We start from the raw sequence: 55,536 nt of genomic DNA, 5'->3' as shown, positions 1-55,536 counted from the left end.
TGAGGGCTTGCGCGGTCTTTGTCGGTTTCCCCGCGTACGCGGGGAAACCGACACCTCATGGGGGTTGCAACCCCCATGAGGTGACCGGACACCCCTAGGACGCGGGCTATCCACAGGCCGTCGAGCAGGAGTTTTCCGCCGTTCCTGACGCGGGCATCGTCAGGGCATGGATGCGTACCCGATCTCGCTCGACGACATCGTCCTCCGCGGCGAGCTCGTCGCAGACGGCTGGACCGACCGTGACATCGCGCGTGCCGTCGCCGGTGGGGTGCTCGCGAAGGTGCGCCACGGTGCGTATGTTGACGCAGGGCTTGTCGCACCCCTCGACCCCGTCGGCTGGATGAGGGTACGTACGCGGGCGGTGCTGCGCCGGGCACACCAAACGGCGGTAGCCAGTCACCAGAGCGCCCTCGCCGAGCACGAGGTGCCCCTGTGGGGCCTGAGCCTGGACGAGACGCACCTCCTGCGGACGGATGGACGTGCGGGGCGACGAGAGGCGGGCGTGGTCCATCACTGCAGCGAGGTCGTCGACGCCGAGTGGATCGTCCGCAACGGCATCCGTGTGACGCGCCCAGCGCGGGCCGCCATTGAGGTCGTGACCTCCGAGAGCCCTGAAGCAGGACTCATCGCGGTCTGCGGTGTCCTCCACAACGGCCTTGCGACCATCGAGGAGATCCAAGAAGCCGCGAGGCGCGCCACCCACTGGGGCAAGAGCCTCAACAACCGCCTGGTGCTCGCCCGTGCGGACCACCGACTCTCCAGCGTGCTGGAGATCCGGATGTGGCACCTCCTGCACGACCAGCGCATCCCACGGCCGGAGCCGCAGGTGGAGGTCTTCGACGAGTGGGGCAACCTGCTCGGCATCGTGGACTTCCTGTGGGAGGAGCCCGGAGTGTTCATGGAGACCGACGGCCGGATCAAGTACGAGCGGTACCGACGCCCCGGCGAGACGTTGGAGGGTTACCTGCTCCGGGAAAAGCGCCGGCAAGAGGCGATCTGCCTCGCGACGGGATGGGTGTGCCTGCGCCTCGGGTGGTCGGACCTCGAGCGGCCCCGGCAGCTCGCGCGTCGGCTGCGCACGATCTTGGCTCGGCAGGAGCGAGCGGGGTGACGCCGGCGTTCGCGACCCCCGGGAATCTTGCACCTCCTGGGGTTTGCAAACCCCTCGCGACGTGGGTTTCCCCGCGTACGCGGGGAAACCGGCACGGTCGGAGCGCTCAGAGGCGGGCAAGCACCACCTCGGCGCCCGGCCCGGTGAGCTCGGAGGGCGCGGGGACACGGCCGTGGAGCAGCAGGACCAGCGCCTCGGCCGAGCCGCGGGCATCCGGGCCCGCGCCGTGGGTCCAGTCGACGTCCGTGGCCACGAGGCGTACGCCGGCCACGCGCCGCTTGGCGCTGCCGCCGATCACCGCGTTCATGGGCCACGGCGTGCCGAGCACGAAGTCGGCCAGCGGCGCGAGCGATTCGGGCGGCACCTGGCCGAGCAGACCGAGCGGGCGGCGTACGTCCAGACCGTGCACGACGGCGTCGGACAGGGCGGCCACGGGGGGCATGCCGATGGGGCGTGCTCCGGTTCGCGCGTTGTCCCGCAGCTGGTCGAGGATCGCCTCCTGACCGCGGGACGACCAGCCGATCGCCGATCGGGCGATCAGCCGGTTCATCGAGAATCCCGACCGGATCATCGCGACAATGCCCTCCCCCGCGCCCATCACGGGCGCCCAGGCCAGGTGCGCGGCGACGTCGACGACGCGCCACTCGCGGCACAGAGAGGGAACGAGCCAGTCGTCGAGAGTCAGCCCCTCGAGGGTCTCGATGAACCCCTCGCGGTGCTGGCGGGTGAGGTCGGGCAGCGTCGTGGTCGCCCTCATGGCGTGGTCCAACCGAGGGCGTCGATGAGCGTGCGGACCCGCCCGACGGCGTCGAGATCCGGCGTGGGCAGAGCCAGCTCGTGGAAGACGAGGCCGGTGACGTAGTTCGCCATGATGCCGAGGTCGCGCTCGGGATGCTGGGATCCAGCGCGGCGGACCAGGTCGAGCGCCCACGTGTCGGCCTCGTCGGCGCCGACGGCGTAGAGCTCGCGCAGCGCAGGTCTCCGGGCGGCCTCGGCGTGGAGCGCGTAGCGGGCGAGGGCCACCGCACGGTGCTCCCCCAGGGCGCGGAGCACGAAGTGACCGAAAGCGAGTGCGAGCCCCTCCGGCGAGGCCTCGACGTCAGCTCCGGGGCCGCTCGCCATCTCGAGCTCGCGCTCGATGCAGCGCGTCGTCACGCCCTCGACCAGGGACTGTCGCGTGGGGTAGGCCCCCTCGGTCGATCCGACCGGGACACCCGCTGCGACATCCACCGCCTCGTGGGTCAACCCGCCCAGCCCGCGATCGGCGACGAGCTCAAGGCCCGCGTCGAGGAGATCGGTGGCACCATCCCGCATGTCGCGAGACTACATCTGTAGTGGTAGGTGGTCAAGCAGTCACGAGTGATCCCAGTCGAGGAGATCGATGACGTCCCGGATGCGGGTCGTCGGGTCGAGCTCGGGCGAGGGCAGCGCGAGCTCGTGCAGCACCAGCCCGGTGACGTAGTTGGCCAGGAGGCCGAGGTCGCGTGCCGGGTCGCGGGACCCCGCACGGGTGACGAGGTCGAGCGCCCAGGCGTCGACCTGGGCGGCCCCGGGCGCCATGCCCGGCCGGAGGGCAGGGTTCTGGGCGGTCTCCACCAGGATCGCGTAGCGCGCGAGCGTCACCGCGCGGTCGGGACCCACCGCGCGGTGCACGAAGCGGCCGAGCGCCTCCGCCACCCCCTGCGGCGACGGGTCGACGTCGTCGTCCGGTCCTGTCGCCATCTCGCGCTCGCGCGCGATGAAGCGCTCGACGATGCCGAGGATCAGTGCCTCCCGGGTGCGGAAGTAGTTCGATGTCGACCCGGACGGGACCGCGGCCGCCACGTCCACCGCGCGGTGGGTCAGCCCGCGCATTCCTTGCGTGCCGACGAGCTCCAGGGCTGCATCGAGCAGGACGGTGCGTCGATCGGCCATCCTCAGTCGATCGGGCGGTTCTCGTAGGGGGTCGAGAGCACGATGGTCGTGCGGGTCGACACCAGCGCCGCGCCGCGGATCCGGGCCAGCAGGTCCTCGAGGTCGCGGGGGGTGGGGACGCGGATCTTGAGGATGTAGGACTCCTCGCCGGCCACGGACCAGCAGGACTCGATCTCCTTGATCCCCTGGAGGCGCTCGGGATAGTCGTCGGGCTGCGACGGGTCGATGGGCGTGACCGAGATGAACGCCGTCAGCGGGCGCCCGAGCTGGTCGTGGTCGACGGTCGCCCCGTAGCCCTTGATCAGCCCTCGTTGCTCGAGCCGCTTCACCCGCTGGTGGACCGCGGAGGTCGAGAGGTCCGTCGCCTTGCCGAGGTCGGTGAAGGACATCCGGCCGTCGGCGGCCAGCAGCGAGAGGATCTGCCGGTCCTTGGACTCGACCTCAGGGGAGCTCACGACCTCACCCTAGTGGGAGCCGGACAGGGCCTCCACCAAACGCACGGCAGACGAACCGAGGGCCCACTGCTGGTCCAGCGCCACAACGGCGTCGTGGTCGGCCGGCGTACGCGGCCGAGTGAGGTCGCGCGAGCCGAGGTCGAGGTCGCGGCGTACGGCGACCACCTCGGGGGCGACCGCGAGGTAGTCGGCGGCGGCCCTGATCTTCCCCCGCGGCCCGGGCCCCATGTCGGAGTCGGGGTCGCCAGCGGCCTCGATGATCGCCCCGATCGTGCCGAAGCGGTTCAGCAGGGTGGCGGCGGTCTTGTCCCCCACGCCCGCCACGCCAGGCAGGCCGTCGGAGGTGTCACCGCGCAGCGTCGCGAGGTCGGCGTACTGGCGGGCGTCGACGCCGTACTTGGCCCGCACCCAGGCGTTGTCGACCCGCTCGTGCCGGCTGACCCCGCGGGCGACATAGAGCACCCGTACCTGCGCCTCGTCGTCGACGAGCTGGAACAGGTCGCGGTCGCCGGTCACGATGTCCACCGGCATCCCGGCTCCGGTCGCCAGGGTGCCGATCACGTCGTCGGCCTCCATCTGGGCGTGCCCGACGATCGGGATGCCGTAGGCCTCGAGGACCGAGACGATGACCGGGATCTGGGTCTCGAGCGGGTCGGGCACCTCCTCGACGTCGGGCGACGGTCCCGGCCGGGCCTGCTCGACGCGGTGCGCCTTGTAGGACGGGATCAGATCGACCCGCCACTGCGGACGCCAGTCGTCGTCCCAGCAGCAGGCGAGATGGGTCGGGTCGTACTCCCCCACCAGCCGGCTGATGAAGTCCATCAGCCCTCGAACGGCGTTGACGGGGGTGCCGTCGGGTGCCTTCACCGAGTCGGGCACCCCGAAGAACGCCCGGAAGTAGAGCGAGGCGGTGTCGAGGAGCAGGAGGCGGTCGCCAGTGGCCATGGCGGCAGCCTCCCACACCCCTCCGACGGCTACGGGATGTCAGTGAGCTGCAGCGTCACGCTGCCGGTCGCGTTCGGCTCGAAGTAGAAGAGCAGCTCGTGTGACTTCGCCCTGTGAATCCAGCCGTCGGCCACCAGTTCCTCCGGGCGGACCGTCAACCCCGTCTGATAGCAGTCGCGGTCGCAGAGCACGGACACGGGTGGTACGTCGGTCTCCCACGGCCCGGTTGCGGAGGCGTTGCTGGCCGTCAGCCGGACCATGTCGGCGGCGCTGACGGGGATCGTCGACACGAAGCGGGTCCCGGGATCCGCGGACGCGAAGGTCACGGCGGCGCCGCCCACGACCAGGTCGGGCACGCGCACCGTGCGTCGCACGCGCACCTGCTGCGACTGCGGGTCGGCCCCCTCGCGGTCACTGAAGACGATCGTGCGCTGCAGGGACGGGTTGTCGTCGTCTGGCCCCCCCGGGTACCGCCGCCACGTCCCCCACCGCAGGTGCGCGTCGTCCAGGTGTGCCTGCTGGGAGGGGAGGCCGACCGGAATGACGTAGGCGCGGTCCTCGGGCGTCGCCTCGTAGATCAGGATGTGCTCGCGTCCGGGCTCGGCCGGGAGCGTGAGCGCTGGGTCGTCGAGCGCCACCCGGTGCTCGTTCGCCTGCAGGGACTCGGCGTACCCCGACTCCCCCACCGCCATTCCGACCACCTGCCCGCTCGTCAGTCGGGCGTTGTAGTCGCTCGGGTAGTCAAGCACGTAGCGCTGTCCTGCCTCGACCGACATCGCGGGGACGGCGACCTGCCAGACCACTCGGTTGCCGACGAGGACCCGACCTCTGCGAATCTCCTGGACGGAGCCGTCGGGGGCGCGGAGGGTCAGCGTGTCACGGCCGTCATGCGCGACGCGGACGTAGGCGATGTCGACGTAACCGCGCCGCGGCTCGCGGACCGAGGTGCGTGCGTTCCGCTGCACCTCGCGCGTGCGGACCTTCGTCAGCTGCGCCCACGCGGCGTGCGGGGTATGGCCCTTCCCGGAGGCGCACCTCCCGCGGAAGCTCAGCACTGCGCGGCCGGTGGTCCGCACCTTGAAGACCCTCGTCCCGCTGATGGGATCGAGCGGCGCCGTACGCCGGCCGCGCCCGTCGACGAGCGCCTGCGTGCCCCAGCACGGGGACTTGTCATAGATCCGGTGCATCCGCACGTCGAGCATCACCCGGTCGCCGCGCCGGGCGCGGAACGTGACGTCCACGCCCTGTCGGGCCTCGAGCCGCACCGCACCGTCGCCGTAGGCCCGCTCGACCCTCTTCACGTCGGGGGCGGGGTCCGCGCTGGCGGACCCGCCCGTCGTGCCGGTCAGCAACAGTGGCAGCAACGCCGCCGACGTGACTCCGACGATCATCCGTCGCATGGTTCCCCCTCGTAGTCGTACGCTTCTGGAGGTGGAGACGCGCGCCGACCGGGTCTGGTTGCCGACGTCGCGCCGCTATTCCGCCAGCACGCTGTAGGCGATCACGCCCCGCTTGAGCGCCTTGGCCGTCGCGCGCGCCGTGTCGCGCAGCTGCTTGTCACCGGCCGCGTCGGCCACCTGGCCGCACAGGTCGAGCAGCTGCTTCATCCAGCGCACGAAGTCGCCGGCCGACAGGCCGGTCACCATCAGGACGTCGTCGAGGTCGTCGCCCTCGGCCCACCGCCAGGCAGCCCACGCGAAGCCGACGTCGGGCTCGCGGAGGAAGTCGAGCTTGTGGTCGCGCTCGAGCGCGTCGAGCTGGCCCCAGAGGCGTACGACCTCGGCGAGCACCGGCCGCACCTGGCCGCCGGGCATCTTCGGCGACGACGCGTCGTCGGCGCGCCGCGCCTCGAACACGAGCGCGGACAGCACCGCAGCAAGCTCCGAGGGCGCGAGCTCGTCGAAGAGCCCCGCCCGGATCGCCTCGGCCGCGACGAGGTCCATGTCGGTGTAGATCCTGCGCAGGTGGGCGCCCTGCTCGGTCACCTTGTCGCCGTCGAGGTAGCCCAGCGCGGTGAGGACGTCGCAGACGCGGTCGAAGGTGCGAGCGACCGTGTTGGTGCGGGTCTCCACGCGACGCTTCAACGTCTCGGTGTCGCGCTGCAGCTTGAACCACCGCTCGGCCCACCGGGCGTGGTCCTCGCGCTCGGGGCACTGGTGGCAGGGGTGCGACTTCAGCTCGGCCCGCAACCTGCCGATCTCGCGGTCGGTCGGGGTGTCGCTGAAGGAGTCCTGCTGCTGACTGCGCCGCGGGGCGGGGCCGTCGAGGTCGTGTGCCTTGGACCGCAGCGCCGTCGCGAGGTCGCGACGCATGGCGGGGTTGCGACCGTTGAACGACTTGGGGATCCGCAGCCGGCCGAGCGCCTGCACGGGGACCGGGAAGTCCATCGGAGCGAGCCGACGTGCCTGGCGGTCGGCCGTCACGACGTAGGGGCGTGGCTCGTCAGCGGAGTGACCGGGGTCGATCACCACGGCGAGGCCGCTGAACTTCCCCGCCGGCACATGGATCACGTCCCCGGGGCGCAGTTTGCCGAGGGAGTCCAGCGCCTCGGCGCGTCGGTCCTGCTTGCGCTCGCGGGCGGCGCCCTTCTCGAGGTCGGAGATCCGTCGGCGCAGGGCGGCGTACTCCATGAAGTCGCCGACGTGGCACGTGGCCGCCTCCCGGTAGCCGTCGAGCGCCTCCTCGGCCTTGTGCACCTGCCGGGCGAGCCCGACGACCGCCTTGTCGGCCTGGAACTGCGCGAAGGACTGCTCCAGGAGCTCGCGGGAGCGCGCGCGGCCGAACTGGTGCACGAGGTTGACCGCCATGTTGTAGGACGGCCGGAAGGACGAGCGCAACGGATAGGTGCGCGTCGAGGCCAGGCCCGCGACCTCCCGCGGGTTCATGCCGGGCTGGTAGAGCACGACGCCGTGGCCCTCGATGTCGAGGCCGCGGCGACCGGCTCGCCCGGTGAGCTGGGTGTACTCCCCCGGCGTCAGGTCGGCGTGGGTCTCGCCGTTCCACTTCGACAGCTTCTCGATGACCACGGTCCGCGCCGGCATGTTGATGCCGAGGGCGAGGGTCTCGGTGGCGAAGACGACCTTGACCAGGCCCTCCTGGAAGAGCTCCTCCACCACCTGCTTGAAGGCCGGCAGGAGCCCCGCGTGGTGGGCCGCGACGCCGCGGGTGAGGCCGTCGAGGAACTCGTGGTAGCCGAGGACGTGCAGGTCCTCCTCGGGCAGCGAGCGGGAGGCCTCCTCGACGCGCGCGAAGATCTCGTCGCGCTCGGCCGCGCTCGTGAGCCGGGTGTTGGCCGAGACCAGCTGGGTGACCGCCGCGTCGCAGCCGGCCCTGCTGAAGATGAAGACGATGGCCGGCAGCAGCCCTTCGCGGTCGAGGCGCTCGACCACCTCCACGCGACTGGGGATCCACACGCGGCGGCCGTTGCCGACCGCCCGGGGGTTCTTGGACGACCCCGGCTTGCCCTTGCGCGGCGAGCGCCGGTCCCGCATCAGGCGCGAGCTGGCCCAGTCGTCGCGTGCGATCCGGGTCAGCTCGTCGTTGACCGGGGCACCCTCCTTGACGAAGCCCGCGCTGGCGTCGACGTCGGAGGAGGCGAACAGGTCGAGCAGTCGACGGCCCACCATGACGTGCTGGAAGAGCGGCACCGGCCGCTTCTCCTCCAGGATCGTCGTCGTCTCGCCGCGAACGGTCTCCAGCCACTCGCCGAACTCCTCGGCGTTGGAGACGGTCGCCGACAGCGACACCAGCGTCACCGACTCCGGCAGGTGGATGATGACCTCCTCCCAGACCGCTCCACGCATCCGGTCGGCGAGGTAGTGCACCTCGTCCATCACGACGTAGCCGAGACCCAGCAGGGTGCGGGAGCCGGCGTACAGCATGTTGCGCAGCACCTCGGTGGTCATCACGACGACCGGCGCCTCGCCGTTGACCACGTTGTCGCCGGTCAGCAGGCCGACGTTGTCGGCGCCGTAGCGCTTCACCAGGTCGTGGTACTTCTGGTTGGACAGCGCCTTGATCGGCGTCGTGTAGAACGCCTTGCGCCCGGTCTGCAGCGCGAGGTGGATGGCGAACTCGCCGACGATCGTCTTGCCCGACCCGGTGGGGGCCGCGACCAGCACGCCGCGACCGCTCTCGATCTCCTGGCACGCCCGGACCTGGAAGTCGTCGAGCTCGAAGCCGTAGAGGCCGGCGAAGTCCTGGAGCATCGGGAAGTCCTTGCCTCGCATGAACGCGGCATAGCGCTCGGCCGGCGCCGCGTGGTCCTCGCTCATGCGATCACCTCCAGTGCACCCGGGACGCACTCGATCGTGAGCGGCAGGGCGCCGAAGCGCTCGCCGTCGGCGTACGCCACGATGCCGGGGGCGGCCACCGTCACCGACTTGACCCGCCGGTGGACGTACTCCGCCACTCCGTCGATCTTCCCCGTGAAGAGCCGCGGGTAGGAGCGCACGAGCTTGGGCTTGCTCATCCGGGTGATGACCACGACGTCGAGCAGCCCGTCGTCGAGCAGCGCGCCCTCCGTGATCCGCAGGCCACCGCCGAAGGACGGGCCGTTGCCGACGGCGACGAGCATCGCCTCGTGCTCGATGGTCTCGTCGTCGAGCTGGAGGACATAGGGGATCGGGCGGAAGATGCGCAGCTCGGCCAGCGTGGCCAGGTTGTAGCGCATCTGCCCTCGGGGCCAGGTCATGGCGTTGGCCCGCTCGTTGACGATCGCGTCGAAGCCCGCGGCCAGCACCGTGACGAAGTAGCGGTCACCGCTGCGTGCCAGGTCGATGGTGCGCCGGCGGGAGGCGATGATCCGGTCGGCCGCCGCCACCGGGTCGGTGCGGGGCAGGCCGAGGTAGCGGGCCACGTCGTTGCCGGTGCCGCTGGGGATCAGCCCGAGAGGTACGCCGCTGCCGGCGACCGCCTGCACGCCGAGATGCACCAGCCCGTCGCCTCCGCACACGACCAGCGCCTCGACCCCGTCGGCCACGCAGCCGCGGGCCAGGTCGGCCGCCTCGTCGGCATCGCGACCCTGCAGGTTGCGCACGACGAAGCCGCTCTCCCGCAGCCGGGCGAGTGCGGCGTCGCGGTGCCGGGCGCCCTTGCCCCTTCCCGAGGTGGGGTTGGTCAGGAGTGCGATCTCGCGCCCCCGCACAGAGGGGCCGGGCTCAGCGGGGTCGTGCATGAGCGCGACCCTATCCCCCGCTTCTAGCCCGTCAGCCGCAGCAGGGCCGCGTAACGTTCGGCCTTGGCGCCGACGGCGCGGGCCAGCCGACCCAGGGCGTCCAGGACGACGTCCGGGCCGAAGCCGGTCCCGGGCACCGCGAGCAGCATCCGGGAGTCGATCTCGCCGATCACCACCTGCCCGTGGCGCCACGCCTGGTGCACCCGCAGCCGGGTGGCGTCGTCGACGACGGGCGCGGGATAGGCCTCGTCGACGGCCAGGAGGTCGCACACCACGTCCGCCTCGCCGTCGGCGGTCAGCCGGCCCCGCACCAGGTGGCCGGCACCGAGACCGGTGTCGGAGCGCCACACCACGTCGTGGGTCCCGAGCCACTCGGGCAGGTCGAACGGATCGATGTCGGTGATCGCGGCCTGCATGGGTCCAGACTGTCAGACCCCCTCGGCACTGCTCAGATCTGGGAGAGCTCGTCGGGCGCCAGGCCGGCGTTGGGCGCCCGGCGGGCGCGGCGTCGGTCGTTGAACCGGGCGATCGCCTCGGAGAGGAAGAACAGCACGACCATCGGCACCGCCATCATCAGCATCGAGAAGGGGTCGGCCGAGGGAGTGGCGACCGCCGCGAAGATGAACGTGCCGATGATGATCCAGGGTCGGTAGGCCTTGAGCGACGCGCCCTTCACGACGCCGGCGAGGTTGAGCAGGACCACGAACACCGGGATGTTGAACGCGAGGCCGAACACGAACAGGGTGCGAGTGAAGAACTGGAGGTAGTCGTTGAAGTCGGTGAGGTTGGTGACGCCCTCGGGGTTGAATCCGATCAGCACCTCGAGTGCCAGAGGCAGCGTGAGGTAGCCGAGCGCGACGCCCGCGATGAACAGGGGGCCGGCGACCGCCGCGAAGATGCGGCTCATCTTCCGCTCACGGGCGTAGAGCCCGGGGACCACGAACGCCCAGATCTGGTAGAGCCAGTAGGGGGCGGTCACCACCAGGGCCGCGAAGCTGCCGAGCGTCAGCCAGAGGAGCAGGCCCGCTCCGGCGCCGCTCGTCGTGGCCACCGTCTTGCCCTCGGGCAGCTTGGCCTGCGCGGCGGAGTAGGGGCCGTAGACCGCGTCGTAGAGGGCGTGTCGGAAGACGATCGCGAGCGCGAAGGCGATGGCGAAGACGAGCAGGCAGCGCAGCAGTCGGGCCCGGAACTCCCGGAAGTGGTCGGAGAGGGCCATCCGGCCGTCCGGGCCGACGTCATGGTGCGGCCGGCCCTTGAACAGGCCGACGAGACCAGCGATCCTCACCCGAGGTCAGGCGGTGGTGTCGTCACGTTGCTCACGGACGACGTCACCCGTGGCCTGGGTGCGGGACTCGTCGGCTGCCTCGTTGCGGGCCTCGATCTCGCGCTGCTCGGGCGACTTGTCCTTGTCGTCGCCGTCGCGCAGGTCCTTGGTCTCGGTCTTGAAGATCCGCAGTGCCTGCCCCGAGCTCCGGGCCAGGTCGGGCAGCTTGGCGGCGCCGAACACGAGGACGACGATCGCCAGGATCACCAGCCACTCCAGACCCTGCGGCATGCCGATCAAGGTGTTGATCATGAGGTCACTCCGATAAGTGTGGGATTGCGAGAGAGGTGGGTCCTGCGGCCTTCAGGACAAGTCTACGCCGTCATCTTCGTAGAGGTTGAGGGTTGCCCGTGCCGCGGCTGTGAAGGCGTCCGCGAAGTGGGCGGGGGCGAGCAGCGTGGCGTGGGGCGCCAGCCGGAGGAGCAGCGACTGGACCCACTGCTCGCTCGCGACCTCGAGGTCCACGTCGATCGTCCCGTCCGGTCCGGGACGCTGCGCCGTGACCTGGTAGTACTCCACGACCCAGCGCGCGGGAGGTGCGAGGCGGAGCGTGACCGTCGTGGTCTCGGCGTCGGTGAACCAGCCGCCGGTCAGGTCCCGGGCGCGGGCGCCGGGGTCGGCGACGGGGGTGTCCAGCTCTCTGGCGGAGAGGATCCGATCCACGCGGAAGGCCCGGTCGCCCTGCGCGGTGTGGCACCACGCGTCGAGGTAGAGCAGGTCCTCGACCCGGGCCAGCCCGCGCGGGTCCACGAGACGCTGCGACTCCTGGTCGCGGGAGGGCACGTAGTAGGTGATCTCCACCTGCCTGCCGTGAGCGAGGGCCGCCTCCAGCACCGGCACCACCGCACTGGCCTCCAGGGGTGTCGGGGTCACGTGCAGCCGCAGCAGTCCCTCGCCGTCCTGGCCGGCCGCCTGCTCGAGCTTGGTCAGGGTGCGCTCGATGACGTCGCGGGCCTCCTCGGGTGCCGCCTCGACCATGGTCCGCAGCGCCACCACCAGCGACGTGGCCTCAGCGGGCGAGAACCGGACCGGCCGGGCGAGGTAGTCGGCGTTGTCGACCCGGATGATGCGATCGCCCTCCAGTGCCTCCAGGTCCACCTCGATCAGGTCACCCGGCAGGCCGGGCGAGACTCCGGTCATGAAGAGCAGGCGCAGGTCGCGCTCGATCTGGTCGGCGTCGGTGCCGAAGTGCGCCGCTGCGTCGTCGAGGCGCACCTCCCCGCGCGCGAGGAGGTAGGGCACCAGGGCGAGCAGGCGGGCGACCTGGTCGGGGGCGGTGTCACCGGGCTGCGTGCTCATCGTGGTCCCTCCGCAACCGCTCGCAGTCGGGAGACGACCTCGTCGCGCAGGGACTCCGGAGCCTCGACGACCACATCGGCGCCGTAGGTGAGCACGTCGTCGGAGACCTCGTGGACCGGGCCCTCCACCACCACGCGGTCCCACCCGGGACGCTCCTCGATCGGTGCCACCGACTCGGCGCGCCGGCGCAGGCCCAGGCCGGTCCCCTGCCGCACCCGGATCTCGGCTCGGACCGAGGGAAAGGAGGGCGAGAGGCGGCGGGCGACCGCGCGTACGTCGGTGCCGGGCGGCACGTCGTACGCCCCGGACCTGCCGCTGGCGCGGACCGGCCCGACGATGCGGGACAGCCGGAAGACCCGCTCGGCGCCGCGGTCGACGTCGAAGCCGACGACGTACCAGCGGCCCGAGGACCGGGCCAGGCCCCACGGCTGTACGCGGCGGGTGGTGGGCTCCGTCTCGCTGGCCCGCTGGTAGGGGAAGCTGACCTGCCGACGCTTGCCGACCGCGTCCCACAGCGGCTCGAAGGCGGGCTCGTCGGCGGTGATCGCCGGGGCGACGACCTCCAGGCGCGACGGGTCGATCTCCACGCCCTGGCCCTTGAGCTTGGCCAGCGCCCGACCGGTCGCCTTGGCGAGCGTGGCCTGCTGCCAGACCTGCGCAGCCAGGCCGAGCACGGCGGCCTCGTCGGACTCGAAGCGGATCTCCGGCAGCGAGGTCTGCTCGGTGGGGATGCGGTAGCCGATCTCGTCGTCGAAGAACGCGTCGGCGCTGCCGACCTCGATCACCGCCCCTATCTGCCGCAACGCGTCCTTGTCACGCTCGAAGGCACGCTCGAACGCCTCGTCGCCCGTGGCGTTGCGCGGGTGGTCGGCGTAGCAGGCCTCGCGGATGGCGTCCTTGCCGATGAAGCGCTTGGCGCCGAGCAGCAGGATGTGCAGGTTCATCAGCCGCTCTGCTCGAGGCTGCGCCATCTGCCGGTCCCCCTGCCTGCTCGTCCGGTCGTGAGATCAGCGGGCGCCGAGGATGTCGACGACGAAGAAGAGCGTGTCGGTGCCCTTGATGCCCGCCTGCTCGTTGCCCGGCTTGCCATAGCCCTCGGCCGGCGGGATCTCCAGGATCACGCGGGAGCCGACGGTGCGCCCGACCAGCCGCTTGTCCCAACCGTCGATCACCTGGCCGACACCGATCGGGAACTCGGCCGGCTCCTTGCTGTAGGACTCGTCGAAGGGCTTGTCGGCGTTGTAGACCTGGCCGAGGTAGTTGACGGTGAGGGTCTGGCCCTTCTTCACGACGGCGCCGTCGCCCTTGATGAGAGTCGTCGCGATCAGCTCGCCACTCGGCTCGTGCGCATCGGTGAAGTCGAGGCCGGTGATCACGCCGTCCTTCTCGATCAGGGTCGGTGCCCAACCGGCGGGCTTCTTCTCCTCGCCCTGGGGACCATCGAGGATCGGCACCGTGTCGGACCGGTCCATGATGTCGATGACGAACAGGACGCTGTCCTTGTTGCCGATGCCGATGTTGGGGTTGCCCTGCTCGCCGTAGGCGGCCTCGGCCGAGGTCAGGACGACGACACGCTCACCCACCTTGTGGTCGATCAGCGCGTCGCGCAGCGGCTCCATCGTGTCCGAGGTGATCTCGATCGGCTGAGGGCCCTGGTCGTAGGTGCTGGTGGCCTCTTCCTGGGTGAAGCCGTTGCCGATCCAGAGGTTGGCGGAGACGGTGTCGCCGTCGGCGACGGTCTCCCCGTCGCCCTCGATGAGGACCTCGGTCTCCTCCTGGTCGCCGTCCAGACGTCCGTCGAAGGTGACCTTGGGCTCCTCGCCGTGCTTGCCCTCGATCGTCACCGAGCTCAGGGGCGCGCCGCCCGAGTCGGAGTCGCTGGACTCGGACCCGCACGCGGCGAGTCCGAGCAGGCTGAGGGCGAGGACACCGCTGAGGGCAGCGGAACGTACACGGGACACAGGTTCAACCTCATCGATAGGCTCAGGCGTTGCCGGGTCACCCTATCCAGCGACCCCTACGAGCCGTGCCACCACACCGTCACAGCCTGATCACGACTGCGAATCGCAGGTCGGGTCACATCCCGTCGATCAGCCGCTGCACCCGCTCGTCGTACGCCTTGAACGGGTCCTTGCAGAGCACCGTGCGCTGGGCCTGGTCGTTGAGCTTGAGGTGGACCCAGTCGACGGTGAAGTCGCGCCGGCGCTCCTGGGCCTTGCGGATGAACTCACCGCGCAACCGGGCACGGGTGTTCTGCGGCGGGACGCTCTTGGCCTCGAAGATCTTCAGGTCGGTGGTGACCCGGGCGACCGCGCCGCGCTTCTCCAGCAGGTAGTAGAGGCCCCGTCCGCGGTGGATGTCGTGGTAGGCGAGGTCGAGCTGCGCGATGCGGGCGTCCCCGAGCGAGAGCCCGTGCTTGGCGCGGTAGCGCTCGATCAGCTTCAGCTTGATGATCCAGTCGATCTCACGGTCCACCAGCCCGAGGTCGTCGGACTCCACCGCCTTGAGCCCGCGCTCCCAGAGGTCGAGGGCGCGCTCGATGGTCGGCGTCGAGATCTGACGACGGTCGACGAAGTCACGGGCCTTGCCGAGGTATTCCCCCTGGATCTCCAGTGCGCTCGCCTCCCGGCCGTTGGCCAGGCGCACCTTCCGCCGGCCGGTCGGATCGTGGCTGATCTCGCGGATGGCGCGGATCGGGTTCTCCATCGTGAGGTCGCGCATCACCACGCCCTCCTCGATCATCCGCAGCACCAGGTCGCAGGAGGCGACCTTGAGCATGGTGGTCGTCTCGCTCATGTTGGAGTCGCCCACGATCACGTGCAGGCGGCGGAAGCGCTCGGCGTCGGCGTGCGGCTCGTCGCGGGTGTTGATGATCGGCCGGCTGCGGGTGGTTGCGCTGCTGACGCCCTCCCAGATGTGCTCGGCGCGCTGGCTCACGCTGTAGGAGGCGCCGCGCGGGGTCATCACGACCTTCCCCGCGCCGACGACGATCTGTCGCGTCACGAGGAACGGGATGAGGATGTCGGCGAGCCGGCTGAACTCCCCCGCCCGGCCGACGAGGTAGTTCTCGTGGCAGCCGTAGGAGTTGCCCGCGGAGTCGGTGTTGTTCTTGAACAGGTAGATGTCGCCGGAGATGCCCTCTTCGTGGAGGCGGTTCTCGGCGTCGAGGAGCAGTCCCTCGAGGATCCGCTCCCCCGCCTTGTCGTGCGTGACGAGCTCGACGATGTCGTCGCACTCGGGTGTCGCGTACTCGGGGTGGCTGCCGACGTCGAGGTAGAGCCGGGCGCCGTTGCGGAGGAAGACGTTGGACGAACGGCCCCAGCTCACGACCTTGCGGAACAGGTAGCGGGCCACCTCGTCGGGACTCAGGCGGCGCTGGCCCTTGAACGTGCACGTGACGCCGTACTCGTTCTCGATGCCGAAGATCCGCCGGTCCATGGACCCACACTAGGACCGCGTCCATGCCGGGCGGGTCACTCCGCGCCGAAATGTCGCACCACTTGGCGCCGTTGCCCAGGTTGCGGACCGCGGCGTACGTCGCTGCCCAGGTTGCGGGCCGCGGCGTACGTCGCCCGCGACTGTCGCTGGGCGTGCTGGCCGGGGTGCCTCGCTGGCTGAGTCCCGTCTTGACGGCTCGGCCCCGCCCGGGTGAGCGTTCGTCCATGAGACCTCGTCACCTGGTCGCGACCGTCCTGGTCGAGCCGAGCGCGGTCGAGGACCTCGAGCTGCGCGTGATGACCGACGACCTGTGGCTGTGGCCCGTTCGCACGGCACCCGTGGTCATCGACGGGGAGCGGATGGAGTTCCAGCTGCGCAGGCGCCTGGTCGAGCAGCGCGCCGGGGCCTGGGACGACGCGGCAGGCTGGACGCCCGCCTGGATCGGCTTCGGCGACGCGTGGCACGAGTTCGGCCCGGAGGGCAACGTGCGACCCTCGGGCCCCCTCCCGTGGGCCGCGCACCAGCGGCTGTGGAGCGCGCTGGACGAGTTCGCTCCGCAGGTGCGCTACCGGCGGCGTCTCACCGGGATCCCCACCGTGCCGACGTCGGAGTGGCCGGGACTCAACCTCCGCTGAGCTGCCGCAGACCTGCTCAGACCTGGCCGGGCTCCGTGGGCGGCGTGCCGGGCATCGGCGGCTGGCCCTGACCCGGCTCGGGAGCCGGGGGTTGCGGGGCCGGTGGACGGGGCTCGCCCGGAGCGGCCGGATCGGTGGGGGTCGACTCCCCCGGCCGTGCCGGCGGGGGAACCGGTGGCGCGATCGGTGGCGCGACCGGCGGTGCCACGGGAGGCTCCCCCGTGACCGGGTCCTCCAACGGCGGCGTGGATCCGCTGACCTGGTCGGTCGGGTCGGCGGGGTCGTCCTGGCCCGACTGGTGGGGTCCGGACCCGGCGAGGGCGTCCTCGGGCGCGGTGGGGGCCGCCTCCTCGGCGCCACGGTCGCCGAGGATCTGGCGGAGCCGCGGCTCGCGCAGCCTCAGGAACTTGCGCGGCTGGGCGCGGGTCCGGTCGAGTGCGGCGACCTCGAGGTCGCTGACCGGGATGACCCGGTCCTCGCTCTCGCTGTGGCCCAGCGCGGCGACGGCGACGTGGAGGGCGTCGGCGAGCGACGCACCGGCGACGTAGTGCTCCTTGAGGTGGCCGGCGACGACGTCGGCAGCACCACCCATGACCGCGAAGCCGTGCTCGTCGGCGACCTGGCCGTCGTAGGTGAGGCGGTAGAGCTGGTCGTCGGCGGGCTCGTCGCCGATCTCGGCGACGAAGATCTCCACCTCGTAGGGCTTCTCGCCGCCGGAGGAGAAGATCGTGCCGAGGGTCTGGGCGTAGGCGTTGGCGAGGCCACGACCGGTGACGTCGCGCCGGTCGTAGGCGTAGCCACGCATGTCGGCGAGGCGTACGCCCGCGATGCGGAGGTTCTCGAACTCGTTGTAGCGCCCGACCGCGGCGAAGGCGATCCGGTCGTAGATCTCGCTGACCTTGTGCAGCGCCTGGGAGGGGTTCTCCGAGACGAAGAGGATCCCGTCGGCGTACTGGATCGCGACGACGGAACGGCCGCGGGCGATGCCCTTGCGCGCGAAGTCGGCCCGGTCCTTCATCAGCTGCTCGGGCGAGACGTAGAACGGCATGCTCATGGAAGGGGGTTCTCCTGCTCAGACAAGGGCCGCGGCGGGGCCGTCGGGACGCTGCATCCGCGAGGCGAGGATCCGGTCGGCGATCTCGGCGACCTCCGCCTCAGCCATGCGTCGACCGCCCTCGGGCGTGATCACGTGGACGACCGGGAAGATCCGGCGGGTGATGTCGGGGCCTCCGGTGGCGGAGTCGTCGTCGGCGGCGTCGTAGAGCGCCTGGATGACCGCGGTGACGGCCTCCTCGGCGTCGAAGTCGTCGCGGTAGAGCTTCTTGAGCGAGCCCCGGGCGAACAGCGAGCCGGACCCGACCGAGTGGAACGCCGTCTCCTCGTAGCGCCCGCCGGTGACGTCGTAGCTGAAGATCCGGCCCTGGTCGGAGGCGAGGTCGTATCCCGCGAACAACGGCACCACGGCGAGACCCTGCATGGCCAGGCCCATGTTGGCCCGGATGAGGGCGGCGAGGCGGTTGGCCTTGCCGTCCATCGACAGCGTGGTGCCCTCGATCTTCTCGTAGTGCTCGAGCTCGGTCTGGAACAGCCGCACCATCTCCACGGCGAGGCCGGCGGTGCCCGCGATGCCGACGACGGAGAACTCGTCGGCGGGGAAGACCTTCTGGATGTCGCGCTGGGCGATGATGTTGCCCATCGTGGCTCGGCGGTCACCGGCCATCACGACGCCACCGTCGAACGTCGCAGCGACGATCGTCGTGCCGTGGGGTGCGAGGTCCCCGGCGTTGCCGGCAGGCACGGCGCGGTGCGACGGCAGCAGGTCGGGGGCCTGGGCGCTGAGGAAGTCGGCGAAGCTCGAGGTGCCGGGCGTCATGTAGGACGTCGGCAGCCGGGACTCGTTGCTCATGCGCGGTCCATCTCGGGCCCCCGGCCGAGCGAGGACCTCGATCGGGTGATCACTGGCCGCCCTTCTGGATGAACGACTTCACGAAGTCCTCGGCGTTGGACTCGAGCACCTCGTCGATCTCGTCGAGGATCGCGTCGACGTCCTCGTCGATCATCTCCTTGCGCTCGGCCACGTCGCTCTCGGTGACCTCCTCGGTCGCCGTCTCCTCCTGGGAGGACTTGCGCGGTTGCTTCTGCTCCTGGGCCATGTCACGACCCTATCCACTCCCACCGACGCCACAAGGACGTTCACTGTGGGCGGACCGGGCGAGTCGTCGCCGTGGGGCGTCAGCGGGTGATCGCCGCGACCAGGGCCTGGGCCGTGTCGCAGCGGTCGATGAGCTCCCCGACGTGTGCCCGCGTCCCGCGCAGCGGGTCGATCGTCGGCACCCGCTGCAGCGACTCGCGCCCGGGAAGGTCGAAGATCACCGAGTCCCACGACGCGGCAGCCACCGCGCCGGCGTACTTGTCGAGGCAGCGGCCGCGGAAGTAGGCGCGGGTGTCGACCGGCGGGTCGTGCATCGCGGCCTCGATGGTCGCGTCGTCGAGCAGCCGCTGGATGCGGCCCGAGGCGGCGAGGCGGTGGTAGAGCCCCTTGTCGGGACGTACGTCGGCGTACTGCAGGTCGATGAGGTGCAGCTTGGCGTCGTCCCACTCGAGCCCGTCGCGGTCGCGGTACTGGTTGAGCAGCTTGAGCTTGGCGACCCAGTCGAGCTCGGCGGAGCATTCCATCGGGTCGCGCTCGAGCCGGGTCAGCACCGACTCCCAGCGGGCCAGCACGTCGACGGTCTGCCCGTCGGCGTCGGCGCCGTAACGGTCCTCGACGTACTTGCGGGCGAGGTCGAGGTACTCCAGCTGGAGCTGCACGGCGGTGAGCCGGCGTCCGTCGCGCAGCGTCACGAGATGGCGCAGGGTCGGGTCGTGCGAGACGTCGCGCAGGGCCCGGACGGCACCCTCGACGCTCAGGTCGCGGTCGATGAAGCCGTCCTCGATCATGGCCAGGACGAGCGCGGTGGTGCCGGTCTTGAGGTAGATCGAGATCTCGGCGAGGTTGGCGTCGCCGAGGATCACGTGGAGGCGGCGGTAGACCGCCGGGTCGGCGTGTGGCTCGTCGCGGGTGTTGATGATCGGCCGCTTGAGCGTGGTCTCCAGGCCCACCTCGACCTCGAAGTAGTCCGAGCGCTGGCTGATCTGGAAGCCGCGCTCGGGGGTGGTGTCGCGACCGTCCTGCCCGATGCCGACGCGACCCGCGCCGGTGACGACCTGACGGGACACGAAGAACGGCGTCAGGTGCCGCACGATCTCCGCGAAGGGCGTCGAGCGCCGCATGAGGTAGTTCTCGTGCGCGCCGTAGGACGCACCCTTGTTGTCGGTGTTGTTCTTGTAGAGCAGGATCGGCGCGCTGCCCGGGATCTGCGCGGCCATCCGGGAGGCGTCGAGCATGACCTGCTCGCCCGCCTTCTCCCACCGCACGACGTCGAGCGGGGTGGTGACCTCGGGCGAGGAGTACTCAGGGTGCGCGTGGTCGACGTAGAGCCTCGCGCCGTTGGTCAGGATCACGTTGGCCAGGCCGAGGTCCTCGTCGGTGAGCTGGCTCGGGTCCGCGATCTGGCGGGCCATGTCGAAGCCACGCGCGTCGCGCAGCGGCGACTCCTCCTCGAAGTCCCACCGGGCGCGACGGGCCTTCGCCGTGGAGGAGGCGTAGGCGTTGACGATCTGCGACGAGGCAACCATCGGGTTGGCCGACGGCTGGCCCTGGACCGAGATGCCGTACTCGACCTCCGTGCCCATCACGCGTCGTACGCTCATCCGGGGCCCCCGCGGTGTTGTTCGATGGAGGAGCGCAGCGGGGGAAGCGACGAACACTGCGGGGTGGAGGTCATGAGATGAGCCTACGGGTGTGGGACGAGCACGTGGTGCCGAGAATGACCGACCTGAGCCTGCGGGGCCGCGAGATCGGCGAGATGCGCGAGGTCGCGTGTGCCGGACTGACCGGTCGCGTGCTGGAGATCGGCTTCGGCAGCGGGCTCAACGTGCGGTGGTACCCGCCCGAGGTCACGTCGGTGACCGCGATCGAGCCCTCCGACGTGGGCTGGAAGCTCTCCGAACCACGCCGCGAGCGCAGCACGGTGCTCATCGAGCGCGCCGGGCTCGACGGCCAGCGGCTCGACCTGCCCGACGACTCGCACGACAGCGCGCTCGTCACTTTCAGCCTGTGCACCATCCCCGACCCGCTGCTCGCGCTGAGCGAGGCCCGCCGCGTGGTGCGCCAGGGTGGCCGGCTGCATGCCCTCGAGCACGGTCTCGCGCCCGACGATCCCGTACGCCAGTGGCAACGGAGGCTCGATCCGGTGCAGCGAGCGCTGGCCGGTGGCTGCCACCTGACCCGGGACGTCCCCGCACTGGTCGCACGCGCGGGATGGCACGTCGAGGATTTCGAGCAGTCCTACCTGCCCGGCCCGGCCGTCGCCCGCCCGTGGACGTACGGGTGCCGACTCGTCGCGGTGCGGGAGTGAACGCGGATCAGCGTCCGCGACGCATGAACCCAACGAGGAAGAGCACGATGACGACGATGACGACGATGATCAGAATGGTTCGCATGTGGTCAACCTAGCCCTGTCAGGCCTCGCGACAACTCCTCCCGCGGGGTGTTCCTCCCGGCGTGTCGCAGCCCCGTCAGGGCCCGTCAGGGCTGGCGAGACTGCCACGCGTGGGCGACGTTGACGCCCACGATGCTCAACAGCGCGACGAGGAGCGCGGGGAACTGGTTGTTGACGCCCAGCACGATGCTGATCGGGATGAAGGCGACCAGCGAGATGATGCCGAGGGCGAGCTGACGCGCGCCGGCACCGGCCACCGATGCCGTACGCCGCTGCTGCAGCGCCACCTGGTCGGCGACCCGTCGCTCGACGGCCCGCTCGATGCGCTCGGCGAAGCCGTCGACCAGCTCGGCGTCGTAGCGGGCGCCGAGCTCGCGACGCGTCGCGAGGGCCGCCTCGATGTCGCCGTGCCCCAGCTCGTCCTCCTTGCTCACGAGCGTCTCACAGGTACTGCCCGGTGTTGGCGACGGTGTCGATGGAGCGGCCGGGCTCGGTGCCCTGCTTGCCCGTGATGAGCGTGCGGATGAAGACGATCCGCTCGCCCTTCTTGCCCGAGATCCGCGCCCAGTCGTCGGGGTTGGTCGTGTTGGGCAGGTCCTCGTTCTCCTTGAACTCGTCGACGCACGCCTGCAGCATGTGCTGGACCCGCAGGCCGCGCTGGGCCGGGTTGAGGTCGCTGTCGAGGAAGTCCTTGATCGCCATCTTCTTGGCGCGGTCGACGATGTTCTGGATCATCGCGCCGGAGTTGAAGTCCTTGAAGTAGAGGACCTCCTTGTCGCCGTTGGCGTAGGTGACCTCCAGGAAGCGGTTCTCCTCCGACTCGGTGTACATGCGCTCGACCGTCGCCCGGATCATCGCCGCGACCGTGGCCTCGCGGTCGTCGTGGAACTCGGCCAGGTCGACGCTGTGCAGCGGCAGCGAGGGGGTGAGGTACTTGGAGAAGATGTCGCGGGCCGACTCGGCGTCGGGACGCTCGATCTTGATCTTCACGTCGAGCCGGCCGGGTCGCAGGATCGCGGGGTCGATCATGTCCTCACGGTTGGAGGCACCGATCACCAGCACGTTCTCCAGCGCCTCGACGCCGTCGATCTCGCTGAGCAGCTGGGGCACGATCGTGTTCTCGACGTCGGAGGATACGCCGGATCCGCGGGTGCGGAACAGGGAGTCCATCTCGTCGAAGAACACGATGACGGGGGTGCCGAGCGAGGCCTTCTCCCGCGCGCGCTGGAAGACCAGGCGGATGTGGCGCTCGGTCTCGCCGACGTACTTGTTGAGCAGCTCGGGGCCCTTGATGTTGAGGAAGTAGGACTTCCCCGAGGCGCCCGTCTTCTCCGACACCTTCTTGGCCAGCGAGTTGGCGACCGCCTTGGCGATCAGGGTCTTGCCGCACCCGGGCGGACCGTAGAGCAGCACGCCCTTCGGCGGCTTGAGCTGGTGGTCCTTGAAGAGCTCGGGGTGCAGATAGGGCAGCTCGACCGCGTCGCGGATGGCGTCGATCTGGGTGGTGAGCCCGCCGATCTGGGTGTAGTCGATGTCGGGCACCTCCTCCAGGACGAGCTCCTCGACCTCGGACTTGGGCACGACCTCGTAGACGTAGCCGGCACGGGTGTCGAGCAGCAGCGAGTCGCCTGCGCGGATGGTCACGTCCTCGGCGCGCAGCGGCTCCGCGAGGCGTACGACCCGCTCCTCGTCGGCGTTGGCGATCACCAGCGCCCGCTCGCCGTCGGCGAGGATCTCCTTGAGCATCACGACCTCGCCGATCTGCTCGAAGTCGAGCGCGGCGACGACGTTGAGGGCCTCGTTGAGCATGACCTCCTGGCCCCGCACCAGCCCGTCGAGGTCGACCGCGGGGCTGACGCTCACGCGCAGCTTGCGACCGCCCGTGAACACGTCGACGGAGTCGTCCTCGTTGCGGGTGAGGAAGGTGCCGAACCCGGCCGGCGGCTGGGCCAGGCGGTCGACCTCCTCCTTGAGGGTGGTGATCTGGTCGCGGGCGTCGCGCAACGTCTGCGCGAGGCGCTCGTTCTGGCTGGAGACGGCGGCCAGGGACCTCTGGGCGTCGGCCAACCGTGTCTCCAGGCCACGGGCCTGGCTCGGCGCGTCCTCGATGCGGCGGCGCAGGTCGGTGACCTCGGCCTCCAGGTAACGCACCTGGGTGGCAAGTTGCTCTCGTGTCGGCTCGGACATGGGCACCTCCTCCTCCGATTGCGACACTACCCACTCACGGGAGGGACGGAAGTGGATATCCCGCCGTGTTGGTCACGATTCCGTGATCTGCCGAGACGTCGGGCCGACCGGCTCGGTCGTTCCCTCGTTGAGTCGCCGGATCGCCTCCAGCTCGTGCTCGCTGAACTCGCCGGAAGCCTCGAGGACCCGCTGGACGACGGCCGACTTGCCGGCGATGTAGGTGTCGATGTCCATGCGCGGGTCGCCCGCAAGGGTGGTCTTGACGTCCGAGTACGCGTCGCGCAGGGCGTCCCGAGCGCGCAGGACGTCGCGGACCGCGAGGTGGTTGCGGACGTTGACCGTGCCGGCAGTGCAGACGTAGACGTTGCGTCGCGGCGGACCAGGAGCGTGGAAGGCCTCTCGGCCGGTGACGCCGAGGTCCCCGCGGTGGACGTAGCCCACGGACTCCAGGGCGGAGACGGCGGCTGACACGTCACTGGACTCCACGACCACGTCGATGTCGAGGATCGGCTTGGCCGACAGGCCCGGGACCGACGTGGACCCGACGTGCTCCACAGTGGCGGAGGGCACCTCGGTCAGCGCCGCTCGGAGCACTGTGGCGACCTCCTCGAACTGCTCGGGCCAGCGTGGCGACCACGGGACGACCTCGATCGGGCTCATGCACGTACTCGCTTCGCTCCGTGCGCGCATGAGGCACCTGGCGCGCTGTGCTGATCGGATCGCTCGCGCTCGCTCACTCGACGTCGACCTCGCCCAGCTCGACCGGCGGGATGTCCGCCGGACGCGGGCCGGTGTAGTCGCGCCCGTAGGCCCCCGGGGCCGGGCGACGCGTCTTGCGCGGCGGGCTCTCGCCCGGCGCCATCCGGCGGGCGGTCACGAGGAAGGCGGTGTGGCCGATCATCTTGTGGCCCGGTCGGACGGCGAGTCCCTCCACGTGCCAGTCGCGCACGAGCGACTCCCAGGGCTGGGGCTCGGTGAAGCCCCCGTGGACCCGCAGCGTCTCGACCACACGCGACAGCTGGGTCGTGGTGGCGACGTAGGCGCAGACGATGCCGCCGGGCACGAGGGCCTCCGCGACGCTGTCCACGCAGTTCCAGGGATCGAGCATGTCGAGGATGATCCGGTCGACCTGGCCGAGCGTGGGCAGGCCCTCCTTGAGGTCGCCCAGGCGCAGGTCCCACGCGGGGTGGGTCCGGCCCTCCGGGGCTGAGAAGAACTGGTTGACGTTGCGCCGCGCCACGTCCGCGAACTCCTCGCGCAGCTCGTAGGACGTCACCTTCCCCCACGGCCCGACGGCCCGCAGCAGCGAGCACGTGAGCGCACCGGAGCCCGCGCCAGCCTCGACCACGCGTGCCCCGGGATAGATGTCGGCCAGGGCGATGATCTGCGCGGCGTCCTTGGGGTAGACCACCGCAGCGCCGCGGGGCATCGAGACCACGAACTCGTTGAGCAGCGGCCGGAACACGAGGTACTGGCCTCCGGCGGAGGACGTCACCGTGAAGCCCTCGTCGCGCCCGATCATCTCGTCGTGGTCGAGGTGTCCCTTGTTGGAGAAGAAGCGCTTGCCGGCGACCAGCTCGAAGTTGTGCTTGCGCCCCTTCTGGTCCACGAGCCGCACCCACTCGCCCTCACGCAGGGGGCCGCGATGGACGCCGGACCAGGCCTCGGCGGGGACGTCGGGAGAGGGCTCGGACATGGCGCGAAGACTAGTGGCCGGGACAGCGAAACACTCAGCCGGCGGCGCTCTCGCGGAACGCACGGTCGACGTCGGCGGTGGACAGCACGCCGTAGATCCGGCCGTCGGCCTCCACGAGGAGGTACTCCTCTGCGGGACGCCGGCTGATCGCGAGGATCAGGTCCTCTCCAGCCACGTCGGCCGGCAGCGTCAGCCCCTCCTCCATCGCCCGCGTCACGGCGGACACGGGCACCCAGGGACGGCGGTCGTCGGGCATGGCGGTGACCGCCGCCTCGCTGACGATGCCCCGCGGTGTGCCGTCGAGCGCCACCGTCACGATGCTTCCGGCCTGCTCCTCCTGGGCTCGTCGGACGGCCTCGGCCAGCGGCAGGTCCTCGGGGACGGTGAGCGTACGTCGCGCGAGCGGGCGTGCGACGAGCGCGGGCAGCCGCTGGCGCAGCCGGGCGTGCGCCATGGCGGCGGTCGCGCCGGTCCAGAGGAAGAGCCCGATGACGAAGGCGAGGACGATGTCGAGCACCGTCGGGGGCTCACCCAGCAGCGGCTCCTGCACCAGTGGCCACGCCAGGAGGGCGAGCGCGGCGAGCCGGCCGCCCCAGCCGGCCACGATCGTGGCCCGGTGCTGGTTTCCGGAGGCGCCCCACACGAGGGCCTTCAGCACCCGGCCACCGTCGAGCGGCAGCCCCGGGACGAGGTTGAGCACGCCGATGACGAGGTTGGCGCCCGCCAGGCCCTGGATCGCCAGCCGGACGAGCCCGTCGGGCACGAGGAACCAGAGTCCCACCGCGGCACCGCCGACCGCGAGGGAGGTCAGGGGCCCGACGACCGCGATCCAGAACTCGTGGCGCGGCCGGCGCGAGGCCCCGTCGATCTCCGTCATGCCGCCCAGGAAGTGCAAGGTGATGGAGGTGACCCCGTAGCCGAGGCGCTGGGCGGTGACAGCGTGGGAGGCCTCGTGCAGCAGCACCGAGAGGTAGAGGACGACCGCGAACACGAACCCGGCGACGTACTTCCAGAACCCCAGCCCTGGCTCGACCTCCTCGATGCGCGGCGCGAACGTCAGCGAGATCAGCAGGGCGACGATGAACCACGAGCTGGTGATCAGGACGTCGATGCCCGCGATGGAGCCGATCCGCAGCGTGCCCGGGGCTCGGGGTGACGGCGGAGTCCGCCGCTCGGCGGCGGCTGGATCGGTGGGACCTGGCACTACTCGACCCTACTCAACGTGGCCCACAGCGCCCGTGCCGCCCGGACGGCCCGGCCACTGTCGTACCCCTCGCCTAGGGTGACCGCGTCATGTCGATCCCTGCCTCCGATCCCCTCTCCCCCGCTCCCGAGGCCTCCCCCGCGGAGCGGATCTCCACGCCGGTGGACGGGGTCGACGTGCTGGGGGCGATCTCGCCGAGCCGCGCCGGCGACTTCATGAGCTGTCCCCTGATGTATCGCTTCCGCACGATCGACCGACTCCCGGAGGAGCCTTCCCCCGACGCGGTGCGCGGCACGGTCGTGCACAAGGTGCTCGAGGACCTCTTCGACCTCCCGGCGGCGGACCGCACGCCCGATCGGGCGGCCGACATGCTCCTTCCCACGTGGGACGTCCTGCTGGAGACCGAGCCCGCCCTGGCCGAGATGTTCGGCGGCGAGGGGGCCGACGTCGCGACCTGGCTGGCCTCCTGCCGCGCTGTCCTCGACCGCTACTTCGACCTCGAGGACCCCCGCCGGCTCGAGCCCGCGGACCGCGAGCTCTACGTCGAGGCCCTCCTCGACTCCAAGCTGCTGCTGCGCGGCTTCGTCGACCGGATCGACGTGGCGCCGGACGGGCGGATCCGCGTGGTCGACTACAAGAGCGGACGAGCTCCCGGAGTCGGCTACGAGGCCAAGGCCCTGTTCCAGATGAAGTTCTACGCCCTCGTCATCTGGCGCATGCGTGGCGTCGTGCCGTCGATGCTTCAGCTGATCTACCTCGGCAGCGGCGAGATCCTGCGCTACGAGCCCGACGAGGACGACCTGCGCGCCACCGAGCGCAAGGTCGAGGCCGTGTGGGCTGCCATCCAGCTGGCCCACGAGACGGCCGACTGGCGGCCGAGCCCCTCACGGTTGTGCGACTGGTGCTCCTACCACGAGTTCTGCCCCACCAAGGGCGGCACCATCCCCCCGTTGCCGGAGCGGCCGGCGCCCGTCCCGGACGTCTCGACCGACGAGGCCGACGACTGACCCTGCGTGCCCCGACGCGGCCGCCAGCTCGGTCAGGGGGTGATGTAGGCGTCCGGCGGCGTGACGGGGCCGGCGGGGCCGCCCCCGGTGAAGCCTTCCGCGACCAGCTCCGGGGCCACCTCGTGCCGCTCCAGCCGACCGGCGGCGATCTCCTCCGCGAAATGGCAGGCGACGCGGTGGTGCGCCGTGGCTCCTGCCACCTCGACGACCCGGAGCTCCGGTCGCTCGGTGTCGCACCGCGTCTCCTGACGCCACGGGCAGCGCGTGTGGAACCGGCAGCCCGACGGTGGGTTGGCCGGCGAGGGCAGGTCGCCGGAGAGGAGGATCTGCTCGCGCGAGTCCTCGACCTGCGGGTCGGGCACGGGAACGGCCGACATGAGTGCCCGGGTGTAGGGGTGGAGCGGCACGTCGTACAGCTCCGCCGCGTCGGACTCCTCCACCAGGCCGCCGAGGTACATCACCCCGATCCGGTCGCTGATGTGGCGCACCACGGCGAGGTCGTGGGCGACCACGAGGTAGGTCAGGCCGAGCTCGTTCTGCAGGTCCTGCAGCAGGTTGATGACCTGCGCCTGGATCGACACGTCCAGGGCGCTCACCGGCTCGTCGGCGACGATGAGGTCGGGGTTGACCGACAGCGCCCGGGCGATCCCGACCCGCTGGCGCTGACCGCCCGAGAACTCGTGCGGGTACTTGCTGAGTGCCGCGACAGGCAGGCCGACGGCCGACATCAGCTCGCGCAGCCGCGCCTGCGTCCTGGCCTTGTCGGTGTCGAGACCGTGGGCGTGCAGTCCCTCCACCAGCAGCGACTCCACGGTCTGGCGGGGGTCCAGGCTGGAGAGCGGGTCCTGGAAGACCATCTGGAAGCGCTTGCGCTCCTTGCGCAGCGCCTCCCCCTTCAGTGAGGCGATGTCGACGCCGTCGAAGACGACCGAGCCGGCCGTAGGCGGCTCGAGGTTGAGGATGGCCTTGCCGAGGGTGGACTTGCCGCAGCCTGACTCGCCGACCAGTCCGTAGGTCTCGCCGCGCCGGATGCTCAGGTCGACTCCGTCGACCGCACGGACGTGGCCGACGGTCCGGTCGAAGATCAGGCCGCTCTTGATCGGGAAGTGCACCTCGAGGCCGGTCACCTGGACCAGCACGTCGGAAGAGGCGTCCGGCGCCTGACGCGCCGTGGTGCTCACCGTCTCGCTCACCGTGGTCCTCCCATCGGGTTGAAGCAGCGGTAGCCGACGACCTGGTCGCCGTCCCACCCGGGCTGCTCCTGCGTGCACACGTCCAGGACATTGGGACAGCGCGGCGCGAAGGCACAGGCGGAGTCCCACGGCAGGTTGTCGGCCACGGAGCCCGGCACCGGCGAGAGCTTCTCGCCGCGAGGGGCGTCGAGACGTGGGATCGAGTTCAGCAGGCCCACCGTGTAGGGGTGGCGCGGCCGCTGGAACAGGCCGTGCCGCCCACCGCGCTCGACGATCTTGCCGCCGTAGAGCACGTTGACCTCGTCGCACAGTCCGGCCACGACCCCGAGGTCGTGCGTGATCATCACCAGCGCGGTGCCGGTGTCCACGACCAGCTCCTTGAGCAGGGCGAGGATCTGCGCCTGGATCGTCACGTCGAGGGCAGTGGTCGGCTCGTCGGCGATCAGCAGCCGCGGGTTGCACGCCAGCGCCATCGCGATGAGAGCCCGCTGGCGCATGCCGCCGCTCAGCTGGTGGGGGTAGTTGATGAGCCGGGCCCTCGGGTCGGGGATGCCGACGCGCTCGAGCAGCTCGGCCGCCTTCGGTGTCGCGTCCTTGCGGCTCAGCCCCTGGTGCCGCTCCATGACCTCGGTGACCTGGCGGCCGATCGTGACGACCGGGTTCAACGACGACAGCGGGTCCTGGAAGATCATCGCGATGTCCGCGCCCCGCCGGTCGCGCATGGCCGACGGCGACAGCGACAGCAGGTCCTCGCCGTCGAAGATCGCCGTGCCCTCCACCCTGTTTCCCCGTTTGGGCAGCAGGCCCATGATCGCGAGCGACGTCACCGACTTGCCGCAGCCGGACTCGCCGACCAGGCCGACGGTCTGCCCGGGCCGCACGTCGAAGCTCACGCCGTCGACGGCGCGGAACGCCTTCTCGCCGTGGCGCTGGAAGGTGACGCGCAGGTCGCGGACGGCCAGCAGGGGCTCGGCCGAACCCATCGGGTGGTGGGTCATCGGGTCACCTCCGCGACTTCGGGTCGAGGGCCTCGCGAAGCGACTCCCCCATGAGGGTGAAGCCCAGCGCCACGACGATGATGCAGCCCGCCGGGTAGAACGCGAGGTGCGGCGCCTCGGAGATGTACCTCTGCGCCAGGCCGAGCATCTGCCCCCACTCGGGTTGTCGCTGGTCGGGATTGCCCAGCCCCAGGAACGACAGCGCGGCGGCGTCGATGATCGCGACCGCCAGCGACAGGGTCGCCTGGACGATGACGGGCCCGAGCGCGTTGGGCAGCATGTGACGGAAGACGATCGCACGGGGCTTCACCCCCAGCGAGCGTGCGGCGAGGACGTGGTCGCTCGAGCGCTGGGCCAGCATCGAGCCCCGGAGCAGCCGGGCGAAGATCGGCACCTGGACCACGGCGATCGCCACGATCAGCGTCCACTGGCTCGGGCTCCGGGCGAGCGAGGCGATGGTGAAGGCGAGGAGCAGCGACGGGATTGACAGCATCACGTCGACGACGCGCATGACGAGCGAGTCGACCCAGCCACCCATCGCTCCCGCGAGGGTGCCGAGGACGAGCCCGCCCAGAAGCCCGAACAGCGTGGCGAAGACGCCCACGATGAGGGTCTGCCTGCTGCCGACGAGCAGTCGGGACAGCAGGTCCCGGCCCCGGTCGTCAGCTCCGAGCGGATGCCCCGGCTCCGGTCCGGGAACCGGGTTCGACTGCGGCCGCACCTGGTCGAGCAGCGGACGGGCGGTCGGGTCCCAGGGGGCGAGCCACGGCGAGACGAGCGCCAGCACGACGAACACGACTGTGATGGCGAGGCCGATCAGGAAGACCGGGTTGCGGCGCAGGCGGAGCCACGCGCTGCGGATCAGCGAGACGCCGGGCTGGTCGTCGACCGTGCCGGCCGTCGCCAGGGCATCGATCCGGGCCCGGCGTCGCTGGCCGTACGACGGACGGCGGGGGGACTCGTCGGTGGTGCCGGACGCGCGGTCGGTCATCTCGCCTCACCTCGTCCTGATCCGCGGGTCGATGACCGCGTAGGCGATGTCGACCAGGAGGTTCACCAGCACGTAGATCACGGCCGCGGCGAGGATGAGGACCTGCAGCACGGGATAGTCCTTCTCCCGGAAGGCGGTGGCGAGCGCGTCGCCGACCCCGCGATAGGAGAAGACGGTCTCGGTCAGCACGGCTCCGGCCAGCAGCCCGCCGACCTGGAGCCCCACGGTCGTGACCACCGGCAGCATCGCGTTGCGGAGGACGTGGCGACCCCTGATGACCTGGGCGGTCAGGCCCTTGGCCTCAGCGGTGCGGACGTAGTCCTCGTCGAGCACGTCGAGGACGGAGGCGCGGGTGATCCGGAAGATCACCGCGAAGGGGATCGTTGCCAGCGCCACCGCCGGCAGGATGAGGTGCTTGACCGCATCCCAGGCGGCATCCCACTCGCGGGTGAGGACGCCGTCGAGGACGAACATGCCCGTCACCCGAGTGGCGTCAAGGCCGGTGGTCTGGCGACCGGAGACCGGCAGCAGGTTCCACTCGACGGCGAAGAAGTACTTGAGGAGGAAGGCGGTGAAGAACACCGGCACCGCGACGCCCACCAGCGAGAAGATCACTGCAGTGGTGTCCGTGACCGACCCCTGGCGGCGCGCCGCCAGGTAGCCGAGCGGGATCCCGAGCGTGATCGCGAGGAACAACGCCAAGAGGGACAGCTCGATCGTCGCCGGCAGCCGGGACAGGAAGACGTCGAGGGCGTCCTCGCCGGGGAGCACCTTGGTCGAAACGCCGAAGTTGCCCTGGATCGCGCGCTCCATGAACTTGAGGTACTGCACCGGCAGCGGCTGGTCGAGGCCCAACGCGGCCTCCAGCGCGGCCCGACGCTGCGGGGTCTGCCGCTCCCCGAGGATCGCCGACACCGGGCCGCCGGGCAGCGAGCGCAACCACACGAACACGAGCATCGAGAGCACGACGACGACCATGCACATCTGGAGCAGCCGTCGTACGACAAAGCGAAGCATGGATCTCCTCCCACGCCTGCGCGGGCCGGGGGCCGTCGGGTGACGACGACCCCCGGACCTCACACAGATCGGTCAGTCAGCCGGTGGGAGTCACTCCCCTCCGACGGTGACCGTGTCGAACTCCTCGGCCGTCAGCGGGCTGGGGATCACGCCGTCCACACCGGGACCGACCACGAGGGCGGGCGGCGAGTGGCTGATCGGCAGACCGGGCAGGTACTCCTCCATGATCTGCGCGTTGATCTCCTCGAACGCGGCGGCGCGCTCGTCGTCGTCGACGATCGCGTCGGCCGCCTGGAGGTCGTCTGCCAGCTGCTTGCCCCACGGCATGACGTCGGTGCCGAAGTCGTTGTCCTTCAGGTTGCCGAAGAACGTGCCGATGAAGTTGTAGGCCGCGTCGTAGTCACCGGTCCATCCCAGGATGTAGGCGTCGTACTTGCCCGGCTCGCCCGACACGTTGTCGAGGTAGCCACCGTTCCAGGAGGCCGTCGCCACCTTGACCTTGATGCCGACCGCCTCGAGGTCGGTGCGCAGCGCCTCATAGATCTTCTCCGGGTCCGGCATGTAGGGGCGGCTGACCTCGGTCGGGTAGGCGAACTCGAGCGTCATGCCTTCCGCGCCGGCCTCGGCGAGAAGCCGCTTGGCCTCGTCGGGGTCGTAGGGGAAGGGCTCCAGGCTGGTGTTGTAGCCGCTGACCGTGTCGGGCATGAACTGCGTCGCCACCGCCGCACCCTCGGGCAGCTGGGTCTGGACCAGTTGGTCGCGGTTGAGGGCGTGGTAGATCGCCTGTCGGACCTTCAGGTCCTTCAGCTGCGGGTTGGCCTCCGGGTTGAGGCCGAGGTAGAGGATGTTGAACGGGTCGCGCACCTCGACGCTGTTGCCCTCGTCCTCCAAGCCGGCCCAGTCGACCGGGTTGGGCAGGTCGTAGCCGTTGATGCTGCCGGCTTCGAGCTCCTGGCGGCGGGTGCTCTCGTCGGGGATGACCCGGAAGACGAGCTCGCTGGTCTTGGCCGCCTCGCCCCAGTAGTCGTCGTTGCGCTCGAGGGTGATCTCGCCGTTGGCCTCGTCGTACGCCCCGAAGACGAACGGGCCGGTGCCGACCGGGTTGTCGGCGTACTCCGGGAAGCTGAAGCCCTCGCCCTCGGCCGCGATGCCGTTGGCGTCACCATCCTCCATCGCCTTGGGAGACTGCATGGACAGCGACTCCAGCGTCAGCATCGTGGGGAACCCCGAGGTGGGTCTGCTGATGGAGACGACGGCCTCGAACTCGTCGGTGGCCTCGCAGCTCTGGTAGAGCGAGTTCTCAGGATCGTCGGCGTAGGCACCCATCACGTAGCCCCAGTACTCCCCGGCGGTCCGGCCGGCCTCGTTCTGGTCGAACATCCGCTCGAAGTTGTAGCAGACGGCCTCGGCGTCGAACGGCTCGCCGTCGTGGAAGGTCACGTCGTCGCGGAGGGTGAACGTCCACTCGGTGCCTTCGTCGTTGGGGGTCCACTCGGTGGCGAGCTCAGGCACCACCTCGGCGCTGCCGGGCTCGATGCCGAGCAATCCTTCGAACATCTGACGGGTGATGCGGAACGTCTCCCCGTCGGTGGCGTAGTAGGGGTCGAACATTTCGGGGGCGCCGGCGGCACCGAAGATGAAGGTGCCGGCGTCCTCGCTGCCGCCGCCCTCCCCGCCGCCGTCGTCGTCGCGCTGGCTGTCGGCGCAACCCGCCAGCGCGGCGGCTGCGAGGACTGCCGTGGTCCATGTCGCAACAGTGCGTTTCGGAGACATCCGAGGTCCTTCCGTCCGGTATGCGATCAAGCTCGTCCCAGCACAGTAAGCCCGAGAGCGTGAGCCGGACCACACCGACATGGTCACGGTCGGGTCACGTGTTGCGCGCGTCCCTCACTTCTCCCGTGGCCCCGGTCACCAGCCGCGTCAGCCCTGCGGCGTCCATTCCACTGAGCGATTCGGCGAAGACGCGCCGCTCGCCCTCGAGGATCGGCACGTGGTGGGGCACGCACAGCACCGTGCACCCAGCAGCGACCGCTGAGGTGGCACCGGTGTTGGAGTCCTCGATCGCCACGCAGTCCTTCGCGGCGAGGCCGAGCTCCGCGGCAGCCGTGAGATAGGGCTCGGGGTGCGGCTTGCCCAGCTCGACCCGGTCGCCGGTCACCACCACCGAGAACGTGTCGGCGGGCAGCCGCGCCAGGATCGGCGCGACGAACCGCTGCCACGACATCGTCACCAGCGCGCAGGGCACCCCCTGCGCGTGGAGGTCGGTCAGCAGCTCCCGGGCGCCGGGTCGCCACGGCACGTCGACCTCGACCCGCGCCACCACTCCGTCGAGGAGCTCGTCGACGATCTGCTGCGGCGTGCGGTCGATGCCCATGTGGACGCGGATGTAGTCACCCGACGCCAGCAGGGCGTTGCCCACCAGGTTCATCGCGTGCTCGTGCGACCAGGTGCCCCCGTACTTCTCCGCCATGGCGTACTCGGTCTCGATCCAGTACGGCTCGGTGTCGACGAGGGTGCCGTCCATGTCCCACAGGACGGCCGCGGGCAGGGTTGTCACGCTCGCCGGAAGAGTCACTCGCCGACCCTATCGACCGGCGGGTCCGGGTCGTCCCACCGCCCACGACTCGGCACCGCCACTGGCCAAGCCGGACCTCGCACCGGTAGACAAAGGGCCAAATCTCGGCCCCGAAGGAGTTCCCATGGTCGCCCTCCACACCGCCATCGCGATCGTTCTGGTGATCGCGCTGATCATCAAGGTGCGCGTGGACCCGGTGATCTCACTGATCCTCGGGTCGCTCTACCTCGGCCTCGCCGCCGGGGTGGGCTTCGCCGGGACGGTCGAGGCGATCACGGTCGGCTTCGGCGGGATCATGGCCGAGGTCGGCCTCCTCATCGGCTTCGGTGTGCTGATCGGGTCGTTGCTGCACTCCACCGGCGCGTTCCGGCGGCTGGTGGGGCTCCTCGTCCAGAGCGTCGGTGCCGGCCGGCTGCCGTACGCCCTCACGTCGGTGCTCGCCGTCGTGATGCCCTCGATCTACGTCGACGTGCAGGTCGTGCTCGCAGCCCCGGTGGCCCGCTCGGCGTCACCGTTCATCGGCAAGATCGGCCTCCCCGTGCTGGCCTCCGCCCTGGGCTGCGGCATCTTCGCCGGCTACGTCTTCGTCATCCCGGGACTCGCCGCGATCTCGATCGCCGGCCTCCTCGACATCCGGCTCGGCGACTGGCTCCTCTACGGCGTGGTCATCGGACTGGCGACCGCACTCGTGTCGACGCTGCTGATGCGCCTGCTGTTCCACGCCGGTGGCTTCTGGGACCCCGAGACCGACGAGGAGGTCGACGAGGCGATGGCCGAGCAGGAGGCAGCCGACGCGGCCTACCTCGCCGGCGAGACCGACAGCGCGGAGGAGGCGCTCCACCGGAGCGAGAGCGACGCCAGCCGCGCCGAGGCGGAGAGCGGCGTACGACGCCTGCCGCTGATGGTCCTGATGCTGCCGATCCTCGTGCCGCTCCTGCTGATCGCGTTCGGCGCGTTCGCCGAGCTGGGCGGCTGGTCCACCAGCTTCATCGCGTTCCTGGGCGACGCCAACATGGCGCTCTTCATCGGGCTGCTCGGTGCCTACCTCCTGTCCCGGGCATCGGCCGGCAGCGAGCGCACCCATGAGGCGATGGAGGACGGCTTCCACACGTCGGGCGAGATCCTGCTCATCACGGGCGTGGGCGGCTCGCTCGGTGCCGTGATCGAGGCGACCGGCCTCGACGGCGTCCTCGGCGACCTGTTCCAGGCCGACGAGGGTGCCCCCGTGATCCTGAGCATCCTGCTGGCCTGGTTCATCGCCGCGGTGCTCCACCTGGCCATCGGGTCCGTGTCGGTCGCGGCGATCACCGCTGCGGGCATCATCGCGCCGATCCTCGACTCGCTGACGGTCTCCCCCATCGTGATCGGTCTCGCGATCGCGTCGGGCGCCATGTTCGCGCTGCAGGTCAACAGCAACTTCTTCTGGATGTTCAAGGCGCTGCTGGGGCTCTCGACCAAGGGCACGCTCAAGACCCTGACCCTCGTCACCTCGGTGGCCTCGCTGGTGTCGCTGCCGTTGGTGATGCTGGCGGCGGTGATCGCCTGACCCCAGCCGGGGGCCAGGCCTGGGATCAGTCCTCGGGGTCGTAGCCGAGGTTGGGCGAGAGCCACCGCTCGGCCTCGGCGAGGGTCCAGCCCTTGCGCTCGGCGTAGTCGGCGACCTGGTCCCGGGCCAGCCGGCCCACCACGAAGTACTGGGACTGCGGGTGGGAGTAGTAGAACCCGCTGACCGAGGCACCCGGCCACATCGCCATCGACTCGGTGAGCTCGATGCCGGTGTGCTTCTCGACGTCGAGGAGCTCCCAGAGGGTGAGCTTCTCGGTGTGCTCCGGGCAGGCGGGATAGCCGGGGGCCGGACGGATGCCGTCGTACTGCTCCTTGATCAGGCCCACGTTGTCGAGCTGCTCGTCGGGCGCGTAGCCCCACAGCTCCTTGCGGACCCGCTCGTGCAGCCGCTCCGCGAACGCCTCGGCCAGCCGGTCGCCCAGCGACTCGAGGAGGATCGCGTTGTAGTCGTCGAGGTCCTCGCGGAAGGCTCGTACGCGCTCGCTGAGGCCGTCACCGGCCGTCACCGCGAAGGCGCCGACGTAGTCGCGGAGCCCGGTGTCCTTGGGGGCCACGAAGTCGGCGAGCGTCCGATTGGGCACGCCCTCGCGGTGCTGGCCCTGCTGGCGCAGGTGGTGGAGCGTGGCGTGCACCTCGCTGCGGTCCTCGCCGAGGTAGAGCTCGACGTCGTCGCCGATCGAGTTGGCGGGGAAGAAGCCGACGATGCCATGGGCGCGGATCCACTTCTCCTCGATGACCTGGTCGAGCATCGCCTGGGCGTCGTCGTAGAGCTTGCGCGCGGCGGGGCCGGAGCTGGGGTTGTTGAGGATGTCGGGGAAGGCACCCTTCATCTCCCAGGCGTTGAAGAACGGCTGCCAGTCGATGTACTTGCGCAGGGTCGCGAGGTCGTAGTCACGCAGCACCCGGACGTGCTGGGTGACGGGGGTGCCCACGATGGTGGACACCGCGTGGTCCTGCTGGAGCAGCAGGTGCGGCTTCGGCGGGCGGTAGTCGGTCCAGTCGATCGGGGTCGCGTTGGCGCGGGCCTCCTCGAGCGAGACCATCGGGCGGTCGTGCTTGGTGGCGTGGCGGGCCCGCAGCGCGTCGAAGTCGGTCTTCACGTCGGCCAGCAGCTTCTCGCGCTGCTTCGGGTCGAGCAGCGCCGCCGCGGTGGGGACCGAGCGGGAGGCGTCCTTGACCCAGACCACCGGGCCGTCGTACTTCGGGTCGACCTTGACCGCGGTGTGGGCGCGCGAGGTCGTCGCACCCCCGATGAGCAGGGGGATCGTCAGCCCCTGGCGCTGCATCTCCGACGCGAAGCCGACCATCTCGTCCAGCGAGGGCGTGATCAGGCCGGAGAGGCCGATGATGTCGGCACCGACCTCGGTCGCGGCGTCGAGGATCTTCTGGGCAGGGACCATCACGCCGAGGTCGATGACCTCGTAGTTGTTGCACTGCAGCACCACACCGACGATGTTCTTGCCGATGTCGTGGACGTCGCCCTTGACCGTGGCCATGACGATGGTCCCGTTGGTGTCCTTGGCCGTGGCGAGCTCGGGGTTGTCGAGCTTCTCCTGCTCGATGAACGGGATCAGGTAGGCGACGGCCTTCTTCATGACCCGGGCGCTCTTCACGACCTGCGGCAGGAACATCTTCCCGGCACCGAACAGGTCGCCGACGACGTTCATGCCATCCATCAACGGGCCCTCGATGACCTCGATCGGACGGCCGCCCCGGTCGGCGATCTCCTGGCGCAGGATCTCGGTGTCGGCCTCCACGTGGGCGTCGATGCCCTTCACGAGGGCGTGGGTGATCCGCTCCCCGATGGGCAGCGCGCGCCACTCGTCCTCGGCCTGCTCCACCGCGTCGGCCGCGACGTTGTAGCGCTCGGCGATCTCGAGGAGCCGCTCGGCGGCGTCGGGACGGCGGTTGAGCACCACGTCCTCGATCCGCTCGCGGAGGTCGGCGTCGACCTCGTCGTAGACGACGAGGGCGCCGGCGTTGACGATGCCCATGTCGAGGCCCGCCCGGATCGCGTGGAAGAGGAAGACGGCGTGGATGGCCTCGCGGACCGGGTTGTTGCCGCGGAAGGAGAAGGACACGTTGGAGATGCCGCCGCTGACCTTCGCGCCGGGCAGGTTCTGCTTGATCCAGCGGGTGGCCTCGATGAAGTCCTCGCCGTAGGTGGCGTGCTCCTCGATGCCTGTGGCCACCGCGAAGACGTTGGGGTCGAAGATGATGTCCTCGGGCGGGAAGCCGACCTCGTCGACGAGGATGCGGTAGGCCCGCTCGCAGATCGCCTTGCGCCGCTCGAGGTTGTCGGCCTGGCCGTCCTCGTCGAAGGCCATGACCACGACGGCAGCGCCGTACTTGCGGCACAGGCGGGCGTGCTCGCGGAAGGCCTCCTCGCCCTCCTTCATCGAGATCGAGTTGACGATCGGCTTGCCCTGGACGCACTTGAGGCCGGCCTCGATGACCTCCCACTTGGAGGAGTCGACCATCACGGGCACCCGGCTGATGTCGGGCTCCGCGGCGATCAGCTTGAGGAAGCGGTCCATCGCGGCGACGCCGTCGATCATGCCCTCGTCCATGTTGACGTCGAGGACCTGCGCGCCGGACTCGACCTGCTGGGCCGCGACGCTCAGGGCGGTGTCGTAGTCGCCGTCCTTGATGAGCTTGCGGAACCGGGCGGAGCCGGTGATGTTGGTGCGCTCGCCGACGTTGACGAACAGGCTCTCCTCGGTGATCGTCAACGGCTCGAGGCCGGACAGGCGCATCACCGGCTGGTGCTCGCCGCGCTCCCGGCGGGTCTTGCCCTCGACGGCGGAGGCAATCGCGGCGATGTGCTCGGGCGTGGTGCCGCAACACCCGCCGACGAGGTTGAGGAAGCCGGCGTCGGCGAACTCGGCCAGGACCGCGGCCGTCTGGTCGGGGGTCTCGTCGTACTCGCCGAAGGCGTTGGGCAGGCCGGCGTTGGGGTAGACCGAGACGAACGAGTCGGCGAGCCGCGACAGCTCGGCGACGTAGGGGCGCATGTCGCGCGCACCCAGCGCGCAGTTGAGGCCCACCGCCAGCGGACGAGCGTGGCGGATGGAGTCCCAGAAGGCCTCGGTGACCTGGCCGGACAGCGTGCGTCCGGAGGCGTCGGTGATCGTGCCCGAGACGATCACCGGCCAGCGACGTCCCTGCTCCTCGAAGAGCGTCTCGACGGCGAAGATCGCGGCCTTGGCGTTGAGGGTGTCGAAGATCGTCTCGATCATCAGCAGGTCGGCGCCGCCGTCGACCAGGCCGCGGGCAGCGACGAGGTAGGCGTCGGCCAGCTGGTCGAAGGAGACGTTGCGGGCGCCGGGATCGTTGACGTCGGGAGAGATCGACGCGGTGCGGGTCGTCGGCCCGAGCGCGCCGGCCACCCACCGGGGGCGGTCGTCGGTGGCCACGGCGTCGGCGGCCGCGCGCGCCAGCCGAGCGGACTCGTAGTTGAGCTCGTAGGCCAGGTCCTCGAGGCCGTAGTCGGCCAGCGAGACCGCGTTGGCATTGAAGGTGTTGGTCTCGATGACGTCGGCGCCGGCGTTGAGGTAGTCCTCGTGGATGGCGCGGATCAGCTGCGGCTGGGTGAGCGTGAGCAGGTCGTTGTTGCCGATCAGGTCGCTCGGGTGGTCGGCGAAGCGCTCACCGCGATAGCCGGCCTCGTCGGGCCGGTCCCGCTGGATGGCTGTGCCCATGGCTCCGTCCAGCACCATGATCCGCTCGCTCATGATCGACGTCAGGGCGTCGGTGGCGTCGGGACGGTGCTGCGGCTTCACAGGGCTCGGCCATCCTCTCGGGGTTGGGCCTCTGGGTGGCGTACGGCCGTGGGCAGCCGTGGGACCAGCCTAGGAACGCCGTCCGACAGGCGGACGGACTTCCCACATCGTGGCACCGCAGGTGCCGCCGACGAAATCACTGGGCCGAATCGCGGAGGTCCGCTGGGTCGGGCGCCCTAGGCTGACGGTGTGATCGAGTTCGACGACGTGCAGGACCTGGTATCCCCCGTGGTGATCGCTGCCTTCGAGGGATGGAACGACGCGGCCGACGCGGCCTCCGGTCTCGTCGACCACCTCATGGAGCAGTGGAAGGCCGAGGTCATCGGCGCCATCGACCCCGAGGAGTTCTACGACTTCCAGGTCAACCGGCCCGTCATCAGCACCGACCACAACGGCCACCGCCGCCTCACCTGGCCCACCACCCGGATCGCGGTCGCGCGCCCCGCCGAGCTCGACCGCGACGTGATCCTCGTCCGCGGCATCGAGCCCAGCATGAAGTGGCGGCAGTTCTGTGCCGAGCTCCTCGCGGCCTGTGACGACCTGGGCGCCGAGCTCGTCGTCACGCTGGGCGCACTGCTGGCCGACACCCCGCACACGCGCCCGATCCCGGTCTCCGGCACCGCCACCGAGCCCGAGCTCGTCGACCGGCTGGACGTCGAGCAGTCGACGTACGAAGGGCCGACGGGCATCGTGGGGGTCTTCAACGACGCGTGCAGCCAGCTCGACATCCCGGCCGTGTCCTACTGGGCCGCGGTCCCCCACTACGTCGCGCAGCCCCCCTGCCCCAAGGCCACCCTCGCGCTTCTCGGCCAGCTCGAGGAGCTGCTCCAGGCGCCGATGCCGCTGGGCGACCTGCCCGACGACTCCAAGGCCTGGGAGCGCGGCGTCGACGAGCTCGCGGCCGAGGACGAGGACGTGGCCGACTACGTCCGGGCACTGGAGGAGACCCGCGACACCGCTGACCTGCCCGAGGCCAGTGGTGAGGCGATCGCCCGGGAGTTCGAGCGCTACCTCAAGCGGCGCGACACGGACTGAGCCTGCCGGGCCGCCCCGACGCGTACGTCAGAGCGACAGGCCGAGCGCCGCGTCGAGGAGCCGGTGGATCGCCGTCGCCGCCTCGTGGTCGGAGGTGTCGGCCAGGCCGGTGGTGCCCAGGGTGGCCTCGACCCACTCCTGCACCACGCGGACGGCGGTGGGCGCGTCGAGGTCGTCGGCCAGCGCTGCGAGGACCTTCTCCACGACAGGCGCCGCGTCGGCGCCGTAGCCGAGCGCCAGGGCACGTCGCCAGTCGGCGAGGGTGTCCACGGCGTCCCAGAGCTGGTCGTCGGTCCACTCCCAGTCGCTGCGGTAGTGGTGGCGCAGCAGCACGAGCCGGATCGCCATCGGGTCGACCTCGCTCCTGCGCAGCGCGGACACGAAGACGAGGTTGCCCTTGGACTTCGACATCTTCTCGCCGTCGTAGGCCACCATCCCGGCGTGGGTGTAGGCCCGCGCGAACCGCGAACCGGGGTGGGCGACCTGCGCCTCGCCGGCCGACATCTCGTGGTGGGGGAAGGCGAGGTCGCTGCCCCCGCCCTGCACGTCGAAGGTCGTACCGAGGCGGTCGAGCGCGATGGCCGCGCACTCGATGTGCCAGCCGGGCCGTCCCGGACCCCACGGGCTGTCCCAGGCCGGCTCGCCGGGTCGCTCGGCACGCCAGAGGAGGCAGTCGAGCGGGTCCTTCTTCCCCTCGCGGTCGGGGTCGCCGCCGCGGTCGGCGAACACCTCGAGCATCGCCTCGCGGTCCAGACCGGACACCTCTCCGAACGCGTCGTCAGCGGTGACGGAGAAGTAGAGGTCGTCCTCGACCCGGTAGACCGCGCCGGCCCCCTCGAGGCGCTGGATCAGCTCGACGACCTGCGGGATCGACTCGACCGCGCCGACGTAGTGAGCGGGCGGCAGGACGCGCAGCGCCTCCATGTCGTCGCGGAAGAGCTGGGTCTCCCGCTCGGCGAGCTCCCTCCAGTCGACGTCGACCTTGGTCGCGCGCTCGAGCAGCGGGTCGTCCACGTCGGTGACGTTCTGGACGTAGGTGACGTCGTGCCCGGCGCTGAGCCAGGCGCGGTGGAGCAGGTCGAAGCCGACGTAGGTCGCGGCGTGCCCGATGTGGGTGGCGTCGTAGGGCGTGATGCCGCAGACGTACATGCGGGCCGGACCCTCCGGCCTGGTCTCCACCACGTCGCCGGTCGAGGTGTCATGCACCCGCACGGGCGGGCCCGTCACGGGCAGTCGGGGAACGTCGGGGGACGGCCAGGCACGCATGCCGCGCAGCCTATCCGCCGACCGGGAAGGGATCAGAAGGGCGGCCACGGGGTGACCGGGTAGGACGACGTGGCCGGCGGCGGGAAGGCGCCCCGGGCGAGCAGCCGGGAGATCCGACGAGCCGTGGTGGCGACCTCGTCCTCGGCGAGCAGCCCGGCGAGGGTGCGACCCAGCTCGCCGTCCACGGCGGACTCGAGCCGGCGCAGCCCTGTGCCCTCCTCATGGGTGAGCGGCTCCCCCACCCAGCCCCACAGGACCGTGCGGAGCTTGTTCTCCACGTGGAAGGTCAGTCCGTGGTCGACGCCGTGGCGGTGGCCGTCGACCATCGGCAGGACGTGTCCACCCTTGCGGTCGGCGTTGTTGACCACGACGTCGAACAACGCCATCCGGCGCAGCGCCGGTGAGTCCTCGTGCACGAGCGAGACCGGCTGGTCGTGGGCGTCGAGACCGTCGAAGACGTGCCGGAACCCGTCCGGCACCTCGCCCTCACCGACGATGTCGACCGGCGCCTGCTCCTCGTCCTCGTCGCGCCACAGCTGCACCATCCCCGGACCGTGCGGCCCGTCGCCCAGGCCCGTCGGCGGCACGATGTCCCAGCCCAGCGCCTCCGAGACGGCGTACGCCGCCACCTCGCGGGCCGCCAGCGTGCCGTCGGGGAAGTCCCAGAGGGGTCGCTCGCCCGCGATCGGCTTGTAGACCACGCGGACCCCGTCGATCTCTCCGACGAAGGTCGCGTTGGAGGCCGGGAGGATCCGGCCGTGGAGCGTCAGGTCCCCGGTCGGGAAGCCGTCCGGGAGGGTGTGGTCAGGGATCACGACGCCGGAAGCCGTTGGCCCGCACGCACAGGTGCCCGTCGGCGTCGATCGGCTCACCGCAGAAGGGGCAGTCGGGCCGTCCGGCCCCCACGACCGACCGCGAGCGCTCGACGAACGAGCGAGCCGCGGCCGCCGAGATGCGCACGAGGAAGATCTCCTCGGGCTCCGGCTCGAGCAGGTCCTCCAGGTCCTCCTGCAGCTGCTCGGGCGAGACGACCGCGGCCTCGGTGAAGGGGAAGACCTCGATCACGACGCGCTCGTCGCTGCCGTCCCACGACAAGGTCATGGTGCCGGCGCGGAACTCCTCCTCGATCGGCTGCTCCAGCGGCGCGGTGTCGACCATGTCACGCGGGGCGATCGCGGGGATCAGCACCTCGTCGCCGGCCGCGCCCATCAGCTCGTCGAGCAGCTCGTCGATGCGCTCGGCGAGCGCGGAGACCTGCTGCTTCTCCAGGGAGACGGTGACCAGCCGCGCGCCCTCGCGTGCCTGGAGGAAGAAGGTGCGCTGGCCGGGTTCGCCGACGGTGCCGGAGACGAAGCGCTCGGGCGGGTCGAAGCGGTGCACGACGGGCATGTCACTCACCCTAGGACGTGCCTGTCTGCGACTCCGCGGGGGTGTCTGGGCCCGCTCCCCCGCCGATCTCGGCGTCCGTACGACGACGTCGCCGGGCCTTCCTGGGCGGGGTCAGCCAGGAGAGGTCCCCCGCGTGGGTGTTGGTGCCGAGGACGAACGGACGCGTCTCGCTGTAGCGCACGATCGACACCGACGCCGGGTCGACGTGGATGCGCTGGAAGAGGTCGAGGTGGGTGCCCAGGGCGTCGGCGAGGATCGACTTGATCAGGTCGCCGTGGCTGACCGCGAGCCACACGGCGTCGTCGCCGTGCTCGTCGGCGACCCGCGCATCGTGGCGCCGGATCGCCGCCACCGCGCGGTCCTGCATCGCCCGCAACGACTCCCCGCCGGGGAACGTGGCCGCGGAGGGCTGGGACTGCACCGTCTTCCAGAGCTTCTCCTTGGCCAGCTCCCGCAGCGGCCGGCCCTGCCACTCGCCGTAGTCGCACTCGGAGAGCTGCTTCTCCGCGCGGGCGCGCAGCGGTCCGGCCTGGGGCCGGATGATCTCGCGGCACGTCTCGCGGCAGCGCTCGAGCGGACTCGTGATCGCGGCTGCGAGTCGTACGCTCGCCAGCCGCTCGCCGACGGCGGCGGACTGCTTGACGCCAGTGTCGTCGAGGTGCACCCCGGCCATGCGCCCGGCCAGCACGCCGGACACGTTGGCGGTGGAACGGCCGTGCCGGACCAGGATCACGGTTGCCATGTCGCGACCCTAGCGGGGGGCCGCCTGGGACTAGCCTGTGCCGGTGATCGTGGACAACGCCCTCTACCACCAAGGCAAGCGGGTGCCGCTCGGACCGGGCGACGACCAGAGCCTCGGGTCGGCGCGGGTGCCGTGCGACCCCGGTGACTTCCAGTGGATCGGCATCCACGACCCCAGTCCCGACGAGCTCGAGCTCATCGCGAGCACCTTCGACCTGCACCCCCTGGCCGTCGAGGACGCCGGCGACTCGCACCAGCGCCCCAAGCTCGAGCACTACGACGACACGCTGTTCCTCGTCCTCAAGACGCTCTGGTACGTCGACGAGGAGGACGCGGTCGAGACCGGCGAGATCAACATGTTCATCGGCAAGGACTTCGTGGTGACCGTCCGCCACGGTGAGGGCATCGACCTGGCCGCCTCGCGGCGCGACCTCGAGCAACGCGCCAAGGTGCTGGAGCACGGTCCGATGGGCGTGATGTACGCCATCTGTGACCGCGTCGTCGACGAGTACGAGCGGGTCGGCGCCGCGCTGGAGGTGGACGTCGACGAGGTGGAGGAGTCGGTGTTCTCCCCGGCCCGCACCGACGACTCCAACCGGATCTACGTCCTCAAGCGGGAGATCGCGGAGGTCCGTCGCGCCGTGATGCCGCTGCGCGAGCCGATGCGGAGGTTCGCCACGCCCACCGAGGGCCTGATCACCGCCGAGACCGCGACCTACTTCCGGGACGTGGCCGACCACCTCCAGCGCGTCTCGGAGGTCATCGACAACCTCGACGTGCTGCTGTCCACCGCCTTCGACGCCCACCTGGCCCGCGTCTCGGTCCAGCAGAACGAGGACATGCGCAAGATCTCGGCAGGCGCCGCGCTGGTCGTGGTGCCGACGTTGATCGCCGGGATCTACGGCATGAACTTCGACCACATGCCCGAGCTGGGATGGACGTACGGCTATCCGTTCTCCCTCCTGCTCATGGTCGGCATCGCCGGCGGGTTGTTCACCTGGTTCAAGAAGTCCGGGTGGCTGTGAGCCCACCGGCTCCCGCATTGTCCGCCTGGCGGGTGGTCTGGTGGTTCGGCTTCGTCAGCCTGGCCGCCGACATGGTCTACGAGGGCGCCCGGTCGGTCTACGGCCCGCTGCTGGCAGCCCTGGGCGCATCGGCCGTCGTCGTGGGGCTCGTCACGGGCGCCGGCGAGGCCGTGGCCCTCGTGCTGCGCCTGGCCTTCGGCCCGCTCGCGGACCGAACGGGCCGCTACTGGTCGCTGACGATCCTCGGCTACGGCCTGACCGCCGTCTGCGTGCCGTTGCTCGCACTGGCACCCCGCTTCGGCGCCGCCGGTCTGGCCTTCGCGGCCACCATGATCCTGCTCGAGCGACTCGGCAAGGCGGTGCGGTCGCCGTCGAAGTCGGCTCTCCTCGCGCACGTGGCCACGTCGGTGGGCCGCGGACGCGGTTTCGGGGTGCACAAGGCGCTCGACCAGGTCGGCGCCTTCTCAGGTCCGCTGCTGGTGGCCGGAGTCGTCGCCGTCGGCTCGCTCTGGATGGGCATGGCCGTGCTGGCCGTGCCGGGGGCGATCGCGATGGCGCTGCTGCTGACACTGCGCCGTCGGGTCCCGGACCCGGCCGTGTACGACGGCGGGCCGGCCGCGTCGACGGCAGTCCCTCCGGCCGTCGGGCGTCGCGGCTGGTGGGCCGAGGCCGTGGGCGCCGGACTCCCGCGCGACTTCTTCCGCTACGCGGTCGCGGCCTCGTTGACCACCGGTGGGCTGGTCACGTTCGGCATCATCGGCTACCACCTCACGGTGGAGGGGATCGTGCCCGTGGCTGCGGTGCCCCTCGTCTACGCCGCGGCGATGGCCGTCGAGGCGCTCGCGGCGCTGCTCGTCGGTTCGGCCTACGACAGGACCGGGACCCGGGTGCTGCTCGTCGTACCGGTGGTGGTCGCCCTGGTCCCGGCCCTGGCCCTGGGCTCGGCGCTGGCGGCCGTCCTGGTGGGGGTGGTGGCGTGGGGCTTCGCCCAAGGAGTGCAGGACTCCACGATCAAGGCCGTGGTCGCCGACCTCGTGGAGGCGCCGCGGCGGGCGACGGCGTTCGGCGTCTTCGCGGGGATCCAGGGGATCCTGGCCGTCGTCGGTGGCGTGACGGCGGGCTGGCTCTACGAGCGGTCCCTGGTGGCCCTCGTCGTGGTGGTGGCCCTCACCCAGGCGGTCGCGCTGGCACTGCTGGTCGACACGTTCAGGCGCTCAGGACCCCGGCTCCGAGCAGGATGAGCGTGCCGGCGCCGAGCAGGATCCGGTAGACCACGAAGGGCGTGTAGGAGCGCGTGCTGACGTAGCGCAGCAGCCAGGCGATGGCGGCGTACCCGACCACGAAGGAGACCACCGTCGCGGTGATCGTCGGGCCCCACCCGAAGTCGTTGTGGCCGTGCGGGATCTCCTTGAGCTCGAAGAGCCCGGCGCCCACGACCGCGGGGATCGCGAGCAGGAAGGCGAAGCGGGTGGCCGCTTCGCGCTCGAAGCCGAGGAAGCGGCCCATCGAGATCGTGGCACCCGACCGGGAGACGCCGGGGATGAGCGCGAGCGCCTGCGCGAGGCCCATCAGCACGGCGTCCTTCATGGTCAACCGGCCCAGCGGGCGGTCCGTGCGACCGATGCGGTCGGCGACGCCGAGGACGACGCCCATCACGATCAGCGTGGTGCCGATGATCCAGAGGTTGCGGAAGTCTTCCTCGATCACGTCCTTCAGCAGCACGCCGAGCACGACGATCGGCAGGGACCCGACGATGATGTACCACCCCATCCGGGAGTCGAGGGTGCCGCGGTACTCCGGCCGGAACAGCGAGCGCACCCAGGCGCTGCCGATGCGCCAGATGTCCTTGCGGAAGTAGATGAGCACGGCGAGCTCGGTGCCGATCTGGATCACGGCGGTGAACGCGGCGCCGGGATCGCCCCAGCCGAGGAGCTCGGGGAAGATCCGCAGGTGCGCGCTGCTCGAGATCGGCAGGAACTCGGTCAGCCCCTGGATGATCCCGAGGACGACGGCTTTGAGGAGATCCATCACAGGGCGTGAGCCTACGGGCGCGTCCCCGCTCGTCCGTCCCGCACCCGTGGCTACGCTCACCTGCATGCAGCAGCGTTCGCTCGGCGCCACCGGTCTCAAGGTCTCCCGGCTGGGGCTGGGCACCATGACCTGGGGCCGCGACACCGACGAGCACGAGGCGCGCGACCAGCTGATCGCGTTCGCGGAGGCCGGCGGCACGCTCGTGGACACCGCGGCCGGCTATGGCGACGGGGCCAGCGAGGAGCTGATCGGCACCCTGATCGGCGACGTCGTGGGTCGTGACGAGATCGTGCTCGCCACCAAGGCCGGGATCTCCCGTCGTACGGGCGAGCGGGTCACCAACACCTCGCGCGGCCACCTGCTGACCACGCTGGACGCCTCGCTGAAGCGGCTCGGAGTCGACCACGTGGACCTGTGGCAGGTGCACGTGTGGACCGACGAGACGCCGGTCGAGGAGACCCTGACGGCTCTCGACCTCGCCGTCTCGTCCGGCCGGGCCTCCTATGTCGGCATCTCCAACTACACCGGTTGGCAGACCGCCCAGGCCGCGACCTGGCAGCGGGCGGTGCCGAGCCGCACTCCCCTGGCCTCGACCCAGGTGGAGTACTCCCTGCTCAACCGCCACGTCGAGCACGAGGTCGTCCCGGCAGCCGAGGCGCTCGGCCTCGGGGTCCTCCCGTGGTCGCCGCTGGGCCGGGGCGTGCTGACCGGCAAGTACCGCACAGGTACGCCGTCGGACTCGCGCGCCGCGACCGAGCACTTCGCCCGCTTCGTGGGTGCCTACCTCGACGAGCGCGGCCGCGGCATCGTGGAGGCCGTGGCCCGTGCCGCCGACGGGCTCGGCTGGACACCGATGGAGGTGTCGCTGGTCTGGGTCCGCGACCGGCCGGGCGTCACCGCACCCATCGTGGGAGCGCGCACCGCCGCCCAGCTCGACGGCGCCCTCGGCATCGACGACCTCACCCTGCCCGCCGAGATCGTCGAGGCCCTCGACGACGTGTCGGCCGACTGACTCGATCCCGAGACGCACGAGCGCGAGAATGGACGAGACGAGGGAGGAGACCAGATGACCAGGATCCATCGCCGCCCGCCGGGTCGCGGAGTCGAGTGGGAGTTCGAGACCCTCGTGCTGCCGCCGGACTTCTCCCGCAACGTGGTCACCCGCATGCTCGTCGACCGCGCCGAGCACGGCGGCTGGGAGCTCGACCGGCTGCGCATCGGCCACGACGGCAAGCGCCGCGTCGTGCTGCGACGCAAGATCATCCGGCAGCGGCTGACCCTCTTCGCCGGCTGACGGCGTCCTACGCGTCGAGCTGCCGCGCCTCCAGCCACGCCCGGCCGCGGCGGGCCGAGGGCTGCGAGAGCCAGGCCTCCTCGACGATCTCGACCAGCTCGTCGCGCTCCATCTCACTCACCCGGGAGGCGCGGAGCAGGACCGACGGATGGCCGTCGAAGTGGGGGGTCGTGAAGAACGGCAGGCGCTCGTCCTGGAGCAGCGCCTGCTTGTCGCCCTCGGAGGCGACCCAGATGACGATGACGTCGTCGTAGCGCTCCCCCGTCTCGGGGTCGACGGCGTCGGGCCGGGGGGTCCGGAAGAACACGAACGACTTGCTTCCCACCTGGTAGACGGGATTGCTCTCGGGGCGGAACACGGTGACGTGGGGCATCGCGCGCGCGGTGGCGTGGATGTCGTCGACCGTCGCCCGCGCGCTCACGGCGCCGCGGCCTCGGCCTTCGCCCGGAGCTCGCGCACCATCGCGTCGGGGTCGTCCGCGGAGTAGACCGCCGACCCGGCGACGAACACGTCGGCGCCGGCCTCGGCGCACCGCTCGATGGTCTCCAGCGACACCCCACCGTCGACCTGGAGCCACGTCTCGACGCCGTGCTTGCGCATCAGCTCGCGGGCGGTGCGGATCTTGGGCAGGCACAGGTCGAGGAACTTCTGGCCGCCGAAGCCGGGCTCGACGGTCATGATCAGCACCATGTCGAGCTCGGGCAGGAGTGCCTCGTAGGGCTCGATCGGGGTGGCCGGCTTGAGCGCCATCGAGGCACGGGCTCCCTGTGCCCGGATCTCGCGGGCCAGGCGCACCGGGGCGGTGGCGGCCTCGGCGTGGAAGGTGACCGAGCCGCAGCCCGCCTCGGCGTAGGCCGGCGCCCAGCGATCGGCGTCCTCGATCATCAGGTGCACGTCGATGGGCTGGGAGGCGTGCTTGCTCAGCGCCTCGACCACCGGCAGCCCGAGGGTGAGGTTGGGGACGAAGTGGTTGTCCATCACATCGACGTGGACCCAGTCGGCGCTGGGGATCCGGGCGACCTCGTCGGCCAGGCGCGACAGGTCGGCGTTGAGGATGCTCGGCGTTATTTGGATACCCATCGCGCAAAGTGTATGGGTGCCCCGCTCCACGCTAGGTGCTGAAAGACCGTTGCGCTACGACTTTCCGCTCTGGCCGGCCCGCTTTCGATCCTCAGCTCGGCCAATGTCGTCGCTAGTGCCGCGACGTTGAGTGCCGCTCTTGGGGCTCGCGCCGCGTCAAGGCGAGATTGTCTGTCGACGGTGGCAGCATGCGGTCCATGCCGCGAAATCGCTCAGGCAAGAAGATGTCGCCTCGTAGAGATCGGGTGCGAACCAAGGAGACACTCAGCGAAGCGCCCGTGCGAGTCGCCTTGGCGACCTCGCCCCAACCCGACTTCGATCGCGCGCTCGAACACGACCTAGCCCTCGCCAAGTCGGCAATCCTTTACGCCGACGAGGTCGAGATGGTGGGTCTTGGCGTGAGCCTCTTGGAGAAGCTCCGCATGGAGGCGCATGGTGAGGCGGGGCTGTTCGGCATTCTGCGGTCGCTCGATGATGCGGCGCTGGCGTACGTCCAAGGACCGGAGGCGGCCAAGTTTCCCGAGGGGTGGCGGGAGCAATTCGACCGTTTCATGAAGACGGATATGGAGCGTCTGCGCCGTACTCAGCCTGCGAGGGCGGCACAGTTGGGAGCCATGCGCCAACAGATGGCGAGCCTCAGCGAGGGTATGAGGCCCTACGTGGACGAGATTCTCGAGGCCTCTGGCTCTACCGAACTTGCACACGCGGTCGAGGCGAAGGTCATCCGAATTGCTGACTTGGACATGGACTTGTCCACCCTGTTCCGACGACGAGAGGAGCGCTCCGCAGAGTCGGAAGAGCAGATCCAACTTTGGGTCGACACATTGGTGGCGCGGATGGCTGACCCGCGCGTCCGCCTGCTGTTCGACCAGGACAGCGCCGGCTTGGTTCAAGCCATGTTCGACGAAGGCAAGTTGGAGAGCAATCCGTCGGGGGTCAGGCTGGCGACTCAAGCCGCGCTCGGAGCTGGACTCGTGTCGCGGCTCCCAGCGTTTCCGCAGGCTCGTATGGATGAACTCCTCGACATGCGCAAGGAACTGGCATCGCCGCTGACCCTGTATCGGGGTGCAGTGGTGCGCTACTCGAGGCAACTTCCCACAGCGCTAGGCGACACGCTGACCTTCGAGATTCAGCAACTGTGGGAGAGCGACGTACAGCCAGCAATCGAAATCTTGAAAGACGAACTGGCCGATCATGGACTCGTTCGAGAAATGGCACGCTCGGTGAGCGCTCGCGATATCAGGATGTTTGCTTGGACCTCAGCGACCTCCATGGCGGTGGGGAGCGTCACTGACATAGGCGCGCTGGTAGCTACGGCCGTGGCTGCCGCCGGTCATGGCGTACCGCTCTTAGCCGACACCGCTCTCGATGCAATCCGAACGAAGCAGCAGGCCGATCGCGATGGCCAGCGCAAAGAGTTCTACTACCTCTGCGAGGCAAATCGGCGGCTCTCCACCTCCTGAGGGCCGTGCTCGATCCGCACGGATCGCGGCATGAGCGGACGCTTTGGTGAAGCCGTCGTCCGTCTTCTATCGAGGTCGCTGCTTGCTCTGCGCGGTCAGACCGCGGACGGGCCGCCGGGCCGTCCCGGGGAGAGGTACGGCCCGGCTGCTACCTAACCCGCTGCGGGGCACACAAGACGCGCCTATCGCTGGGTCAGATGCGCTTCTCGCATCCCCGAATCGTCTCGCCCTGGCACACGTCGCGCCCTTTGTTGCCCCACACGCTGTCGTTGCCAGGGCCGCCGATGAGGCGGTCATCGCCGTACATCCCGGTGAGGTAGTCGTTGCCAGGGCCGCCGTCGATCGTGGCCTCGTAGTCGGAGCACCGAGGCATGGTCAAAGACTCTGCGCCATAGCTCTTGAGCTTGTAGTCAACGTAGAGTTCGTCCCCGCCCTTCATTCCCTTGAGCGTCGTCCGGCACGCGGCGACCCTGATGATGTCGATGCGGTCGGTGCCGATGACGACGGCGCGCTTCGCGGCCACGGTGAGGCCATAGAAGCCGCGGACGCGGACCGACTCCTCGACGCCCGCCTTGGTGGCCGTCACCCGGGAACGGCTCAGGTCGGCGCGCACCCGGTCGTGGCTATGGAGGTCGAGCAGCAGTGTGTTGCGCCCGCCGTCGCCCTTGATCCGCGTCGCCTTTCCGCCCAGGCTGTTCGACTCATAGGAGTCGTAGCCGCCACCGAGCGCAATGTCGCGGTCATACGTCCTCGGCGCGTTGACCTTGACGCGCTCAATGCGGTCGGTTCCGCGGAAAGTGAACCGTCCATACTCGGCCGACGTAGTGAAACCGAGCCGAGCGAACCGGCCCGTCCAGGTGAGCGCCGTGTCGACCCCCGTCACCGTGCCGCTGGCGTCCATGGTGACGTCGCCGTTGGCGGATCGAACGCCCAAGGTGCCTCCCCTGCCAACGGACACCGCGCCCTGGGCGGTCTGGATGCCACTCCAACTGACTTCGCCGTTCCAGCCGAGGTCGATGATGTCGGCGTTCGGCTGGCCTGCCATGCCGGAGATGACGACGTCGTAACCGATAGAGCGGATGACGTCGGCCTCGCTGTCGGTGCCGTCGACGTTGCCCGCGTAGATCGTGGATCTGCTGCGCTCGGAGGGGATGAACGTGTCGGCCCCCGCCCCGAGGATGACGACGACGAAAGTGAAGGTGCCGGTGACGGAGTCGTAGCCGCTGCGCTCGCCGGTCGCGCACACGAGGTCATCGCCGCCGAGCGCGTCGACTCGCGTCGCGTCGTTCGTGACGATGACGTCCGCGCCCTCCGTTCCGGTGATCTCACTCCCGGGCGTCCCGACGATGGTCGCCGCCTGCCCCTGACATGTCTCGCCCGCTGCGGTGGCCGTGCTCACTGGCGCGAGCAGTGCCGCGCCTAGAAGCGCGACGGCGGTCAGACTGATGGTCCTCAATGATTTCCCTTTGATCGTTGACGAACCACTATGACTAGGCATCGGCCCAAAAGGTTGTTACGACCCGCTGACGGACGCCGACGTCCGCTCATCGGCTGCTTGTTCCATTGACCCAGGACCGGTGCCTGGCGAGGCTCGGTCCAGGCGCCCGGGTCGTCGCTCTCTCATCGGCTGCCCACGCTGGTCGTGTGGCTCTCATTTGGCCTGCGTGACCCGGGCGTCGCCAGGGCAGGGAGAGGCTCAAGAGGGGTTTGTGCGACTCGAAGCAGCGTTGCCCTCCCGGCTCGACAACCAGTGGCGGGCTCGAGCATCGGAGGGAACAGCGTGAAAACAACTACAGGTCGGGTCGTCATCGGCATGGACCCGCACAAGCGCTCGGCGACGATCGAGGTGATGACCGCCGACGAGACCATCCTGGGCGGCGGGCGGTTCGCCACGGACCGTGATGGTTACGACGAGATGCGGCGCTATGCCGGTCAGTGGCCGGACCGGGTGTGGGCGATCGAGGGGTGTGCCGGGATCGGCAAGCACATCGCGGTCCGGCTGTTGGCCGATGGCGAGGAGGTCGTCGACGTCCCGCCGAAACTGTCGGCCCGCGCGCGGGTGTTCGCGACCGGGCAGGGCCGCAAGACCGACGCCACCGACGCGCACTCGGTGGCCCTGGTCGGCACCCGGATGACCGGGCTGCGGCCGGTGGTCACTGACGAGCAGCTGGAGGTGCTGCGACTCCTGGTCGACCGGCGCCGATCACTGGGGGAGGAGCACACCCGCAAGACCTCCCAGCTGCACCAGCTGCTGCTCGAGCTCATCCCGGGCGGGGCCAAGCGGGACCTGTCCGCGGCCCAGGCGAAGGCAATGTTGGCCAAGGTCCGACCCCGTGACGCCGTGGGCAAGACGCGCCGCCGGGTGGCCGCCGAGCTGGTCGCGGACCTGGAGCGGATCTATGCCCGGAAGAAGGCGGCGAACAAGGAGCTCACCGAGCTGGTCACCGCGACTGGAACCAGCTTGCTGGACCTGCACGGTATCGGACTCACCGGTGCCGCCCGGTTGCTGGTCGAGGTCGGCGACATCACCCGGTTCCCGAACAAAGCGCACTTCGCGTCCTGGAACGGCACCGCACCGCTGGATGCCTCCTCCGGTGACCAGGTCCGGCACCGGCTGTCTCGTAAAGGCAACCGACAGATCAACCGGGTCCTGCACACTATGGCCCGCGTGCAGCTCCGCAACCCCACCGAGGGCCGGGCCTACTACGACCGCAAGAAGGCCGACGGGAAGGCACCGATGGAAGCCATGCGGTGCGTGAAGCGCCGACTGTCCGACATCGTTTTCCAGACCATGCTCAACGACGCTGTCCGCACCACTGAGGCGACGACGAGGACGGGCCCGGGAGGACAACGGGGAAACGACTCTGAATCCAGCGCGGCCGGCTCGCATCCCCACACCGGCTCTTCGGACAAGTCACTTCCCGGACCCGCCAGACAACACCCTAGAACTCCGCTTCCTGCTGCGTCTTGACACAGAGGGGTGCCAGATCCGGAAACTCAGGTCGCCAAGGGGGACACACCCAGTCAGGGTGAGCGCGGCGTCACGTGCAGTAGCTCGCCTGCTGGAACGTCGAGCGCATCCGCTATCGCGAACACGTTGAGCAGACCTACGTTGCGCTCGCCGCGCTCCACGCCGCCGATGTACGTCCTGTGAAGCCCGGCCCTGTGCCCCAACTGCTCTTGAGACATGCCAGCTTCCTCGCGATGCCGCCGGACGGCAGCCCCGAAGTGGAGCAGATGCTCGGACGGGGCAGCGGTCGGTGTCACGAGAGAACCATCAGCGCATGATGCCTATGAGTCGACAGACTATGAGTATCATTGGGCCATGGCTCATCTCTGGCGCGTGGAGGTTGCGGGCGTCAGCCACCGATACGTCGAGGCTGACACTGTCGATGATGCGGTTGCGACCGTCCGTGAGGCCGTCCTCGACTCCTTTGACCTACAAGGCCGGCCGGCACCACCAGCAGTCGCTCAGATCTATGGAGAACTCACGCGTTCTCAGAAGAAGAAGGTGCTGACTGCTCTAGACGGGCTCATTAACCCAGATGGGCTGATCGACGCCAAGCGCGCTCGGAGGCGGCTGGCCGCCAGATCAAGTACGACCTGATGACGCAGGCATGGGTGAAAAGCAAGTTGGCGACAGCACCGCCAATCCCCGACCCGGAGGTACTTCGCCGACTCCTCATCCAAGTGGAGGCGCGGCACGTTCAGGACGTCCGCCAGCGCCTTCACAATCTCGGGGCGATTGAATAACGACGTACGCCACATTCGGTGTTTCCGCAGGTCAGAGGCTTGCCGCCGCCGTGGCTAGACAATGCTAACCGTGATCTGGATGCCCACGGGACGATCCTAGGGACTCCCGGTGTCGTCCATCCGGGCGGCTCGGCTGTGGGCGGGTACGACGACGTGCAACGCGTTGCGGTCGACCTCGAACGTCGCCGGCGTGGTGGCGGCGACCTCGCCGTCGAGGTTGACCTCGACGGGCTCATCAGTGACCAGCCGTAGCCGCCGTGTCGTCAGGTGGTGGACCCGGTCGTGCTCGACCAGGTGGCCGGTGCGCAGGAGGCGGGCGATCGAGACGTGGTCGCGCAGCCGGCCCTGCTCCACGGCGTACACGTCGAGGAGGTGGTCGTCGATGGAGGCGCCGGGGGACACCGTCAGCCCGCCGCCGTAGTGCCTGCCGTTGCCGACGGCGACCTGCATGAGGTCCTCCAGCTCGAGGACGGTGCCGTCGTCGAGCTCGAGGCGCGCAGCGAACGGGCGGTGACCGCGGTATGCCGCCAGCGTCGCCACGGGGTAGGCGAACCGTCCGAGACGGCGCTTGAGCCGCGGAGTCAGCTGGCGGGTGACCGCGACCGAGAGGCCCAGGGAGGCGACGTTGAGGTAGGCCCTGCCGTCGACCCGCCCGAGGTCGACGTCGACCACCTTGCCGTCCAGCAGGGTGTCCACGGCGTCGGTCAGGGCCGTGGGGATCTCCAGGGTGCGGGCGAAGTCGTTGGCGGTGCCGAGCGGCAGCACGCCGAGGGTGGTGGTCGTGTGGGCGACGAGCCCCGCGGCACAGCCGATGGTGCCGTCGCCGCCGCCGACGACCAGGAGGTCGGGCTCCCCGGCCATGGCCGACCGCAGGGCGCCCACGAGCTCGTCTCCGCCGTGGGCGGGGTGGACCAGCACCTGCTCCGAGGCGCGGCGCAGCGCCGACTCCACCAGCGGCAGCGCACGGGCGCCGGTTCGTGAGGCGGTGTTGACGACGACGGTGACCCGGTCGGTGCGAGGCTGGGTGTGCATTCCTCGAAACTACGGGGGCAGGGTGAGAGGACCGTGAGGACGACCTGTGCGCGGGCTGTGGACGACCTACTCGTCCTCGTCCGGCTCCGGCGGCGCCTCGGCGCCCTCCGACTCGTCACGCTCGGCCCACTCGAGCAGCGGGGCGATGTCGAAGGGATGCCCGTCGATGTCGGCGTGCAGGTCGCCGATGCGGGCGAAGCGTTCGGGCATCGTGTAGATCGTGAAGTCGTCGGGCGTGCAGCCGTCGATCTCCTCCCACCGGACCGGCGCGGAGACGCGCGCCTCGGGCACCCCACGCGCGGAGTACGCCGCCGCGATGGTGTGGTCGCGGGCGTTCTGGTTGTAGTCGACGAACAGCTGGGCGGGGTCT

Annotated in this window: 56 protein-coding genes (2 of these 56 only partly in view); 14 read left to right on the top strand and 42 right to left on the bottom strand. The window is 70.2% G+C overall.

The genetic code is table 11. The features are described 5' to 3' along the window. Together J3P44_RS08170 and J3P44_RS08165 are read left to right on the top strand one after the other, a co-directional pair. Positions 1-3 carry the 3' portion of a KamA family radical SAM protein gene (locus J3P44_RS08170; RefSeq protein WP_255889804.1) on the top strand. 1,464 nt of this gene lie to the left of the window's left edge, so the window shows 3 of its 1,467 coding nt (coding positions 1,465-1,467); the start codon falls outside the window, past its left edge; it ends in the stop codon at positions 1-3. A 163-nt stretch (positions 4-166) separates the two neighbouring features. After that, on the top strand, positions 167-1,111 hold the full coding sequence (locus J3P44_RS08165; protein WP_255889803.1) for a hypothetical protein: 945 nt from the start codon (positions 167-169) through the stop codon (positions 1,109-1,111). Positions 1,112-1,217: 106 nt separating this feature from the next. Here the strand turns inward: J3P44_RS08165 and J3P44_RS08160 are convergent, their stop codons facing one another. The 15 genes from J3P44_RS08160 to pafA form a co-directional block, all read right to left on the bottom strand. Then, positions 1,218-1,868 (bottom strand): maleylpyruvate isomerase family mycothiol-dependent enzyme, encoded by a 651-nt coding sequence (locus tag J3P44_RS08160; protein ID WP_255889802.1) that lies wholly within the window; start codon positions 1,866-1,868, stop codon positions 1,218-1,220. Further along, on the bottom strand, positions 1,865-2,425 hold the full coding sequence (locus J3P44_RS08155) for a TetR/AcrR family transcriptional regulator (RefSeq protein WP_255889801.1): 561 nt from the start codon (positions 2,423-2,425) through the stop codon (positions 1,865-1,867). The genes J3P44_RS08160 and J3P44_RS08155 overlap by 4 nt, the downstream gene beginning before the upstream one ends. A gap of 39 nt (positions 2,426-2,464) precedes the next feature. Then, positions 2,465-3,025 carry a TetR/AcrR family transcriptional regulator gene (locus J3P44_RS08150; RefSeq protein WP_255889800.1) on the bottom strand — a complete coding sequence of 187 codons (561 nt, stop codon included), beginning with the start codon at positions 3,023-3,025 and terminating at the stop codon, positions 2,465-2,467. A 2-nt stretch (positions 3,026-3,027) separates the two neighbouring features. Next, the gene (locus J3P44_RS08145; protein ID WP_255889799.1) at positions 3,028-3,480 is read right to left on the bottom strand and encodes an Lrp/AsnC family transcriptional regulator; all 453 of its coding nucleotides are present in this window, start codon (positions 3,478-3,480) and stop codon (positions 3,028-3,030) included. Between the two features lie 9 nt (positions 3,481-3,489). After that, on the bottom strand, positions 3,490-4,425 hold the full coding sequence (locus J3P44_RS08140) for a 5'-3' exonuclease (protein ID WP_255889798.1): 936 nt from the start codon (positions 4,423-4,425) through the stop codon (positions 3,490-3,492). Between the two features lie 29 nt (positions 4,426-4,454). Continuing rightward, positions 4,455-5,825 carry a hypothetical protein gene (locus tag J3P44_RS08135; protein WP_255889797.1) on the bottom strand — a complete coding sequence of 457 codons (1,371 nt, stop codon included), beginning with the start codon at positions 5,823-5,825 and terminating at the stop codon, positions 4,455-4,457. Positions 5,826-5,900: 75 nt separating this feature from the next. After that, the gene (locus J3P44_RS08130; protein WP_255889796.1) at positions 5,901-8,699 is read right to left on the bottom strand and encodes a DEAD/DEAH box helicase; all 2,799 of its coding nucleotides are present in this window, start codon (positions 8,697-8,699) and stop codon (positions 5,901-5,903) included. Beyond that, the gene (locus tag J3P44_RS08125; RefSeq protein WP_255889795.1) at positions 8,696-9,601 is read right to left on the bottom strand and encodes a YegS/Rv2252/BmrU family lipid kinase; all 906 of its coding nucleotides are present in this window, start codon (positions 9,599-9,601) and stop codon (positions 8,696-8,698) included. Before J3P44_RS08125 ends, J3P44_RS08130 begins: the two co-directional genes overlap by 4 nt. A 23-nt stretch (positions 9,602-9,624) precedes the next feature. Next, the gene (locus tag J3P44_RS08120; protein ID WP_255889794.1) at positions 9,625-10,017 is read right to left on the bottom strand and encodes a hypothetical protein; all 393 of its coding nucleotides are present in this window, start codon (positions 10,015-10,017) and stop codon (positions 9,625-9,627) included. Positions 10,018-10,049: 32 nt separating this feature from the next. Continuing rightward, positions 10,050-10,886, bottom strand: coding sequence for a twin-arginine translocase subunit TatC (gene tatC, locus J3P44_RS08115; RefSeq protein WP_255889793.1), 837 nt, complete (start codon positions 10,884-10,886; stop codon positions 10,050-10,052). 6 nt (positions 10,887-10,892) lie between these two features. After that, positions 10,893-11,177 carry a twin-arginine translocase TatA/TatE family subunit gene (gene tatA / locus J3P44_RS08110; RefSeq protein ID WP_255889792.1) on the bottom strand — a complete coding sequence of 95 codons (285 nt, stop codon included), beginning with the start codon at positions 11,175-11,177 and terminating at the stop codon, positions 10,893-10,895. 51 nt (positions 11,178-11,228) lie between these two features. After that, positions 11,229-12,224: a helix-turn-helix transcriptional regulator gene (locus J3P44_RS08105; RefSeq protein WP_255889791.1), complete on the bottom strand. Its 996-nt coding sequence runs from the start codon at positions 12,222-12,224 to the stop codon at positions 11,229-11,231. Continuing rightward, positions 12,221-13,168: a helix-turn-helix transcriptional regulator gene (locus J3P44_RS08100; RefSeq protein WP_255889790.1), complete on the bottom strand. Its 948-nt coding sequence runs from the start codon at positions 13,166-13,168 to the stop codon at positions 12,221-12,223. Before J3P44_RS08100 ends, J3P44_RS08105 begins: the two co-directional genes overlap by 4 nt. 63 nt (positions 13,169-13,231) lie before the next feature. Then, complete coding sequence (locus J3P44_RS25440) at positions 13,232-14,185, bottom strand: FKBP-type peptidyl-prolyl cis-trans isomerase (protein ID WP_255889789.1); 954 nt, start codon at positions 14,183-14,185, stop codon at positions 13,232-13,234. Positions 14,186-14,300: 115 nt separating this feature from the next. Then, complete coding sequence (pafA, locus tag J3P44_RS08090) at positions 14,301-15,662, bottom strand: Pup--protein ligase (RefSeq protein ID WP_255889788.1); 1,362 nt, start codon at positions 15,660-15,662, stop codon at positions 14,301-14,303. 224 nt (positions 15,663-15,886) lie between these two features. Here pafA and J3P44_RS08085 point away from each other — a divergent pair, with 224 nt between their 5' ends. Next, entirely contained in the window at positions 15,887-16,297 is a 411-nt protein-coding gene (locus J3P44_RS08085; protein WP_255889787.1) for a hypothetical protein, read from the top strand. Positions 16,298-16,313: 16 nt separating this feature from the next. On the opposite strand, the gene prcA is transcribed toward J3P44_RS08085, so the two are convergent. The 4 genes from prcA to dop form a co-directional block, all read right to left on the bottom strand. Then, on the bottom strand, positions 16,314-17,351 hold the full coding sequence (gene prcA / locus J3P44_RS08080) for a proteasome subunit alpha (RefSeq protein WP_255889786.1): 1,038 nt from the start codon (positions 17,349-17,351) through the stop codon (positions 16,314-16,316). Positions 17,352-17,369: 18 nt separating this feature from the next. Continuing rightward, complete coding sequence (gene prcB, locus J3P44_RS08075) at positions 17,370-18,203, bottom strand: proteasome subunit beta (protein ID WP_255889785.1); 834 nt, start codon at positions 18,201-18,203, stop codon at positions 17,370-17,372. Positions 18,204-18,252: 49 nt separating this feature from the next. Continuing rightward, positions 18,253-18,450, bottom strand: a complete 198-nt coding sequence (locus J3P44_RS08070) for a ubiquitin-like protein Pup (protein WP_255889784.1) — start codon at positions 18,448-18,450, stop codon at positions 18,253-18,255. 79 nt (positions 18,451-18,529) lie between these two features. Continuing rightward, positions 18,530-20,050, bottom strand: a complete 1,521-nt coding sequence (dop, locus tag J3P44_RS08065; protein WP_255889783.1) for a depupylase/deamidase Dop — start codon at positions 20,048-20,050, stop codon at positions 18,530-18,532. Positions 20,051-20,166: 116 nt separating this feature from the next. Here dop and J3P44_RS08060 point away from each other — a divergent pair, with 116 nt between their 5' ends. After that, positions 20,167-20,757, top strand: coding sequence for a class I SAM-dependent methyltransferase (locus J3P44_RS08060; RefSeq protein WP_255889782.1), 591 nt, complete (start codon positions 20,167-20,169; stop codon positions 20,755-20,757). Positions 20,758-20,927: 170 nt separating this feature from the next. Here J3P44_RS08060 and J3P44_RS08055 read toward each other — a convergent pair whose 3' ends face one another. The 5 genes from J3P44_RS08055 to J3P44_RS08035 form a co-directional block, all read right to left on the bottom strand. After that, the gene (locus J3P44_RS08055; protein WP_255889781.1) at positions 20,928-21,275 is read right to left on the bottom strand and encodes a hypothetical protein; all 348 of its coding nucleotides are present in this window, start codon (positions 21,273-21,275) and stop codon (positions 20,928-20,930) included. Between the two features lie 7 nt (positions 21,276-21,282). Then, a complete protein-coding gene (gene arc / locus J3P44_RS08050; RefSeq protein WP_255889780.1) occupies positions 21,283-23,028 on the bottom strand; it encodes a proteasome ATPase in 1,746 nt (581 codons plus the stop codon). 72 nt (positions 23,029-23,100) lie between these two features. Then, on the bottom strand, positions 23,101-23,688 hold the full coding sequence (locus J3P44_RS08045) for a GrpB family protein (protein WP_255889779.1): 588 nt from the start codon (positions 23,686-23,688) through the stop codon (positions 23,101-23,103). A 73-nt stretch (positions 23,689-23,761) separates the two neighbouring features. Next, a complete protein-coding gene (locus J3P44_RS08040; RefSeq protein WP_255889778.1) occupies positions 23,762-24,724 on the bottom strand; it encodes a tRNA (adenine-N1)-methyltransferase in 963 nt (320 codons plus the stop codon). Between the two features lie 34 nt (positions 24,725-24,758). Continuing rightward, on the bottom strand, positions 24,759-25,928 hold the full coding sequence (locus J3P44_RS08035; RefSeq protein WP_255889777.1) for a site-2 protease family protein: 1,170 nt from the start codon (positions 25,926-25,928) through the stop codon (positions 24,759-24,761). Positions 25,929-26,017: 89 nt separating this feature from the next. On the opposite strand from J3P44_RS08035, the gene J3P44_RS08030 reads away from it, so the two are divergent. Further along, positions 26,018-26,935, top strand: a complete 918-nt coding sequence (locus J3P44_RS08030; protein WP_255889776.1) for a RecB family exonuclease — start codon at positions 26,018-26,020, stop codon at positions 26,933-26,935. A gap of 32 nt (positions 26,936-26,967) precedes the next feature. On the opposite strand, the gene J3P44_RS08025 is transcribed toward J3P44_RS08030, so the two are convergent. From J3P44_RS08025 to J3P44_RS08000, 6 genes are all read right to left on the bottom strand, one after another. Then, complete coding sequence (locus J3P44_RS08025) at positions 26,968-28,128, bottom strand: ABC transporter ATP-binding protein (RefSeq protein ID WP_255889775.1); 1,161 nt, start codon at positions 28,126-28,128, stop codon at positions 26,968-26,970. After that, positions 28,125-29,126, bottom strand: coding sequence for an ABC transporter ATP-binding protein (locus tag J3P44_RS08020; RefSeq protein ID WP_255889774.1), 1,002 nt, complete (start codon positions 29,124-29,126; stop codon positions 28,125-28,127). Before J3P44_RS08020 ends, J3P44_RS08025 begins: the two co-directional genes overlap by 4 nt. A gap of 4 nt (positions 29,127-29,130) precedes the next feature. After that, a complete protein-coding gene (locus J3P44_RS08015; RefSeq protein WP_255889773.1) occupies positions 29,131-30,117 on the bottom strand; it encodes an ABC transporter permease in 987 nt (328 codons plus the stop codon). 6 nt (positions 30,118-30,123) lie between these two features. Further along, positions 30,124-31,134, bottom strand: a complete 1,011-nt coding sequence (locus J3P44_RS08010; RefSeq protein ID WP_255889772.1) for an ABC transporter permease — start codon at positions 31,132-31,134, stop codon at positions 30,124-30,126. A 90-nt stretch (positions 31,135-31,224) separates the two neighbouring features. Further along, positions 31,225-32,907: an ABC transporter substrate-binding protein gene (locus J3P44_RS08005; protein WP_255889771.1), complete on the bottom strand. Its 1,683-nt coding sequence runs from the start codon at positions 32,905-32,907 to the stop codon at positions 31,225-31,227. Between the two features lie 94 nt (positions 32,908-33,001). Further along, the gene (locus J3P44_RS08000; protein WP_255889770.1) at positions 33,002-33,691 is read right to left on the bottom strand and encodes an HAD family hydrolase; all 690 of its coding nucleotides are present in this window, start codon (positions 33,689-33,691) and stop codon (positions 33,002-33,004) included. A gap of 142 nt (positions 33,692-33,833) precedes the next feature. Here J3P44_RS08000 and J3P44_RS07995 point away from each other — a divergent pair, with 142 nt between their 5' ends. Further along, on the top strand, positions 33,834-35,255 hold the full coding sequence (locus J3P44_RS07995) for a GntP family permease (RefSeq protein WP_255889769.1): 1,422 nt from the start codon (positions 33,834-33,836) through the stop codon (positions 35,253-35,255). 25 nt (positions 35,256-35,280) lie between these two features. On the opposite strand, the gene metH is transcribed toward J3P44_RS07995, so the two are convergent. Further along, positions 35,281-39,009: a methionine synthase gene (gene metH, locus J3P44_RS07990; RefSeq protein ID WP_372496527.1), complete on the bottom strand. Its 3,729-nt coding sequence runs from the start codon at positions 39,007-39,009 to the stop codon at positions 35,281-35,283. Between the two features lie 237 nt (positions 39,010-39,246). Between metH and J3P44_RS07985 the strand changes: the two genes are divergently transcribed. Next, a complete protein-coding gene (locus J3P44_RS07985) occupies positions 39,247-40,092 on the top strand; it encodes a PAC2 family protein (RefSeq protein WP_255889767.1) in 846 nt (281 codons plus the stop codon). Positions 40,093-40,119: 27 nt separating this feature from the next. On the opposite strand, the gene mshC is transcribed toward J3P44_RS07985, so the two are convergent. The 4 genes from mshC to J3P44_RS07965 are packed head-to-tail and all read right to left on the bottom strand — an operon-like array spanning position 40,120 to position 43,489. Then, complete coding sequence (gene mshC / locus J3P44_RS07980) at positions 40,120-41,358, bottom strand: cysteine--1-D-myo-inosityl 2-amino-2-deoxy-alpha-D-glucopyranoside ligase (RefSeq protein WP_255889766.1); 1,239 nt, start codon at positions 41,356-41,358, stop codon at positions 40,120-40,122. A 32-nt stretch (positions 41,359-41,390) separates the two neighbouring features. Next, positions 41,391-42,173 (bottom strand): SCO1664 family protein, encoded by a 783-nt coding sequence (locus J3P44_RS07975; protein ID WP_255889765.1) that lies wholly within the window; start codon positions 42,171-42,173, stop codon positions 41,391-41,393. After that, on the bottom strand, positions 42,163-42,747 hold the full coding sequence (locus J3P44_RS07970; RefSeq protein WP_255889764.1) for a DUF3090 domain-containing protein: 585 nt from the start codon (positions 42,745-42,747) through the stop codon (positions 42,163-42,165). The genes J3P44_RS07975 and J3P44_RS07970 overlap by 11 nt, the downstream gene beginning before the upstream one ends. A 10-nt stretch (positions 42,748-42,757) precedes the next feature. Continuing rightward, positions 42,758-43,489: a histidine phosphatase family protein gene (locus J3P44_RS07965; RefSeq protein WP_255889763.1), complete on the bottom strand. Its 732-nt coding sequence runs from the start codon at positions 43,487-43,489 to the stop codon at positions 42,758-42,760. A gap of 43 nt (positions 43,490-43,532) precedes the next feature. Between J3P44_RS07965 and corA the strand changes: the two genes are divergently transcribed. Together corA and J3P44_RS07955 are read left to right on the top strand one after the other, a co-directional pair. Next, complete coding sequence (gene corA, locus J3P44_RS07960; protein ID WP_255889762.1) at positions 43,533-44,513, top strand: magnesium/cobalt transporter CorA; 981 nt, start codon at positions 43,533-43,535, stop codon at positions 44,511-44,513. After that, the gene (locus J3P44_RS07955; RefSeq protein ID WP_255889761.1) at positions 44,504-45,754 is read left to right on the top strand and encodes an MFS transporter; all 1,251 of its coding nucleotides are present in this window, start codon (positions 44,504-44,506) and stop codon (positions 45,752-45,754) included. Before corA ends, J3P44_RS07955 begins: the two co-directional genes overlap by 10 nt. Here J3P44_RS07955 and J3P44_RS07950 read toward each other — a convergent pair. Continuing rightward, positions 45,720-46,541, bottom strand: coding sequence for an undecaprenyl-diphosphate phosphatase (locus J3P44_RS07950; RefSeq protein ID WP_255889760.1), 822 nt, complete (start codon positions 46,539-46,541; stop codon positions 45,720-45,722). The genes J3P44_RS07955 and J3P44_RS07950 overlap by 35 nt on opposite strands. A 67-nt stretch (positions 46,542-46,608) precedes the next feature. Between J3P44_RS07950 and J3P44_RS07945 the strand changes: the two genes are divergently transcribed. After that, the gene (locus J3P44_RS07945) at positions 46,609-47,556 is read left to right on the top strand and encodes an aldo/keto reductase (RefSeq protein WP_255889759.1); all 948 of its coding nucleotides are present in this window, start codon (positions 46,609-46,611) and stop codon (positions 47,554-47,556) included. Between the two features lie 54 nt (positions 47,557-47,610). Continuing rightward, entirely contained in the window at positions 47,611-47,838 is a 228-nt protein-coding gene (locus tag J3P44_RS07940) for a DUF5703 family protein (RefSeq protein WP_255889758.1), read from the top strand. Positions 47,839-47,845: 7 nt separating this feature from the next. On the opposite strand, the gene J3P44_RS07935 is transcribed toward J3P44_RS07940, so the two are convergent. Next, positions 47,846-48,259, bottom strand: coding sequence for an MmcQ/YjbR family DNA-binding protein (locus J3P44_RS07935; protein WP_255889757.1), 414 nt, complete (start codon positions 48,257-48,259; stop codon positions 47,846-47,848). Continuing rightward, positions 48,256-48,918, bottom strand: a complete 663-nt coding sequence (rpe, locus tag J3P44_RS07930; RefSeq protein ID WP_255889756.1) for a ribulose-phosphate 3-epimerase — start codon at positions 48,916-48,918, stop codon at positions 48,256-48,258. Before rpe ends, J3P44_RS07935 begins: the two co-directional genes overlap by 4 nt. Positions 48,919-49,115: 197 nt before the next feature. Between rpe and J3P44_RS07925 the strand changes: the two genes are divergently transcribed. Continuing rightward, entirely contained in the window at positions 49,116-50,381 is a 1,266-nt protein-coding gene (locus tag J3P44_RS07925; protein WP_255889755.1) for a hypothetical protein, read from the top strand. 193 nt (positions 50,382-50,574) lie between these two features. On the opposite strand, the gene J3P44_RS07920 is transcribed toward J3P44_RS07925, so the two are convergent. Continuing rightward, positions 50,575-51,837 carry a hypothetical protein gene (locus J3P44_RS07920; RefSeq protein WP_255889754.1) on the bottom strand — a complete coding sequence of 421 codons (1,263 nt, stop codon included), beginning with the start codon at positions 51,835-51,837 and terminating at the stop codon, positions 50,575-50,577. 324 nt (positions 51,838-52,161) lie between these two features. Between J3P44_RS07920 and J3P44_RS07915 the strand changes: the two genes are divergently transcribed. Beyond that, positions 52,162-53,352, top strand: a complete 1,191-nt coding sequence (locus J3P44_RS07915; protein WP_255889753.1) for an IS110 family RNA-guided transposase — start codon at positions 52,162-52,164, stop codon at positions 53,350-53,352. Positions 53,353-53,405: 53 nt separating this feature from the next. Here the strand turns inward: J3P44_RS07915 and J3P44_RS07910 are convergent, their stop codons facing one another. Then, entirely contained in the window at positions 53,406-53,648 is a 243-nt protein-coding gene (locus J3P44_RS07910) for a helix-turn-helix domain-containing protein (protein ID WP_255889752.1), read from the bottom strand. 58 nt (positions 53,649-53,706) lie between these two features. Between J3P44_RS07910 and J3P44_RS07905 the strand changes: the two genes are divergently transcribed. Continuing rightward, positions 53,707-53,988 carry a hypothetical protein gene (locus J3P44_RS07905; RefSeq protein ID WP_255889751.1) on the top strand — a complete coding sequence of 94 codons (282 nt, stop codon included), beginning with the start codon at positions 53,707-53,709 and terminating at the stop codon, positions 53,986-53,988. A 242-nt stretch (positions 53,989-54,230) separates the two neighbouring features. Here the strand turns inward: J3P44_RS07905 and J3P44_RS07900 are convergent, their stop codons facing one another. Next, a complete protein-coding gene (locus tag J3P44_RS07900) occupies positions 54,231-55,166 on the bottom strand; it encodes a lipid kinase (RefSeq protein WP_255889750.1) in 936 nt (311 codons plus the stop codon). Between the two features lie 66 nt (positions 55,167-55,232). Then, a protein-coding gene (gene ligD / locus J3P44_RS07895) for a non-homologous end-joining DNA ligase (RefSeq protein ID WP_255889749.1) crosses the window boundary here: on the bottom strand, positions 55,233-55,536 show its end. Its footprint extends 674 nt past the window's final position; 304 of the gene's 978 nt are visible here — the last part of the coding sequence; its start codon lies off the right edge, out of view; the stop codon is at positions 55,233-55,235.

It is taken from the genome of Nocardioides astragali, from assembly GCF_024436375.1.
In the GTDB taxonomy this organism is placed as follows: domain Bacteria; phylum Actinomycetota; class Actinomycetes; order Propionibacteriales; family Nocardioidaceae; genus Nocardioides; species Nocardioides astragali.
Note: the sequence above shows the minus strand (reverse complement) of the source record. Positions and strands in the feature narration are given on the sequence as shown.

Excerpts from the sequence above, each read along its gene's own strand:
- J3P44_RS08165 (WP_255889803.1), top strand. The coding sequence starts at position 167 with ATGGATGCGTACCCGATCTCGCTCGACGACATCGTCCTCCGCGGCGAG.
- J3P44_RS08160 (WP_255889802.1), bottom strand. The coding sequence starts at position 1,868 with ATGAGGGCGACCACGACGCTGCCCGACCTCACCCGCCAGCACCGCGAG.
- J3P44_RS08155 (WP_255889801.1), bottom strand. The coding sequence starts at position 2,425 with ATGCGGGATGGTGCCACCGATCTCCTCGACGCGGGCCTTGAGCTCGTC.
- J3P44_RS08150 (WP_255889800.1), bottom strand. The coding sequence starts at position 3,025 with ATGGCCGATCGACGCACCGTCCTGCTCGATGCAGCCCTGGAGCTCGTC.
- J3P44_RS08140 (WP_255889798.1), bottom strand. The coding sequence starts at position 4,425 with ATGGCCACTGGCGACCGCCTCCTGCTCCTCGACACCGCCTCGCTCTAC.
- J3P44_RS08135 (WP_255889797.1), bottom strand. The coding sequence starts at position 5,825 with ATGCGACGGATGATCGTCGGAGTCACGTCGGCGGCGTTGCTGCCACTG.
- J3P44_RS08130 (WP_255889796.1), bottom strand. The coding sequence starts at position 8,699 with ATGAGCGAGGACCACGCGGCGCCGGCCGAGCGCTATGCCGCGTTCATG.
- J3P44_RS08125 (WP_255889795.1), bottom strand. The coding sequence starts at position 9,601 with ATGCACGACCCCGCTGAGCCCGGCCCCTCTGTGCGGGGGCGCGAGATC.
- J3P44_RS08120 (WP_255889794.1), bottom strand. The coding sequence starts at position 10,017 with ATGCAGGCCGCGATCACCGACATCGATCCGTTCGACCTGCCCGAGTGG.
- tatA (WP_255889792.1), bottom strand. The coding sequence starts at position 11,177 with ATGATCAACACCTTGATCGGCATGCCGCAGGGTCTGGAGTGGCTGGTG.
- J3P44_RS08105 (WP_255889791.1), bottom strand. The coding sequence starts at position 12,224 with ATGAGCACGCAGCCCGGTGACACCGCCCCCGACCAGGTCGCCCGCCTG.
- J3P44_RS08100 (WP_255889790.1), bottom strand. The coding sequence starts at position 13,168 with ATGAACCTGCACATCCTGCTGCTCGGCGCCAAGCGCTTCATCGGCAAG.
- pafA (WP_255889788.1), bottom strand. The coding sequence starts at position 15,662 with ATGGACCGGCGGATCTTCGGCATCGAGAACGAGTACGGCGTCACGTGC.
- J3P44_RS08085 (WP_255889787.1), top strand. The coding sequence starts at position 15,887 with ATGAGACCTCGTCACCTGGTCGCGACCGTCCTGGTCGAGCCGAGCGCG.
- prcA (WP_255889786.1), bottom strand. The coding sequence starts at position 17,351 with ATGAGCATGCCGTTCTACGTCTCGCCCGAGCAGCTGATGAAGGACCGG.
- prcB (WP_255889785.1), bottom strand. The coding sequence starts at position 18,203 with ATGAGCAACGAGTCCCGGCTGCCGACGTCCTACATGACGCCCGGCACC.
- J3P44_RS08070 (WP_255889784.1), bottom strand. The coding sequence starts at position 18,450 with ATGGCCCAGGAGCAGAAGCAACCGCGCAAGTCCTCCCAGGAGGAGACG.
- dop (WP_255889783.1), bottom strand. The coding sequence starts at position 20,050 with ATGAGCGTACGACGCGTGATGGGCACGGAGGTCGAGTACGGCATCTCG.
- J3P44_RS08060 (WP_255889782.1), top strand. The coding sequence starts at position 20,167 with ATGACCGACCTGAGCCTGCGGGGCCGCGAGATCGGCGAGATGCGCGAG.
- arc (WP_255889780.1), bottom strand. The coding sequence starts at position 23,028 with ATGTCCGAGCCGACACGAGAGCAACTTGCCACCCAGGTGCGTTACCTG.
- J3P44_RS08045 (WP_255889779.1), bottom strand. The coding sequence starts at position 23,688 with ATGAGCCCGATCGAGGTCGTCCCGTGGTCGCCACGCTGGCCCGAGCAG.
- J3P44_RS08040 (WP_255889778.1), bottom strand. The coding sequence starts at position 24,724 with ATGTCCGAGCCCTCTCCCGACGTCCCCGCCGAGGCCTGGTCCGGCGTC.
- J3P44_RS08030 (WP_255889776.1), top strand. The coding sequence starts at position 26,018 with ATGTCGATCCCTGCCTCCGATCCCCTCTCCCCCGCTCCCGAGGCCTCC.
- J3P44_RS08020 (WP_255889774.1), bottom strand. The coding sequence starts at position 29,126 with ATGACCCACCACCCGATGGGTTCGGCCGAGCCCCTGCTGGCCGTCCGC.
- J3P44_RS08015 (WP_255889773.1), bottom strand. The coding sequence starts at position 30,117 with ATGACCGACCGCGCGTCCGGCACCACCGACGAGTCCCCCCGCCGTCCG.
- J3P44_RS08010 (WP_255889772.1), bottom strand. The coding sequence starts at position 31,134 with ATGCTTCGCTTTGTCGTACGACGGCTGCTCCAGATGTGCATGGTCGTC.
- J3P44_RS08005 (WP_255889771.1), bottom strand. The coding sequence starts at position 32,907 with ATGTCTCCGAAACGCACTGTTGCGACATGGACCACGGCAGTCCTCGCA.
- J3P44_RS07995 (WP_255889769.1), top strand. The coding sequence starts at position 33,834 with ATGGTCGCCCTCCACACCGCCATCGCGATCGTTCTGGTGATCGCGCTG.
- metH (WP_372496527.1), bottom strand. The coding sequence starts at position 39,009 with ATGAGCGAGCGGATCATGGTGCTGGACGGAGCCATGGGCACAGCCATC.
- mshC (WP_255889766.1), bottom strand. The coding sequence starts at position 41,358 with ATGCGTGCCTGGCCGTCCCCCGACGTTCCCCGACTGCCCGTGACGGGC.
- J3P44_RS07970 (WP_255889764.1), bottom strand. The coding sequence starts at position 42,747 with ATGCCCGTCGTGCACCGCTTCGACCCGCCCGAGCGCTTCGTCTCCGGC.
- J3P44_RS07965 (WP_255889763.1), bottom strand. The coding sequence starts at position 43,489 with ATGGCAACCGTGATCCTGGTCCGGCACGGCCGTTCCACCGCCAACGTG.
- J3P44_RS07950 (WP_255889760.1), bottom strand. The coding sequence starts at position 46,541 with ATGGATCTCCTCAAAGCCGTCGTCCTCGGGATCATCCAGGGGCTGACC.
- J3P44_RS07945 (WP_255889759.1), top strand. The coding sequence starts at position 46,609 with ATGCAGCAGCGTTCGCTCGGCGCCACCGGTCTCAAGGTCTCCCGGCTG.
- J3P44_RS07940 (WP_255889758.1), top strand. The coding sequence starts at position 47,611 with ATGACCAGGATCCATCGCCGCCCGCCGGGTCGCGGAGTCGAGTGGGAG.
- rpe (WP_255889756.1), bottom strand. The coding sequence starts at position 48,918 with ATGGGTATCCAAATAACGCCGAGCATCCTCAACGCCGACCTGTCGCGC.
- J3P44_RS07925 (WP_255889755.1), top strand. The coding sequence starts at position 49,116 with ATGCCGCGAAATCGCTCAGGCAAGAAGATGTCGCCTCGTAGAGATCGG.
- J3P44_RS07905 (WP_255889751.1), top strand. The coding sequence starts at position 53,707 with ATGGCTCATCTCTGGCGCGTGGAGGTTGCGGGCGTCAGCCACCGATAC.
- J3P44_RS07900 (WP_255889750.1), bottom strand. The coding sequence starts at position 55,166 with ATGCACACCCAGCCTCGCACCGACCGGGTCACCGTCGTCGTCAACACC.